Below are 57,671 nucleotides of genomic sequence, written 5' to 3' on the forward strand. Positions count from 1 at the left end.
TCCGCCACCCGCCAATATAGACACGACGGATTACTCGGACCGTTTTCATATCCACGGGTACAAGAAAATAGTGGCTCAGGAAGCCTACGATTTTTACAAAAAGTGGACAAGTAAAGATTTTCCCCGGATGCTGATCATTGAGATCCAGCATGCCAATCAATACTACGACGATTCTTATGCTGTAAATTCTGAAAACCTTGGCCCGTATGGAGATGCCATTATGTATGAATTGTTGCCCGAAATAGAAAAACGATTCCGAGGTATTGGCCAGGGATGGGCACGGTTTACGTATGGTGGCAGTACGGGAGGCTGGGAGGCACTGGCGGCACAGGTCTTTTATCCCGACGAGTTTAACGGCTGCTTTGCCGCCTGCCCCGACCCGATCAGTTTTGATGCATACACCGTTTTTAATCTGTACAAGGAGAAGAATGCGTATTATCAGGAAGGGCCCTTCAGACGGACGCCACGCCCTGGCCAGCGAAACTATCTTGGGCAAGTGCAATGGACGATGGAAGAGACCAATCACCGCGAATTGGTCACCGGTACGCATACCCGTTCGGGCGATCAGTTCGACATATGGGAAGCCGTTTTTTCGCCAGTAGGGGCTGATGGGTATCCCAAACGAATCTGGAACAAAATGACGGGCGAAATTGATCAGACCGTAGCCGCTTACTGGCGCGAGCATTACGACTTATTGCATATTCTGAAGCGCGACTGGAAAACGCTGGGGCCTAAGGTTACCGGAAAAATCCATATCTACTGTGGCGATATGGACAATTACTACCTCAACAACGCTGTCTACCTGATGGAGGATTTTTTGAAAAGCGTAAAAAATCCTCCCGCCTATAGCGAAGTCGCCTATGGTGACCGGGCTGAGCACTGCTGGAATGGCGACCCGACGCAACCCAATTACATCAGTCGGCTACGGTATAATACGATGTATATAGATAAAATTCTGAAACGAATTGAGGCCAGCCACCCGGCGGGGGCAGATCTGATAAGCTGGCGGTATTAAGCAGTAGCGGGGAAAAGACAGAAGAAGAAGGAGTAGCATAACTTCCTTTTCTGTCTTTTCCCCGCTACCGTTTATAACGTTGATAGAAAGGCCATTGTGTCGATACCATCGGCATAGTCGGTGAGGGATGGACATTGGGTTTCTCCAAAGGGAACGCTACCCGTTCGCCAGCCCTGCGCAGAGGCCACCACCTGAATTTGTGCGGTATGAGCATGGAGCCAGGCGTCAACATCGGCCTGCGTTTGGTAGGTTTGGTAGTAGATGACCGAAATGGGCGATACCAGACCATCATTTTGGGTCACCAATAAATAGCCATTATCCAGATGAGGAATGGCATTGATCAGGTAAACCGACTTATTATAATCGTAATTGTTCTGGTACTTGTGGTTGTCCAGATACTGCTTGGCCTCAGGCTCCAGCGTCCGCAGGAGTGGGATAAAATCATAGCCTTCGGGTACCAGCAATGTCGATACGTTACGGCAGCCTAACCCGTAATAGTCCGAAATGTCGTGGCCCAGTTTTGCAAATTCCTCCTCGGACTCTTCACCCATGAGCAGACCTACTGATGTACGGTTTTTACGGATAATATGGGGCTTTTTGGCAAAGTAATAGTCAAAGTAGCGAGAGGTATTGTTGCTGCCTGTAGCAATGTAGGCATCAGCAGCATTGAGACGTTCGGCTTCTTCTACCCAGTTGGAAATAGCTGGATTAATCTCCTTTAATTTTTGTATTAAATAATGAATAAGTACAAAATCCTGTGTACTGAGTTTGGCTAGTAATTTGTGCCCGCTCATGAGCACACAGAGCAGGTCATGGAAGCCGACTGCCGGAATATTTCCTGCCATAACAACCCCAACCGTTTTAGGCGTTGCTGGCTCGGTGGCATACTGGTTAGCCCAGGTAGTAAGTTTGTCGGTCGTCAGAAATTGATCGGCAATAGCCCGTAACGCTTTTTGTGAGTTAATGGGCGTGAACCAGTTATTTTTATGATAGGCTCGTTGGGCAATTTCGTCCAATTCGGGCTGAGCGTCGGCCGAGCGCAGGAACTCGCCCAAAGCCACGAACGTTTGCAGGCGTTCAGAGTGAAGCATGTAAGAAATAAACAAATGGAATACACCATCAACTAATGTAATGAAATTTTAGTTTGCGGCCAACCTTTAAATAGTTATATTTGTTGTTCGATTTACAGAGATAAAAATTTACGATCTATAAATAAGTACTGCTCATGGCAATCATGATCACCGACGAGTGCATCAACTGTGGTGCCTGCGAACCTGAATGCCCCAACACAGCGATCTACGAAGGTGGCGTTGAATGGACCTGGGGTGGAGGAACCGAATTAACCGAAGTCGATTTTGGTGACGGTACAGTTGTGGGCGGTAAAGATCCACAAGCACCCGTTTCCGATGAGTTCTATTATATTGTCGCCGACAAATGCACCGAGTGTATGGGCTTTCATGAAGAGCCACAATGCGCTGCCGTTTGCCCGGTCGATTGCTGTGTGCCTGATCCTGATCGCGAAGAAGATGAAGAGACACTGCTGGCCAAAAAAGCATGGCTTCATGCCGAAGCATAAGGTAAGCTAAGATTTTAATTTTTTTTAGAAAGGCCCCCTCATCGCGATGAGGGGGCCTTTCTGCATTTAGTCCAGACGAAACAATCGCTGAAAGCAAAAAAGCTAACCCTAAAAGCTTATAATTTAAGAAAAATAATATTTGGCAAATGAATTAATAAGCCAAATATGTTGACAGATGATATTTTTAGCGTATTTTCAGTATTAAGGATAGAATAAGTAGTATATTTTAAATAAAATTGACTAAAAAACACAAAACAGCTTAATTTTTTTGCACTATTGCTTGCGTAGAATAAATTATGTAACAAAATTTGCTTCGAAATAAGACCGCAGTACCTACTCTACACAACCAAATTTATAGTATGAAAAAAGCTATTTTACTTATTAGTTCTTTGTTTTTGGGTTATGGCGTTCAAGCGCAGGATACAACCGCTGCCGCCCCTGGAAAATTTACCTTCTCGGGCTATCTGGACACCTATTACTTTGGTAATTTCAATAATCCAAAGAGTCAGTCAAATTTGGGTTTAAACGGTAGTGGGGTTGGGAATGCGCGTGCTTTTGACCAGAAGGCTGGGCAGTTTGGGATTGGGTTAGTTCAGGCCAAAGCGGCTTACTCATCAGCGCATGTAGATGCGGTGATGGACCTTACCTTCGGCACCTTCGGCGATCTGGGAAACTATGGCAACAACGTTGGGCTGTTGGGTACTCCCGGTTCGACGGCTCTGGCGATTAAGCAAGCCTACATTACCCTGAAAGCATCCGACAAGTTGTCGTTTACGGCGGGTCAGTTTGGAACGCACATTGGTTATGAGGTTATCGATGCGCCGGTTAACTACAACTACTCCCTCTCGAATCTCTTCAACAACGGCCCCTTCTATCATATCGGTCTGAAAGCACAATATGCGTTCAGCGATCGGGCTTCGTTGATGCTGGGTTTGGTTAACAACGTTGACAACCTGGTTGACAACAACAAAAAGAAAGGGCTTATCGGTCAGTTCTTCTTCTCTCCAGTTTCGGGCTGGAATGTGTATCTGAACGCGATTATGTCGAACGAAGCGTCGAAGGATGTAACGAATCCCAATGGTACAGTAGCTGTCAGTGCAGATAATGCCATGTACCAACTCTTCGATCTGACAACAACCTATCAGATTACGTCGAAATTCTTCCTGGGTCTGAATGCAGCTGCTGGTTCGCAGAAGGGCGATTATCAAGGTGTGGGCGGTCCTACTACGACGAAGAACTGGGGTGGGGTTGCTGTTTATACGAACTATGCCTTCTCTGATAAATTTGGCTTAGGTGCTCGTTACGAGACGTTTGATAACAAAGGTGGAGCTCGTGCCCTGACGGATGCTGCCGGAAATGGCGCCAGTGTAAACTCGATCACCATCACGGGTAATATCACCACCGGCGATGGCCACGTATTGTTGAAGCCGGAATTGCGGATTGATAGCTACTCGGCCAACAAGTTTGAGAAAAATGATGGCTCGCTGACAACCTCTCAGACTACCCTGGGTATGGCTGCCATCTTTAAGTTCTAACTCGTATCCCCGTTTTCTTAACCTAGTTTTCAATTAACCAGTACAACAAAAAACCTCAATTATTATGCAAAAGCCCAATTACATTCCTCTGGTTTTGCTGTTAGTATTTGCCGTTCTGGGTATAATACCTGGTTTCAACGGCGTACCAACGCAGATTGTGACTGAAGGCATCAACTCCGGCGATACCGCCTGGATGCTGGTTGCTACTGCCCTCGTTCTGCTGATGACGCCGGGTCTGGCGTACTTCTATGGTGGGATGGTGAACAACAAAAACGTGATCTCAACCATGCTGCAAAGCTTTATTGCCATGGGCGTGATCAGCGTATTGTGGGTGATCGTTGGTTTTAGCCTGGCGTTTGGTTCTGACATTGGCGGATTTATTGGTAATCCAATGGACCACTTCATGTTCAAGGGTGTACTGGATGGTAAGCCCTGGTCGCTGGCAGCTTCAATTCCACTGGTCGTATTCGCTTTCTTCCAACTGAAGTTTGCCGTAATTACCCCGGCTCTGGTAACGGGCTCGATGGCCGAGCGTATCAACTTCCGCTCGTATGTCCTGTTTATGATTCTGTTCAGCATATTCGTATATGCTCCACTGGCCCACATGACCTGGCATCCTGATGGTATCCTGTTCAAGCGTGGTGTACTCGACTTTGCAGGTGGAACGGTTGTGCACATGTCGGCTGGTTGGGCTGCTCTGGCAGGTGCCCTGTATCTGAAGCGTCGTAAGTCGCACGTAGAAGCAAGCTATTTCCCACCAGCCAATATTCCTTTCGTACTGTTAGGTACTGGTTTGCTGTGGTTTGGCTGGTTCGGTTTTAACGCTGGTTCGGCAGTAGCTGCTTCTCCATTGGCTGCTTCGGCTTTCGCAACGACGAACACGGCTGCTGCTGCTGCTGGTCTGGGCTGGGTGCTGTTCGATGCTGCAAAAGGTAAAAAAGTATCGGCGCTGGGTTTCTGTATCGGTGCAGTAGTTGGTCTGGTTGCTATTACACCAGCCGCGGGTTTTGTTACGGTTCCGACAGCTATTTTCATCGGTGCGATAGCCGCTATCATCTCGAACTACATTGCTCACCTGCGTTCGAAATCAACTCTGGACGATACGCTTGACGTATTCCCTTGTCACGGTGTAGGTGGTATGGTTGGTATGGTAATGACGGGTATTTTTGCCAGCAAAGGTGTTAACTCGGCTGTAACGGTTGAAGGCCTGGCTTTTGGTGAAACGGGTCTGTTCGTTGAGCACATGATTGCGCTGATCGGCGTATCGGTTTTCGCATTCGGTATGTCGTTCGTACTGCTGAAAGTGACCGACCTGATTCTGCCACTGCGCGTAACAGAAGACGACGAGAAACTTGGTCTGGATGTAAGCCAGCACGACGAATTCCTGATCGAAGCGTAAATAATGTCTGATGTAGGATACATGATGTATTGTACATTCTGTATCCTACATCACACGTAGTATATTATACATCAACTGAGCCACAGGCACCCTGTCTAGCCATAATGTCTGGCAGTTTTATCTGTGGTTTTGTTGTACTCATGGAGCCGCTCCCACTTGGGGGCGGTTTCCTGTTTTATAGAAATGGTCCTACACGCCTTGCCATATTTTAGAGTAGTAGCATCACCAGCAAAGCGATAATGGCAGGCATGGCCTGAACCCAGAAGATAGATTTTTGGGCTGTTAAAGCTCCAAATACGCCCGCTACAATGACGCAACCCAGAAAAAAGATAGCGACGTTTATGCACCAGGCAGGGTCTTGAATCAATAGCGACCAGATCAATCCTGCCGCCAGAAAGCCGTTATACAATCCCTGATTGGCCGCCAGCGATTTGGTAGGTTCAAACAACTCCGCCGGAAGTGACCGGAACGTTTTGCGGCCACGGGTAGTCCAGGCAAACATTTCCAGCCAAAGTATATAGAGGTGCTCCAGGGCAACAAGGCCGATTAGAATTTTGGTAAGTAGGGACATAGAATAAGTGAGAGAGTAAAACTTATTGACTTAATCTCAATAGTTTAATTAACCGCAAAGGCGCGAAGACGCAAAGAAATACACTATTGTGAAATACTTTGCGTCTTCGCGCCTTTGCGGTTGATGACTAATTCAATGCTTCTCTAAAACTACTTCAGGCTCTTCAACTTCCATTAATCCGTCGGGATTAACGCCCGTTAAGCGTACAGGGAGCAGTTCGTTGATGAGCAAAGGGTCATATTTGGCCACAACCCGAACGTAGTTTTCGGTAAATCCCTGCATCAGTCCATCCTGAACATCTTCTTCAAACAATACAGTGGCTGTTTGGCCAATCTGAGTGTCGTAAAAGGAACGACGTTTTTTGTCTGATAAAATATGCAGCATTTTAGACCGCTCGGCCCGTACATGACCGGGTACAATCGGTTTAATACCTAAAGCCGTTGTATTGGGCCTCTCCGAATACGTAAATACGTGCAGGTACGAAATCGGCAATTCGTTTAGAAACAGGTACGTTTCCTTAAATTCAGTGTCTGTTTCGCCAGGGTGTCCTACGATCACATCCACACCAATGCAGGCATGAGGCATCAATTCCTTGATTTTCTGCACCCGATCGGCATACAGTTCGCGTTTGTATCGACGACGCATCAAGCCCAGCACCCGGTTACTACCCGACTGTAAGGGTATGTGAAAATGAGGGACGAATCGTTTCGACTGAGCGACAAAGGCAATGATTTCGTCGGTCAGTAAATTGGGTTCGATGCTGGAAATACGGAATCGTTCGATGCCTTCTACGTCGTCCAGCGCCCGAACCAGGTCGAAAAAGGTTTCCTGCCGCTGGCCGTTGATCAGCCCAAAATCGCCGATGTTGACGCCAGTCAACACGATTTCCTTAACACCACGCCCGGCTATTTCCTGAGCGGCTTTGATAACGTTGGCAACCGTATCCGAACGACTTTTACCCCGCGCCAGTGGAATGGTGCAATACGCACACGGATAATCGCAGCCGTCCTGCACCTTCAGGAATGTACGGGTACGGTCATTGAGTGAATAGGACGCATGGTATTCAATAGCTTCTTCGATGGGAGAGTTGAAAACCTGCGCAGGTTGGCCAGTGGGAACTTTTACAAACGTTGGCATCAGCTCGTGCAGGCGGAATTTCTCCGACGCACCCAATACAGCATCGACGCCCGGAATTTCGGAAATCTCCTGCGGCTTCAGTTGGGCATAACAGCCCAGGATAGCTACGTAGCCATCGGGATTAATCTTCTGGGCTTCGCGGACAATTTTCCGGCATTTTTTGTCGGCGTTGTCGGTTACGGAGCAGGTGTTGATGATGAAGATGTCGGGTTGCTGGTTAAACTCTACCCGTTCGTATCCATGCTGCTCCATCAGCCGGGCCAGCGTAGACGTTTCGGAAAAATTTAGTTTACAACCGAGTGTATAAAAAGCGACTTTTTTCACAGCAGATGATCTATCTTGCAAAATTACAAAAAAACGACGGGCTGGGTTCCTTTGGCTTTCATTAGCAGTACCCACCTGCCATAAGAGACTATAGTTTTGCCGTTAGTTTTGGACCAACTCCTCCTTGATTCGGTAAGAGTCTCATTAGTAGAATACATATGCACTTATTTTATCAACCGGATTCGGTTTCTTACCTAAGTGAAGACGATTCACGCCATGCGATCAAAACCTTGCGTTTAGGGGTTGGCGAGGTTATTGCTGTTACAGATGGACACGGAAATCGGTACACGGCCGTTATAACCCAGGCCGATATTCGGCGTTGTGGGTTTCGGGTAACCGAGATTGAAACGACACTGGGAAGACCATTTTCGGTTCGAATCTGTGTGGCGCCAACCAAAAACCTGGACCGCATCGAATGGTTTGTGGAGAAAGCCGTTGAGGTTGGAATTGAACGGATCAGCTTCTTTTACGGGCAGCATTCCGAGCGTCGGGTGCTCAAACTGGAGCGTCTGGAGAAAATTGCAATTGCGGCCATGAAACAGTCATTGCAATCGTTTTTACCCCGTCTAGATGAGGCTGTTTCCTTTGGCGAACTGATCAAAACAATCGACGAAGGGGAGCGGTTTATTGCACATTTGCCCAGTGAGGATTCGTCGGCTAACGAACCAGTGATTAACTTAGCAAAAGTGGCCGTAGCAAACCATCGATATGCCGTGCTGATTGGACCCGAAGGCGATTTTTCGGAAACTGAATTGCAACAGGCGGCTTCGGCTGGTTTTCGGATGGTAACGCTAGGGGCTAATCGGCTCCGAACCGAAACGGCCGCTCTTACAGCCTGTCAGCTATTGAATTTTGTAAATACATGAAAAAGCTACTGCTCGTTTTCTCCATTCTGCTATCGACATCTGTTGTTGTGCAGGCGCAATACGCCTACAAAATTGCCAAGTTAAAGTATGGGGGTGGGGGCGACTGGTATGCCAATAAAACCTCGTTGCCGAACCTGATCAAGTTTGCCAATGCTAATCTGCGTATGAACATCTTCCCCGAAGAAGACATCGTAGAAGCCGGAAGCCCCGATATTTTTGGGTATCCGTTTGTCCACATGACAGGCCACGGCAATGTTACCTTCAACGATGCCGAAGTGCAGAATCTGCGTCGGTATCTGATGTCGGGCGGCTTTTTGCATGTTGACGACAACTATGGACTGGATAAGTTCATCCGCCGGGAAATGAAAAAAGTGTTTCCTGAACTGAATTTTATCGAACTGCCGTTCAACCACCCTGTCTATCAGCAAAAATTTAAATTCCCAAATGGACTGCCGAAAGTGCATGAGCATGATGGCAAGGCTCCACAAGGTTTTGGCCTGATCTACCAGGGACGGCTGGTTTGTTTTTACAGCTACGAGTGCGATTTAGGCAACGGTTGGGAAGATCAGAGCGTGTATAATGACCCCGAAACCGTTCGTCAGCAGGCGCTGCGAATGGGGGCCAACCTGCTACAATATGCAACGACGACGAACTAAAGAGGCTGTAGGCTTCTGGCTTTCATAGGATAAATAGATGTTATCCAGACTTAAATTATTTGAGGAGGCTAGGGCTAATCCAATGGAAATTCGTTAGTTTTGTATTACTATTTTTAGTGACTTGTAGTTTCACCCTTTAATTCAGTAAAGCTTGTGATTGTACTGGCCGCGTTCATTGGGCACTGGTATTTGTCCCTGTTCTGCCAAACATTTTTCTTACACCGCTATTCAGCCCATAAAATGTTCTCCATGAGCAAATTCTGGGAGCGGTTCTTTTACACACTGACGTATATCTCGCAGGGGTCTTCGTACTTGAGTCCACGGGCTTATGCAGTCCTGCACCGGATGCACCACGCGTTCAGTGATACTGAAAAAGATCCTCATTCGCCACATCATACCAAGAATATCTTCACCATGATGTGGAAGACCAAAGATATTTATAACGCCGTTCTGCACCGTAAATATGCCGTTGAGCGTCAGTTCGACCGTAACTACCCTGAATGGAATTTTATTGAAAAGCTGGGTGATTCTTGGGTGTCGCGAATTGGTTGGGGTGTACTCTACAGCGTATTCTACATCTTTGCCTTCATTTACCTGGATATGCACTGGGCGTTTTTCTTCCTGTTGCCGGTCCATTTTGTAATGGGACCTGTGCATGGAGCTATCATCAACTGGAGTGGTCATAAGTACGGCTATTCGAACTTCGACAACCACGATCAATCGAAAAATTCGCTGGTGCTGGATGTGGTTATGATGGGTGAGCTGTTCCAGAATAACCACCATAAGCGTCCAAATGCAGCTAATTTTGGAGCAAAATGGTTTGAATTCGATCCGACCTACCCACTCATTGGTATTCTGCATAAACTGCACATTGTTCGGTTACGTCCGTCAGCAGAGGCCAAGAAAGCGCAGCTGGAAGTGGGACATGACCGCCGGGTTGATGTTCATGAGGAAGTGGAAGGCTAGATTAAAACGGACATATATATTGCCCCAGAAGGCAACGAAAAAGCCCTGAATGTTCAGGGCTTTTTCGTTTTATTTGGAATACAAGTAATTACAAAAGCGCTTTAGCGATGTCATGCCATGATTTAACCCGCCGAAACTGGGTGTCTTCACGGTTATGAAGGGCATCGAAAAGAAAGCCTTCTCCCTGAAACGTGCGGAGATTTCGGGGTAAATCGTCGATCAAAAAGTCCGTATTTAGGACACTTTTATCGCCTAGAAAAATATAGTTATGCCAGGTTATTGCCGGGAAGTGTCGTTGCAGCCAGTCCCATTTTTCGCGGAGTGAGTTAGGGAATTCCTGAGCGGCCGATGCCACAAAAACATCGTACTTCTGCATTAGCTCAGCAATGACTTCCTGTGCCCCTTCTATCACCTCAATGTCAGCAAAGAAGCCTGGTTCGTACACCCGTTCTGACAAAGCCTGGTACTCATGTTCGTCGAACAACTCGTGAAAGGACTTTTCTTTCAATTCATCGAGGGTGTAGCGGGGCATTTCGCCCTCCAGATAGAGTTTAACGAATTTGGCGTGTGTGTCGGCCATGACATCATCCATGTCGATGGCAATGCGTTGTTTCATAAGTGTCTGATCGGACCGCCGACGCGGCCAGGATTTAGCTGATTTAACTGATCTGCCTTGATGCTTTCAAAGAAAGCCTTTTACAAAATCATAGTTGGTCAGTCAAATCACATAAATCCCGGTTTAAATTGTTCAAGATAATCGGCGACGCGCCGGACAAATTGACCACCTAATGAGCCATCGACAACGCGGTGGTCATACGAGTGGGAAAGGAACATTAATTGACGAATACCAATAAAATCGCCTTGTGGCGTTTCGATGACGGCCGGTTTTTTGACGATGGCACCAAAGGCCATGATCGCGACCTGGGGCTGTACAATGATCGGTGTACCCATGAGGTTGCCAAACGTACCGATGTTGGAGATGGTGTAGGTGCCACCCGCCAAGTCGTCGGCTGTTAGTTTGTTCTCGCGGGCCCGTTTGGTCAGATCATTTACCTTTTTGGTCAACCCTACCAGATTATATTGATCAGCATTATGGATTACGGGGACAATAAGATTGCCGTTGGGCAAAGCCACCGCCATACCAATATTGACCTGCTTTTTGACCAGAATTGTATCGCCTTCTACCGAAATGTTGATCATCGGGAAGTCTTTGATGGCTTTCACAACGGCTTCAACCAGTATAGGTGTATAGGTCAGGTTTTCGCCTGTTTGTTGCTTAAACTGGTCTTTGACTTTCGTTCGCCACTCGACAACGGGGGTCATATCGGCCTCCACAAACGAACTGACATGGGGCGAAATCTGCTTCGACTCCACCATGCGCTGAGCGATCATCTTCCGCATTCGATCCATCTGGATGATGTCGGTCTGTCCATTTAGCGAACGCGGTGCAGTAGGCTGGGTGCTGGGTACTGGGGGAGTGGAGCCTGTAGCGACAAACTTTCCGAGGTCTTTACCCTTTTGCGCCGTACTCCATGTCTCATGCACTTTCCCTTCTGCCCGGTCAATTACATAAGCCAGAATATCTTTTTTGGTCAGCCGATTGTCGGCACCTGAGCCCGGAATGCGATCCAACTCATCCCGTGAAACGGATTCCTCCTTGGCAATATTCAGGACCAGCGGGGAATAAAAGCGGTTGGCAAAAATAGGACCATCATTGGGTAGAACGTGTTTGGATGATGCCGTTCCCGTTTCTGGTACAGCCGGACGGCTGCTCATGGCCGAAATGCTGGCTTCCAGTTCGCGGGCTACTTCGGTAACGTCGTGGCTTTCGGCTTCGGGCTGTGATGTTGCCAATTCAGGATTGGCAACATCACCAATGCCTTTGGGCGTTTCATAGGAGTCGTCGGGTTGGTCGTTGCTGGGTGCAGTAGCTTGTTCCGCAGATTCCTTGGCGACTTCGATTCGGGCGATGGGAGCCCCAATCGCAACGACATCACCGTCTTTTACCAATAGTTCTTTCAAAACACCCGCAAACGGGGCTGGTACTTCCGTGTCCACTTTATCGGTCGCCACTTCCAGTACTGACTCGTCGGCTTCGATACGGTCGCCCGGTTGTTTCAACCAGGTGATGACCGTACATTCCATTATACTTTCGCCCATTTTGGGCATAATCATGTCGATGAGCGCCATATTCGTTAAGGAGCGAGGAGTGGGGAGCAAGGAGTTAGAAGGGCTGACGCATCAACGTTTACCAACCATTCTCATTCCTTGTTCCCCACTCCTACATACTAGTTCATAATTTCTTCCCGCAGCATGTTTAGCAGATAGGTGCTGGTAAGCTGGATGTTCTGGTCGCGGTACTGACCTAGTTTGAGTAGCCGCGTAACTGTACGTGTATCTGTTGCACAGGCAATCCAGATCGTTCCAACGGGCTTATCGGGTGTACCTCCATCGGGCCCCGCAATTCCGCTGGTAGCGATTCCTACGTTTGTGCCGAGTGCGGTTCGTACACCTTCGGCCATTTGCCGTACTGTTTCCTCGCTGACAGCGCCAAAAAGTTCCAGCGTTTCGGGCTTTACACCCAGGGAGGCTACTTTGACAGCGTTGCTATAACTCACAATACTTCCCCAAAAATAAGCCGACGAGCCTGGGACTTTAGTGATCTGTGACGATACATAACCACCTGTGCAACTTTCGGCAATGCCCAGGGTAAGATTTTTTTCTTTCAGTAATCGCCCAACTACGTCTTCAAGTTCGTCATTATCGAAGCCAAATACGTGTTTGCTAATGAGAGGCATCACCTTTTCTACCTGATCGGCCAATTCCTGATCAAGTACGCTATTATTATCGCCGGTGGCTGTCAGCCGAAGTTTTACCCCGCCAAAACTGGGTAAATACGCGAGTTTGATATGGTCGGGTAGGGCGTCTTCCCAGGCTTCGATCCGTTCAGCCAGAAACGATTCGCCAATGCCTACCGTCCGAATCATTTTATGTTTGATGATCGGTGTCTGGAAATGGGTGGTCAGTTTTGGCAAAATCCGGTTCGCCATAAGGTGCTTCATCTCAAAGGGAACCCCCGGAAGCGATACGTACACCCGTCCTTCATATTCAAACCACATACCGGGGGCCGTCCCCCAATCGTTCTGAATATAAACGGCATTGGCGGGCAGGTCGGCCTGGGCACGGTTTAGGTCGGTCATTTCCCGGCCTCGCTTGACAAAAAAACTGGTTACCAAGGCCAGTGCATCGGGATTTCTGACCATGCCGACGCCAAAATAGGTGCAAAGCGTTTTCTTGGTGATGTCGTCTTTAGTTGGGCCCAGACCTCCAGTAATGATGATGACATCGGCCCGTTGATGGGCTTCGTGTAGTACTTGCAGGATAACCTCAGCCTGATCACCTACCGATGATTTGCGGACGGTTCGAATCCCGATGTTGGTAAGTTCGGTGCCAATCCAGGCAGTATTCGTATCGATAATTTGCCCGAACAATATTTCGTCGCCAATGGTAATTACTTCGGCACGGATGGTGTTAGTCATAGAAATGAATAATGAGTAATGGATAATGAATAATGACTTAGAGCCAGCATTCGGGGGCATGAATGAAAATTTATTTATTGACCATCAGGGGGTTAAAAAATATTTTTCATTCTTCATTATACATTATGCATTCATTGCTGTCAAAAGTACGAAAAAACGATTTAGCGCCATTGTTCGTTACGAAATAGCAACCTGATAAATGCAATGATGAATAAAACCATTTTTACGGCCGCCCTGCTTGCCTTCGCGCTCAGTCAACCAAGCTTTGCTCAGGATTCGACCCGCCAGCAGCAATCCTCTGGGGGCGGCATTTTTGGTAAAATCCTGAAAGCCGTAACCGAAACAGCCCCCACAACGTCGGGCGGATTGACTAGTACCGATATTGCGTCCGGGCTAAAAGAAGCCTTACGGATTGGGGTTACCAATGGATCGAATCAGGCTTCGAAACTGGATGGCTATTTTAAAAACCCATTGTTGAAAATTGCGTTCCCGCCCGAAGCACAAAATGTAGCAACAAGACTGCGGCAGTTGGGCTTTAACAAGCAGGTCGATCAATTTGAGCTATCGATGAACCGGGCTGCTGAAGATGCTGCCAAGAAAGCGGCTCCTGTGTTTGTGAAGGCCATTACGTCGATGAGTATTCAGGATGCCGTTGGTATTTTGCGGGGTAATGATGATGCCGCTACCCAGTATCTTCGCCGGACATCAGGCCAGCAGCTTGTAACGGAGTTTACGCCTATTGTCGACAGTACACTACGGAAAAACAACGCAACCAAATATTACACCGACCTGGCCAATATTTATAACAAGATACCGCTTGTGCAGAAGGTAAATCCGAATCTGACCGAATATGCCACGGGCAAAGCTGTCGATGGATTATTTATTCTGGTTGCTCAGGAAGAGAAGAAAATACGGGAGAACCCGGCTGCGCGGGTAACGGACTTATTGAAAAAAGTATTTTCGAAACAGTAACGTGGGTGGTAACCGCGATTTATACTAATTTTAATAGCTATAAATCGCGGGTTACCACCCACGTTACTGTTCCATATACGAGTCATTGTTGATGTACTCAAGCTTGTTGCTCCAGACCAGCGCAATCTGGGTAGCCCGCTGACGAACCTGTTCGGCGGTTTCGCCAGTGAAATTCTCGGCTAAGGTTGCTGAAAACAACTGCAACCAGCGCTCGAAGTGGTCGATGGTAAGTGTATGCTGTTGATTGACAATTAGATGAGGTCGGAACGGGTGTCCATCATAAGCATTGTTTCCCAGGATGATCGATTCCCAGAAGGCGTACATCTTAGGCAAATGTTTCGACCAGTCCACCTGGGCAACATCGGTAAAAACAGGGCCGATTAGCGGATCAACCTGCACTTTCTGATAAAAGGAATCGACCAGAAACTTAATGGCTTCCGGCGAATCCAGCGTTTTCCTGGACATAATGTTATTGTGGTTTTCGACAGGATTTACAGGATGAATAAGATTATCCTTGATGATAAATAATCCTGTTCATCCTGTAAATCCTGTCGAAAATACAACCGTTAATCAGACCGAAAACGTTTCCTGGTACTGCTCTTCGTTGAAACCCAGCGCTACAATTTTGCCATCAGACTCGATCAGGGGACGACGAATCACCGATGTTTTGTCGAGCATCAAAGCGGTCGCTTCTTCGGCGTTGGTGGGCTTCTCGGCATCAGTGAGTTTTTTCCAGGTTAAGCCCGATCGGTTTACCAGCTCCTCCCAGGACTTTTGCGTAAGCCAGTGTTCGATTGTGGTCCGATCAATACCCTGCTTTTTATAGTCGTGAAATTGGTAGTCTATACCGTGTTCAGCGAGCCAGGTACGGGCTTTTTTCACCGTGTCGCAATTCGGGATGGCGTAAAGGGTATACATACGTGTAGGGGGAATCGAAGGGAAGGACGACTACAATGTTTGATGAATAAAGCCGCAAAGTTATTGGTCGAGCTGGAAAATGTCCGCATCCAGATTTTTCTTTCCCTGCATCAAATCGGTGATGATTTTGACTTTCAGAATGAGAAGGGAGGATACGTATCTAACACCTCATTCGTGTAAGGCCAATATGGCTTTCCACGGAGTAGATTCATGACTTGTTTAAATACTCGCAGATTAAACTGTTGTTGAAGGTAGGGGCAAGAATGATCTGTGGGTGTGTGGGTTTCCGGCTGTACTCCCTAAATTTGTACCTATGAAAAAGTCAGATATTAATTTTTCGGTTGAACTTGATAAGGAAAACGTCCCTGAAAAAATTTATTGGGATGCTACCGATAACCCAAACGAAGGGCTCAGCGATACACGGGCTATTGCCATTGCCCTTTGGGATCACTACCACAACAGTACGCTCAAAATTGACCTTTGGACAAAGGATATGGAAGTGATCGATATGAAGCGCTTCCTGATCGAAATCATGAGTGGTATTGCCGACACGGCTATAAATGCAACGGGTGATCAGCAGATGGCCAATGACATCGAGAAAACCTGCCGGGTTCTCAGCAAACGGCTCGAAGAGGAAATTAAACAGCAGCAAAATCAACAGCAGTAGGCACGAAGTCAACACATTGGCCGTTAATTTGCTAAGGTCTGTTTAATCCTATTTTCTTAAATATGGAGACACGGAGAGCACAGCGCATAAGGAAATGTCTATGTTTTCTCTGTGTACTCCGTGTCTCCGTGTTTAATTCATTTATTCATGAAAAAAATTCTTCTGTTGCTTCTGGTTGCTAATGTGGCCCTTGCCCAGAAAGCGGGTATTCAGTTTCGGCAAATTCCGGTGGCGGCTGTCTTTCAGGAGGCCCGGCGGGCGAATAAACCTGTATTTATCGAAATTTTTTCGCCAACCTGTCATGTATGTCAGAGCTTTATCCCTACGCTGGAAGATGCTCGGGTAGGTAAGTTCTATAACAGCAAGTTTATCAGTACAAAGCTCGATATTAACCAGCCTACAACCCAGCAGTTTCTAACCAGCCGTCATTTGTTTGTGCCTTCGTTACCCTTGTTTCTGTATTTCGATCCGCAGCAGAATATGGTTCACTTCGCCATGAGTAATAACTCGACGGATGAAGTAATTCGGCATGGGACGAATGCGCTGGACCCGCAAACGCGCAGTCAGACAATGAAGGCGCGGTTTCAGCAGGGTGAGCGGTCGGCCAACTTCCTGATCGATTACGCCATGTATGCTCGGATCACACGCGATACGGTGGCGAATATGGCTGCGATGAATGAATATGCTCATCAGCAATCATCGGCTGCCTATGCCAACCAGACGAATTGGGCAGCACTTCAAAAACTGGTACTGGACTATGAAAACCCATTATTTCAGTATATGCTGAATCACCTCGATACGTACCGAAAAGCCTATGGCGTTCAGGAAACCCAGCAGGTGGCTGAAAACATCCTGATGTCGTCGTTATACAGCGGTCGGGGGGCGCAGTTTCCGATTTCGAAGATTCTGGATGTGAAGCAGGGGCTGGTCAAAATCGGTATTGACCCCAAAGTGTCGGCCAATCGAACCTTACTGCCGGAAGTTAATGCCTATTTCCGGGCCCGACAGACCGCCAAAGCCGTTGAGCGCATGGATAATCAGGTAAATTCGAACCAGCTAACCGTACCCGAGTATCTGTACATTTCCCGATTGTTTAATCGGAGCAGTCCCGATGCCAGCGACGTACCAACTGTTGTGAAGTGGGTGAACAAAGGCTTGGCCCTGAAACCTACCCCGAAGGATCAGGCTGATTTGTATTATGAACTGGCTGAAGCCTACCGTCGGGGCGGAAAAACGGCTGATGCTCAGAAAGCGGCTCAGAAATCCATGGAACTCGCCCAGGCCAGCCATGTCGATACGCGTCGTAATGTTGAGCAAATGGGAAAACTGAAGTAGTTTACGCTGATAGTAACAGAAAAGGGCCCCTTTGCAAAGGGGCCCTTTTCTGTTATATAACCTTTTGAGTGAGTCTTAGCGATTCACCGAAATATTCATCCCCACTACCTGGGAGCCGGTTCCGCCAAACACACCACGTGCCAGAATCGTATAGAACCGACCTGCATAGGGTTGGATGGTGCCTGAGACTACGACGGTAGATCCTCCGGTTGGCCTGATTTGCACCGGAACGGCTGTAGAGCCGTAAGTGATGGTTGGGATGGGCACAAAAGCAGCGGTTCCTTTTAGCGGAGCAATTCCCGTAGCTACTACGGTTCCATTGACAACCAAGTCGTAGGTGGCATTAGCGTCGGTGGTGCCCGTTACGAAGTTCAGCAGCCTAATATACGCTTTTGTCGGGTCGCTAGCCGTCAGATTATCGGTCAGCGTTAGCGTGCTGTAAGTAGGGGCGTTCCCATAAACGAAAACGGAATAGTAGGTATCGGCCTGGGTGCTTACATCGGTTGTTGCCACGGTGGCACCGGGCGTAGTCGTTGTACTGGATGGGGCCACTACTTTTACTTTTGCTGTTCCGGGCGTTATCAGTGCATAATCCTGAATCGGAAACGAGTTGTTGTAAGTAACAGACGCTGCACTAGCAGGGGGAACCGTGTTTACACCCGAAAACCGCTGGTCGTTAATATAAAAATCGACACCTGACAAATCAGGCGCTAAGTGATAGAACTTCACTCGGGCTCCTGTTGCGGGCGCAACGGAATCCAGAAAGTTAGCCTTGTCTCCACAGGCTAGCACGAACGAGCCGAGGCAGAGAATGAATAAAAACTTTATGATCTGTTTCATAGATGGCATTGAATGAAAGTAGCGTTAAAGTAGGGTTGGAAAACCGGCCACTCTGGATCTGTTGAGGGAAAGTTTCCACTGCTCTACTATTTCTGACTGAACCATTGCTCAACCGTATGATAATCGAGTGCATTACCGCCGTATTTATCCAGTGAGGCCCGGTTCCAAACATACTCTGAATTATAGCGCGGACGAACCCGATAAGCCACCTTCCCGTTATTATCGGGAAAAAGCTGCGTACCATTGGGAGGTGTAAAGCCGATGTATACGTTCGGATCGTAATGATACCGACGTAGATCAACCCAGGTTTCAATGATACCATGTCCTACCAGCGCCAGATACTTTTGTAGCATAACATCGCTGATTTTGAGTGCGCTGGCCGATTGGGCAACTGCTGCACTGGCCAGATATTTGGCTTTGTCGGCGGCCGACACACCCGCGTAATCCATGGCTGCCCCAATACCCGCCTGATAAGCCGCTAATGCGGTCGCTTTGTCGCCTTTAATGAAGGCTGCTTCAGCTTTAATAAACTGAATTTCGGAGTAGGTCAGGAGAGGGAACGGCGCCCCATCTCTGTAAATGTATTTGCCTGGCGTGGTACCCGACACCACTAGATTCGGTAATTCGCCCCAGAAGGTCGGAATCCGTTTGGTATTGCCATTTACGTTGTTGGGATCACCCTGGGTGGGTACTACACCCCGATAAACTCCATCGGGAGAAGCCGACGTCAGAATCGGTTGGCGAGGGTCAACAACACCGCCAAATACGCGGCCGTCGAGCAAACTAACCAGAAAATCCGTCTGGCGATATGTACCCAGGTTGCTGCGCGTAACACCGAAGAAATTCATCAGGGCTGAGTTGCCCCCGGCCGTAAACGGAATGTTGAAGTTGTCGGCGTTGCTGGCCAGCGACTTATTGCAGTAGTCGATAACCACATCTGGATTATAGCTGGATTTGTTGCTAATATGGTGGGCGTTACGGGCCAATACACCATACGCAAACTTGATCCATTTTGATCGATCGCCACCATACACCAGATCGCCACGCGCCAGCGATGCCTGCGAAACGGCTCCATCCGTGCGGTTAAGGTCGGTCAGGGCATCGTTCGCCAGTTGCTTGACGTAGGCATACACATCCTCCTGCGTGTCGTAATCAAACACATAACGGTTTGGCTCGAAGGCTTCTTTGAGCACAATTTCGCCGTGATAGTCGGTTGTGGTCTGCCAGCTCCAGGCGAAAATAGCCTTCGCTACGCCACTATAATCCCACTTTTGCTTGGCTTTCGCGTCGTCGATCATTAGCTGGATATTCTGCCCCAGGTTCCAGTAGTTCATCCGCCAGATCATTCCGGCATTATCCGAACCGGCATCATATCCCATCCGATCCCAGTTGTTGTTGGCGGTAGCCTCGCTCCAGTTCTGAATATATTTGCCAATAAACCGGGAGTCGAACTGCTCGCCGAAGGCCATCTGGGCAAACATCGGTGGTAGCAAAACATAGCCTTCCGCAATCTGAGGGTTAGAAGGATCGCGGTTAATATCCAGGTATTTTTCGCAGCTACTCATTGTTATCAGACTGAGCAGCAGTGCGAGTAGGGTAAGTCGTTTCATTAATGTATGATATAGGGTATGTGATATATGGTGTCAGAATGAGCCTAGGCTATCCATTCTGAATCATATATCCTATATAAATTAGAAGCCTACGCGCAGACCAGCCGAGAAACCACGGGGAACCGATAACGTGCCAAAATCAATACCACCCGCACCGACACCACCCGATGTCGCTGTAGTACCATTTACGTTTGGATCGGCCCCGGTGTAGTTGGTCACTAGGAATAAATCAGTTCCGTTGACAAACACACTGGCCTGCTTGAATACCTTCGACTTGTTCAGCAAGGCTGTCGGCAGCACGTAACTTAACGTTACATCGCGCAGACGTAGCCAGTTGATATCTTTCTCGACAAACTCCGACTCTGGAATCGAGTTGTAATAATCGGTTGACCGTAGCGAAGGAATGATCTGGATCGTGTTGGGGGTTGGCGTGCCGGTATCTTCTTTACCATCGCGCAGAACGCCCTTGAATACGACCGGCGTATCGCGATCAAGCGTTTTTTTGCTTAGTCCCGAGCGCCAGAGATACATGGCCGTTCCGTTGAACACGTCACCCCCTTTGCGAATGTCGAGCAGGAACGATAAGCTCAGCGACTTGTACCGGAACGAGTTGGTCAGGCCAATCGTGAAATCGGGATTACGGTCGCCAATGGGCAGGAAGGTGGCATTGGTAATGGGCAGGCCTGTGCCTGGATTCACCAGAATGTCGCCGTTTTTGTTGCGAGCGTAACTGTATCCGCCAATGGCCGTAGCCGAGCCGCTACCACGCTGGTAGTAGTTGAAGTTATAGCTTCGGTAGGCCGCGTTGTCGCTGGGGAAATACGATGGCAGGTTACTTACAAACGCACTGGAACGGGCATTGCCATAGAGCCAGGTGTCGGAGTTATAATATTCCGGTACATCAGCAGGGAGGTTCTTCACGTCCGTTTTCAACTTCGAGAAGTTCAGAATGACATCCCAGCCGAAATCTGCTTTTTTCACAGGTGAACCTTTCAATTGCAGCTCAACGCCCCGGTTGTTGAATGTTCCTCCGTTCAGCAGACCGAAAATGAATCCGGTAGCATAGCTAAGTCGTTGGGTAACAATCTGCTGGGAAAGCGTTTTGTTGTAGTACGCAAAGTCGAGGCCAAGGCGTCCACCAAAAAACATCAACTCGGTACCCACTTCATAACTTTCGCCACGTTCGGGTTTTAGATCGGGGTTACTGCCGTAAAAATCATAGGCAAAACCACCACCTGTAGAGGTCTGCGGAACCAGCGTGGCGGCTACTTTATAAGGAGGAGCATCTCGTCCCGTCTGTCCGTAACTGGCCCGAAGTTTACCGTAGTAGAAGGTATTCCCACGCGCTTTGAGGGCTGGCAGGTCCGAGAAATTGAACGCCAGCGAAGCCGCTGGGTAGAAGAAGCTGCGATTAGCTGCGGGCAGGGTCGATGACCAGTCATTCCGGCCGGTAACGGTCAGAATCAGGAGTTCGTCATAATTCAACGTCAGGCTTCCCAGCACACTTTGCAGCCTTTGTTGCGTCTGCGTGTATTTGTTCCGTTGTGTAGTTGGGTCGGTGTTGTTCGTTGAGTTGAAGTCAGGCAAATAGAGCCGTTCGCCGTAAGCTGTCGTAACCTTATAATTCCGGTCGTCGATAGTGGTTCCGAGCAGCAGGGAGGTGCTTAGCTTCCCAAAGTTCTTCTTGAGTGTCGCAAGCAGGTTCCCGTTTAACAATTGACTATTCTCTAACGCATTTTCAACAGAACCTTTGGTCGAGAATCCGCCAAGGGTGACATCTGTACCCTGCCAGGATTCTGGACTCAGGAAGAGGTTACTTTGAGTCGAGTACAGGTCAGCGCCGAAACGACCTGTCAGGTTCAGCCAGGGCGTTGGGTTATAGTTCAGCTGGAAGTTGGCAATGGTCCGGTTGGTGATGTCGCCACTTTTGTTTTTGTTGACCGAAAAGAATGGGTTGTCGGTTTCGCCCTGGTTGATGCTACCACCCAGAATTCGTCGTGTACCATCTGGATTCAGGTAGTTTCGAACATCATCATTGGCTGGCCAGGCAAGCAGACTGATCAGAAACCCGTTGTTGCCCCGAATGGCCTTCGTCACCTGCGAATTGACGTAATTCAACGAGGTCATAACGTCCAGTTTCGGGCTGAGACGGGCCGTTCCCGTAAGCCGTACAGATAGCCGCTTATAACCCGTGGTCGGTACAACCCCCGTCTGATTGGTGTAGTTGGTCGATAGCCGGTAAGTGGCTACATCACTCCCCCCTTCAAAGCCCACATTATGAACCTGAGTAAAGCCTTTCTGAAAAAAGCTGCGGACGTTGTCGTAGATAGGGGCATCCGATGCGTATTTGGGGCCGAAATAAGCCGGGATTGTAGCGGCACTTGGATTTGCATACCCCTGTGTACCACGGCCGTAAACCGTCTGCGTTTCGGGAAAGCGATAGACTTCGGTCGTTTGAAAGCGGTTGTCATAAGTTACCCGGCCAGCACCTTTTCCGCCTTTTTTCGTCGTAATCACGATAGCACCCGACGAAGCATCGATGCCGTACAGAGCAGCGGCTTCGGGGCCTTTCAGGACGGTGATGCTCTCAATATCGTTCGGGTTGATGTCGGCTGCCCGGTTCAGGTAGTCGTTATCGCGGTTGGGGCGGTTGGAAACCAGCGCTCCCTGGTTGAACGTCCGGTTGTCAATAGGTAATCCATCGACAACGAACAGGGGTTGGTTATTGCCTCCAATTGAACTGGCACCACGTAGCTGAATCATGGCCGAAGAACCGGGAGTTCCGGAGGTCGTTGTCATGGTCAGACCGGCTACCCGGCCCTGCATACCCACCAGGAAGTTATCACGCTGGGCGTTGGCAATATCCTGACCTTTTACCAGGCCAACCGAGTAGCCCAGTGCCCGCTGTTCCTGCTTGATGCCGAGAGCCGTTACGACGACTTCGCTTAATTCTGACTCAGAATCGGCCAGGCTAATGTTGATTTGGCTTTGTGCGCCCACTTCAATTGTTTGGGCGGTCATTCCGATCAGGCTAAATACCAGCGTGGCATTTGGGCCAACGGTAAGTTTATAATTACCGGCTCCGTCGGTTGTAGTGCCACGCGTTGTGCCTTTGACTTGGACGTTTGCACCAGGGAGGGGACTGCCATCTTTGGCCGATGTGACTTTACCCGTGATCGTGCGATCCTGAGCATACACTTTCGTCAGCATGGCCAGACTAATCAGCAGTATGTAAATACTGCGTATACGTGCTCTCATAAGCAGATAGTTTGGGGTAGTTGATGAAAAAAAATGGATTAAAATTGAGTTAACGGGGCAAAGAAACAAAAATATAGGTTCAGTAGAGTAAAGAATAGGGTTTTAAAAATCACCCAAAAGAGGCTTCCTATATCTATAGTTGATTAACTGCCTTGGTAATCAGTTTTGTAGAATTATGTGTAGGTACTTTAAATGTTGGCATAGATAATATTTTGAAATCGCTCGGTCAGTATGCATTTTGTGTGTACCCGGCAGAAGCCTTCGTTAGTCGTTTCGTCGACAAACGATTACTTTTGCCGGGTAACTTGTTTTTGAATGATTCGTTTCTGCGCCATCTTGTTCTGCTTTTTTCTTACGTTAAGTAGATCATCTGTACTTATTGCCCAGCCTAATTCGCTCCGCATCCGTATCCAGGAAGCCAACCAACAGGCTGTTATAGGGGCAACCCTGCAACTAACCGACCGAGCCGATTCGACCCGTAAACTGTATGCGCTGAGTGATACGGCAGGCCGGGCTGCGTTTATCTTAACGCCTGGTCATTCCTACCGACTCCTGGTGACTTCGGTGGGGTATAAACCGCTTCGAAAAGAGCCTTTGCTAACCTCAACGCAGCCGCTATTGACTTTGGTAATGACACCCGACAATGTACAACTGGGGGCTGTGTCGGTAACGGCTGCTAAACCTCTGGTGCGTCAGGAAGACGATAAGATGATTGTTGACCCGGAGCCAGTGGCGGCTACAAGTACCAGTGCTTACGAATTGCTGGAAAAAACGCCGGGGCTTTTTCTGGACCCGGATGGGAACGTGTATTTGAGCAGTACGACCCCCGCTACGATTTACATCAATGGGCGGGAACAGAAAATGAGTGCCGCCGATATAGCGTCCATTTTGAAAAGCCTGCCACCGAATAGCATAGCACGTATGGAGATTCTTCGAACTCCTTCGGCGCGGTATGATGCCAGTAGTAGTGGTGGGGTCGTGAATATTGTTCTGAAGAAAGGAATTAGCCTTGGGATGACCGGGTCCGCCAACGCGGGTTTTAACCAGGGGCGATTTGGTAATCAGTTTGTTGGGTTGAATCTGAACAATAGCCGGGGCAAACGGACATCCTATCTGAATTTGAATTATACCCACCGGAATTCGTATGAGCAGATTCTGACGAATCGAACATTTTCGCCCGATTCCATTTTGCGGCAGGATGCCTATACAACGTACCCGGCTCATGTTTTTTACACCGGGTATGGCTTGGGATTCGAGCTTTCCCGGAAATGGGATTTAAATCTGGATGGGCGCTTTGCCTGGAATCAGTCGTCGTCATCGGCTGCCAATCGGAATCAGATCAGCCAGCTTAGTCTCAATCGATTGGTGTCAGATAATTTGAATCTGACAGATGGATCTAATCGCATGCTTTCGATTAGTCAGGGAGCAAACCTGAAATATAAAATCGATACGCTGGGGTCTGAATGGATTACCGATGTGTCATACAACTACACCGGCAACCGGGGCGATCAGGTATTCTCAACACAGTACTCGTTGCCTGAACGCCCCGAGACGCGTGGTGATGGCAACTTTGATTCGCAACGCCAATTGATTGCCCTGCAAACCGACTTAAAATATAAGCTCACCAAAACAATTACGGTTGAAACAGGGGCCAAACTAACCTGGCAGCAATTCACTAGTCGGCAAGATTATTTTACGGTGATCGCGAATCAGCGGCAACCAAATGGTAGCCGGACGAATGCCTTTGATTATCGGGAAAATATCAATTCGGCCTATGCCCAGGCATCCAAAACAATCGGGCCATTCCTGCTGAAGGCGGGTCTTCGGTTGGAGAACACGAACATGAATGGGCATCAGCGAATACCGACAGATACGTCATTTAAAATTAACCGGACCGATTTGTTCCCGTATGTATACCTAAGTCGTCGGGTTGCTAAAATTGCCGGGTATGAACTACGGAGCTATCTGGTGTATCGGCGATCCATTACCCGTCCTGCCTACGATTACCTGAATCCCGCAGCGCGTTATGTCGATCAATACCTGTACGATCGGGGTAATCCGGCGCTGCGACCTCAATTCACCGAAAATTACGAGATAAACATCAGTGTAGAAGATCGGCCTTTGTTTGCGATCGGGCAGAATAATACCCGTGATATTTTTACGAATGTCGTGTATCAGGACCCCATCAATCGGAGTATTGCGTACCGAACGTACGACAATCTGGGTACGAATAAAGAGACGTATTTTCGTGTGCTGGCTGGTATTCCGCCCATCAAGCGGTATTTCTTTGTCGTGGGAGCGCAGTACAATTACAACGAGTATTCGGGGGTTTATGAAAATCGTCCGCTAAATTTTAAGCGCGGAAGCTGGTCATTTTTTACCTATCATTCGCTCAAGATCGACACCCGCTCTACCTTAACTCTAAATGGATTTATTCGTACGAAAGGCCAGCTTCAATTTTATGAGTTGAGCAATTTCGGGGCACTCAACCTGAGTTTGAATCGGAAATTTATGCAGGACAAACTGATGGTAACGTTGACCGCGAATGACATCTTTTTTACGAACTTTTACGACTTTACCCTTCAGCAAGGATCGGTATCGGCCAATGGATTACGTCGAAACGATACCCGCCGATTCGGATTGACATTGCGGTATAACTTCGGGCTCCGCAAAAAAGAAGAACGGGTCAATATGTTCAACATTGACCCGCAGCCGCAGAATTGAGACTAGAACGTGGATTGTCAGGATTCGTTAAAATCTACGAATCCTGACAATCCACGTTCTAGTCTCATTTGCCCTGGTAAATAGGCCGTGTAAATGGCGGTTGAAGGAGCAGATGGAACGAATTCTCATCTCCCAGTACGACCGCCCGACGCAGGTCGTTTTCGGCTTGAGGTAATTGCCGAAGTTGAATCCGGGCTAATGCCCGCCAGCGATAGGCATCAGGTTGCTCATCGTGGTAATGCCATACCGCTTTGTCGAACTCCCGGAAAGCCAACTGAAATTCGGCCGTGTGGTAATAGGCTACGCCCCGATCCAGGTAGCATTCGGCCAGGGTATTATCCCGGCTGATGGCTTCGGTCAGGTCGTAAATAGCTGAGTAATAATTCTCCTGAAAAAGCTGACACTTACCCCGATAGGCATACGCAATAGCTGATTTCGGGTGTTGCCGAACGGCTTTATCGAAGTATGAGTAAGCGTCCGAAATATTCCGTTGCTGAACCAGATCGATGCCTCTCTGAAATCGTTTGAGGTCTTTTTCAGAGACAGTGTCGTGGTCAACCAGGAAATACCGGATGGTCATATAAATTCCAAAAAGCAGACATAATAAGGTAATTTCCATATCTCCTCTGGTTTTCCTAATCCTGCGAATTTAGCGCTTCAGGGACGATCGAACAAGTAACTTAATCAGTTTAATGCCGCCTGAACGGCTTTGGGTAAACTTTTCCGAACGAGTTCGTAGGAGTGGTCGATCCACTCCTGAAGCTCGGTTGTCCGAACGCTCCCGTTAACAGTTATTGTGTTCCAATGTGTCTTGTTCATGTGATAACCCGGCGCTACTGCGGGATGCTCATCCTGAAGCTGTACAGCCCGTTCCGGATCACATTTTAAGTTAATTGTCGTGGGCTGGCTTTCTGTTGCCAATAGGGCAAACATTTTGCCTCCTACTTTAAAAACGAGCGTATCGCCCCCAAATGGAAACGATTCGGTAACGCCCGGTTTGGCAATGCAGTAGTCGCGTATGGTTTCGATATTCATCGGGTACAGTGACGAACTGTGTACACAACAATGGCCATCAGAAACATCACAATCGAAATTCGATTGATACCGTGCATCATACGCAGGTTTGTGCTGGTTGGCTGGTTTGGATCGGGCTTGCGGAATACCCGTATGAAATAGGTAAAGACCGGCCCAATTTTCAGATAATTAAGGAGTCTGTTCACGAGAGTGTCAATGTATACTGTACAAAGAAAAACGGATAATGCGATTGCTTCTCCAGATAACAATCCTCAACGGGTAAACATTACCGCAAGCCTGACTATTCATGCTACATTTTTCATTATTCGTTAACCAGGCTTGGTTCGATCCAGCGGTCATCTTCCCGAATGAGTTCGATCAGTTCATCGACGGCACGATCGGCAGGTACCGATTTCTTGATAACCTGCTGCCCTCGGTATAGCGATATTTTATCACGGCCAATACCAACATAACCATAATCTGCGTCGGCCATTTCGCCAGGACCGTTAACGATACAGCCCATAATACCAATCTTAACTCCTTTCAGATGGTCGGTCCGTTGGCGAATCATGGCTGTCGTTTCCTGCAAGTCGAACAACGTACGGCCACAGGACGGGCATGAGATGTACTCGGTTTTGGTAATACGTGTCCGCGCAGCCTGCAAAATCCCAAACGACAGGTTGTTAAGTGCTTTTAGCTCGCTGGCTATCACCTGTGGTGTCGGGTTCTCAAACCCGACATTTTGCGTCAGCAATTCATGTCGGGTTTGAGAACCCGACACCACAAGTGACAGTATTATACCATCCCCCAGTCCATCGATCAGCAAACCACCCACATCGGTAGCGGCATACAACGGAATATCTTCAGAAGGAATAGCTGAATAGCCGCGTTGAACGACTACGGGAAGAGTAAGTTCCTGATTGATCAGCTCTACAAATAATCGACGCAGTTCGGGCATCGCATGGGCATTGTCGGTTGTGACCAGCAGAACAACGGTTTGATCGTTTCGTAACGCAGTGAGCAAGTCGGGAGATACTTCCGAAAGCGACAGCTGGACGAAATTCAGGCGAGGGTGTAAGGGGGCTTTTGTTATTTGAGCCTGTGTATACTCACTGGCTGTGAGCAGAGGGAACGCATTGGTCTGATCCGCAACTGTTTGCCAGCTAGCATAGTCAAGAATCTGTTTCAGGCCATTCGGTAGCATGAACGCTGCGGGTTGCGAACCCAGATATATATAATCGGCACCCAGGTCGTTCATCCGCCATTTGTCTGGCTCCGGCAGATAAAAATGACCGATGGGTTTAAGATCATCATGTTGACGGACGGGAATCTGGCTGAAATCAGCAATGACCCGTGGCACATTCTGTCCACCAAAATTAGCGACCTCATGCGTTGTCCGACGTGTATATTGAAATGGATTGATCGGATAGCTGGTAATTTCCGGAATCGGTTTGCTTTCGGCTGCCCGATGGGTGTACCGATCAATCAGCGCCTGAGCAACGGGTGCTTCGCGTTCGGGTTCTTCGGTGAGCGATACCCGAACCGTATCGCCAATGCCATCTTCCAGCAAAGTACCAATCCCCAATGCCGATTTGATGCGGCCATCTTCAGCTTCACCGGCTTCGGTTACGCCTAGGTGGAGCGGATATGGTTTTAACCCTTCCTCATCCAGTCGTTGAACAAGTAAACGATATGCCTGTACCATCACCTGTGGGTTACTTGACTTCATCGACAGGACGATGTTGTAATAATTCTCGTCCTCACAAATCCGCAGAAACTCCAGCGCCGATTCCACCATACCAACGGGTGTATCCCCATACCGACTCAGAATGCGGTCGGAGAGGGAACCATGGTTAGTGCCAATTCGCATAGCGGTACCATACTCCTTACATATCCGTACCAGCGGCAGAAACTTATCCCGAATTCGTTCCAGTTCCGATGCATAGGCCGCATCAGTATAATCGATAAATTCAAAGCGTTTGCGGTCGGCATAGTTGCCCGGATTGATGCGAACTTTCTCAACAATACGCGCGGCCAGTTCGGCAGCATTGGGGGTAAAATGAATGTCGGCAACGAGCGGTGTGGTATAGCCCCTTGCCCGGAGTTCCTTACGGATATTCTCCAGGTTTTGTGCTTCTTTTACACTGGGGGCTGTGATGCGTACATACTCGCAGCCAGCTTCAATCATGCGGATGGTCTGTTCTACGGAACCGAGTGTGTCCATCGTATCCACCGTTGTCATCGACTGCACACGGATTGGATAATCGGAGCCCAGCGGTACATCGCCTATGTTGACCGTAACCGTTTTTCGGCGGGTGTATTGTGTTAGCGAAGGCGTGTAAAGAACAGGAGAACCAGATAAGTTGGCTGATTGTGAAGGGGTAATCAACGAGTCGAGCATACAGATAGCGGCAGCGCCGTTTGACCTTACAAAGGTACGCAAAAACCGCGTTTTCGGTTTGGTATCGGTTGATGGGAAAACGTATGGTTTTGCCTAAACGTTCGCGTAGAAAAGCATCCTATCAACAACCATAGTAGTATGGTTATTATGTTGGTCGATTCTCTTGCACACCTGATTCAAGAAACAAAAGTCTCTTAAATCAGTTAATTACATTCGAAATGAAGCCTGTTATAAACGGTGTTTATAGATACTTCAACCGAAATGTAAATTTTAAACGTTATGAAAACCAAGATATTAAGTGCATTTGCTGTTGCTTTTATGATTAGCCTGGGAGCTTACGCCCAGGACGCTACAGCCAACATGACGAAGCAGGAGCGGAAAGAAATGCGTAAGCAGGAAAAAGCAGAACGCAAAGCCCGTATGAAGGAGGATTTGAAGAATACAGGCCGGGCTATTGGCGAAACAGCCGACGAAGCTGCTCAAGGCGCTAAGAGCAAAGCCAAAGTAGCTGGCGAAGCTATCGACAGTGCTGCTACCAAAACGGGTCGGGCTGTGGATCGGGGATTAGATAAAGCCGAAGGGGCTATCATTAATGAACGCGATCGGGTCAGAGCCAAACGAGATTCGTCACGAGCCGAAAAAGCCCGTCGGGATTCGTTGTAGACCGCAATACCTTGCGGCTCACGACCAGACGGTTCTAGTGCCTCAATGGGATAAAGATTGGATCAGTGTAGGCTTGATCCAATGGACGATAATTATTGCTGACGCGAAAGAGACGTAAGGTATTGCGTCTCTACGTTAGCTTCGCTTCGATTTTTGCATATTTTCCCCGCCAGTGCTTCCAACGTTTATGTGACCAGAGCCAGTCAGAAGGGTGTTTACAAATATTGGCTTGTAATTGATCTCTATACATTTCGAGAATAGCGCCCTCAGGGATATTTGTATACGGCGGACAGGCAATAAGTTTAAAGGTACCTTCGTAATAACCTCGTCGGATACGAACCAATTCCAGGAAGAATACAGGTAAATTTTTACTTCGGGCTAATCGTTCTGTACCTGGGTAGAAAGGCGTATCGCGGTTCAAAAACTCCATCCAATAGCCTTGTTCGGGTACATTCGGAACCTGGTCTGCCACCAATGCAATTACACGAGGGATGCCTCTTCGGATTACCATTTGCCGGGGCAGTAAGTTCATGGGGGTTGGCACAGCTCCATGCGTGGCACGCAATTCCTGCATAAACTTTTCCATGTCCGGATTGGTGAGAGGCTTATACACGCTATCCACCGGAATATCAATAACAACCGCAGCAGAAGGAACCCATTCCCAGTTGCATTGATGAGAACCTGTGCAGATAACCGTCTGACCAGCCGCTAAATACTCTTTGATTAATTCGGGATTGGTGTATAAAAATCGTTTTTTTAGTTCGCAGGGCTTAATGGCAGATAACTTGATTGTTTCAACGAGAATATCGGCAAGATTTCGGTAAAAATCGTTGGCTATTTGTTGGATCGTATCGGGAGATTTTTCAGGAAACGATAGGCGTAAATTTTCCCGAATAACGTCTTGTCTATAGCGCACAATATAGGCTAGAACAACATATAGGATATCTGAAATACCATACAGAACAGGAAAGGGCAAACGGGCTAAAAGACGCAGAAAAATCATTTACGTGTACAGAACGGTAGAGTACAAAAACTACTAACTGTCATAAATATAACAAATTATAGATGAAATAGTCATAAAAAAACATAATATGTCGACAGGTAGCATATCATATAAACGACGGCAGGCTGAAAAGTGTACGTATTGGCGACAATTAATCCAGCTTTGCCTCAATCTTCGCGTATTTGCCCCGCCAGTGCTTCCATCGGCGGTGCGACCACAGCCAGTCGGAAGGGTACTTGCGAATCGTAGCTTCTAGTAGATCCCGGTAGCGTTCCAGCAACGCTCCAGTAGGTAAGTCAGTGTAAGGTGGGGAGCCAACAGGAAAAAAAGTAGCTTCGTAATAACCCCGACGAATTCGAACCAATTCTAGATAAAACACCGGCAAATTTCGGCTTCGTGCCAGCCGCTCAGTTCCTGGATAAAAAGGTGTATCCTGATGCAGAAAATCTGTCCAGTAAGCCTGTTCGGGTACATTCGGAACCTGATCCGCCACCAGCGCAATGATACGGGGTACATTTTTATGCGAAGCCATCCGACGGGGCAGGTTGTTCATCGGAACTGGTTCGGCCCCAAAACTCGACCGAATCATCTGCATCATTTTTTCTGAAAACGCACTGGTCAACGGCTTATAGATACTATCGGTAGGCATCCCATTTAATACAGCCGCTGACGGTAACCATTCCCAGTTGCTTTGATGTGAAGCCATGCCGATAACGGCCTGACCTGCCTGTAAACAGGCTTTTACAATATCGGCATTGGTAAATCGAACCCGCTGTTTGAGGTCTTCTGGTGACAGGCCGGGTAGCTTGATCGTCTCAACCAGTATGTCGGACAGATTATGGTAGAACCCTTTGATAATCTGCTTGATTTCGTCGCCTGATTTCTCTGGAAACGACTGGGTTAAATTGGCTAAAATCACCTTTCGGCGGTAGCGGATAACATAGTTGAGCAGAAAGGCTAATATATCAGAAATACCATAAAGGATACTCAGCGGTAAACGGGATAAAAGTCGAAAAAAAGTCATTGGTTGAACCTAAACCGAACCCACGGCGAAAAAAAAGTATAATTGAAAAATTAAAAAAATACCAAAATTAGTTGGTGGTATTGTTTTTTTGCTTTACTTGTGAACGGATACATGAGTTGTCATTGGAAACGTACCCATTAACACCTGACTCCACAAATTTACTGATCGAGTTACATTACCTTCCCTGTCTGGATTTCCTGTCGGGGCTAATGAACTTCGGTAAGGTGTGGCTGGAAGCGCAGGAGCATTACCAAAAGCAAAGTTACAGAAATCGCTGCTACGTTCTGACGGCAAATAAGGTGGACAGCCTTACTGTGCCTGTGCAACAGGGGACCCGGCACCTGCCTATTCGCGACCTTCGGGTGGCTAATGACCAGAACTGGCAGGTTCATCACTGGCGATGTATTCAGGCCGCTTATGGGAAAGCTCCATTTTTCGAATACTATGCGCCCGATATTGAGCCGTATTATCGAAAACACTGGACGTTTTTATTCGACTTGAATTATGAGTTGCTGACAATTTGTCTGAAATTGATGCAGGTGCGTATCGACCTGAACCTGACAGAATGGTATGAAAAAGTGCCCTCGGTCGGCTTCGTTGACGCCCGATCCTGCATAAATCCGGCTAATAGGCCAGAATCGTACATATTCCATCGGCCAGTGTCGTATCCACAAAATTTTGGACCTGAATTTGTACCTAACTTAAGTGTCATAGACCTGTTGTTCTGCCAGGGACCGGCCGCTAAGGACGTGTTGAAGGCCGGCCTTCGGGAGAGTGAACAAATCCTTAAAACTCTTCGTTAGGCCAGTATAGTACGCTTACCTAAGGAGACCCTAAAACGAATGGAAGCAAAATTCTCAAATCGCGTAAAGGAAGTTATCACGCTGAGCCGGGAAGAAGCCTTACGCTTAGGCCACGATTATATTGGCACAGAGCATCTGCTGCTCGGTATGATTCGTGAAGGGGAGGGTGTGGCCGTCGGCTTGCTTAAAAAATTAGGCATCTCGCTCGACGAACTCCGGGTTACCATTGAACAGGCCACGAAAGGAACCGCTACCAACAATGTGAAAAATCTGGCGAATATTCCGCTGACTCGTCAGTCGGAAAAAACCCTGAAAATCACTTATTTGGAGGCTAAAATCTTCAAAAGCCCGCTCATCGGAACGGAGCACCTTCTGCTGTCGATTCTACGTGATGAAGACAATGTCGCCACGCAGATTCTCAATAAATTTAATATTAATTACGAAGTCATTAAGGAGATGCTGGAATATCAATCATCGGGTAGCCGACCAGTGATGGGCCCCGAAACCGACGATGACGACAATGACCGGGGCATGTTTGGCGGAAGCAGCTCCAGCTCAGGAAAAGATCCGAAAGGGTCTGAAAAGTCCCGGACTCCCGTTCTGGATAACTTCGGACGCGATCTGACCAAACTGGCTGAAGTAGGTAAGCTTGACCCTATCGTTGGCCGTGAAAAAGAAATTGAACGCGTGGCCCAGATCCTGAGCCGCCGGAAGAAAAATAACCCAATCCTGATTGGTGAACCGGGCGTTGGTAAAACTGCCATCGCTGAAGGACTGGCCCTGCGCATTGTGCAGAAGAAAGTCTCGCGGGTGTTGTTCGGTAAGCGGGTGGTTACCCTCGATCTGGCGTCGCTCGTGGCTGGTACCAAATACCGAGGACAGTTTGAAGAGCGTATGAAGGCCGTGATGAACGAGCTGGAAAAATCGCCGGAAGTGATTCTGTTCATCGATGAGTTGCACACCATCGTTGGAGCCGGTGGCGCTTCGGGTTCGCTCGATGCCTCGAACATGTTCAAACCGGCTCTGGCACGGGGCGACATTCAATGCATCGGCGCTACTACGCTTGACGAATACCGCCAGTACATCGAGAAAGATGGCGCTCTGGCTCGTCGTTTCCAGATGGTGATGGTTGATGCTACATCGATTGACGAAACCATCGAAATCCTGAACAATATCAAGGATAAGTACGAAGATCACCACCACGTCAACTACACCAAAGAGGCTATCGAAGCTGCGGTGAAACTGTCGGAGCGTTATATCTCTGACCGCTTCCTGCCCGATAAAGCGATCGACGTCCTCGACGAAGTAGGTGCTCGTGTACACATCTCGAACATTACCGTTCCCGAAGATATTCTGAGACTGGAAGAACAGATCGAGAATATCAAGAAAGAGAAAAATCAGGTTGTCAAGAGCCAGAAGTACGAAGAAGCGGCTCAGCTCCGCGACAAGGAAAAACGCCTGATCGATCAGCTGGAGCGGGCTAAACAAGCCTGGGAAGAAGATACCAAGAAACGTCGGTATACGGTCAACGAAGAAAACGTGGCCGAAGTCGTTGCGATGATGACAGGTATTCCGGTTACGAGCGTCTCGAACGACGAAGGCAAGAAGCTCGTCAACATGGGCGAAGAACTGAAAGGTCGGGTTATCGGACAAAATGCTGCCATTGAGAAACTGGTGAAAGCCATTCAACGGACGCGGGTTGGTCTGAAAGATCCGAAGAAACCGATCGGCTCGTTCATTTTCCTTGGCCCAACCGGGGTCGGTAAAACGGAATTAGCGAAAGTGCTGGCTACCTACCTCTTCGACAAAGACGATGCGCTGGTTCGAATCGACATGTCGGAATACATGGAGAAATTCAGCGTGAGCCGTCTGGTGGGTGCTCCTCCGGGCTACGTTGGATACGAAGAAGGTGGGCAGTTAACCGAAAAAATCCGTCGGAAACCATACAGTGTTGTGTTGCTTGACGAAATCGAAAAAGCGCACCCGGATGTATTCAACATCCTGCTGCAAGTGCTAGACGATGGTATCCTGACCGATGGTCTGGGTCGCCGGGTCGATTTCCGCAACACCATCATCATCATGACGTCGAACATTGGGGTTCGTGATCTGAAAGACTTCGGTGCCGGTATCGGTTTCGCTACCAAGCGGAATGCGGAGAGTCAGGATGAACTGATGAAGAGCACGATTCAAAGTGCGTTGCGGAAGGCATTCTCGCCTGAATTCCTCAACCGTCTCGACGATGTGATTGTGTTCAACTCGTTGCAACGTGAAGATATTCACAAGATCATCGATCTCATGCTCGGTAAGTTGCTGGGTCGTGTCATCAACCTGGGTTATCGGGTAGAGTTGACCGATAAAGCGAAGGACTTCCTGGCCGAAAAAGGGTACGATCAGCAGTACGGTGCTCGTCCATTAAGCCGGGCTATCCAGCGCTACCTCGAAGACCCCGTTGCTGAGGAAATTCTGAAAGGCGAACTGAAAGAAGGCGACGTAATTATGGCTGATTACAGTGGTGAAGGTGAAAACCTGACCATCACCGTTAGAAAGCCCGAAGCCGTTGTCGAGTAAATAGATAACCTTGTTATAACTGAAAGGTCGGATGGGAACATTCGGCCTTTTTGGTTAAAGAGTTTTTGGGGCTATCCCCAATGACTTTTCTGATGTTCTTTGTATTAATAAACAGTTAGGAGGATTTGGAATTTATTCCCGAAATATATCAATTCACTAATAGTGATGCTGAGGAGTTAAAGTTTTTAGGCTACCAACTCATATCTGATAACATTGACTCCTTTATACGGTTCATGCAAACTAAATTTCGAAATTTTAATTTGTTAGCATTACTGAAAGTCGTAGACAAGCAGTTTTCAGATACGACGGATAAATACATAATAAGGGAAATTAGATTCGAGGAATCATCTAATAAACTTCGAATTAATTATCACAACGGATGTGATGATGAAGATAACGCACTTGCTTTTGTGCGAGAGTTTTCAGTAAAAGCCAACGCTATTAAGGTTAATCACATTTATTGCGTCATTCCCAAGAGCAGTCGTAACAAGGGGCTTATTAAACCTGTTTTCCGAGAAAGCCTGCAACAATATGTAAATTGTAATGCAAAGGTAATCTCAGTACATGCTGGGTTAAGCGGAGGGGGGTATACATGGGCGAGACATGGTTTCTGTGCAACCATAAGAAGCGAAGTAGACTTTATTCTACAGGAAGCTAAAAAGTTGCTAAGTAATCATGAGTTTGGCGTAGTAGAAAAGATATACAATACGTATTATTACAAAAATCCAAAAGGTAAAGCTTTTCCTATGGATTTATGGGCTGCTCTAGATTTCATGAAACCTGTTTTAATGGGAAGTGATTGGCATGGAGAATTGAATTTGAAGAACAAAGAGCAATTTCGTAACTTTAAAGATTATGTATCCAGATAATAAGAAGAGAGTTGTTGAGCATACTTCAGTGGCGGAAGAACTGCTATTTGAGGTACCTGAACTTGAATCAAAATGTAGAGCTGTTGAAAAAGCCGTGAGAGAAAGCTATTTCACGCTTCAGGAAGCTTTGCGAAATTATAAGGTAAGTGAGGTAGAATACATATCTTATGGTTTAATGAAGAATCGTCGAAAGCTCAAACGGGCCAGGAAACAAGATCAGGTTTTTGATACTATTGCTTTTGTTGTTTCAATTTTTGATCCGTCTATTAAGTCGTTTAATATAGACGGTAGACAAGCTATGCATGAGATAAAAAAAATTTCAGACAAGGCGTCTGCTAATAAAAAACCAGTGATTTATTAACAAAAGCCTCCTGACTTATAAAGTTAGGAGGCTTTTGGATGATTGAACGTTTGGGAATACCCCAGCTTAAATATTCTTCTGCTTCACCTGATCGATTAGATACTCGCTGGTACGCATTGAAGCGGCCAGGATGGTCCAGGTCACGTTCTTGTCGCCCTGGGAAACGAACGGAGCCGCATCGACGACAAACAGATTTTTTACATCGTGAGCCTGCTGGAACTTGTTGAGGGCCGATTTTTTAGGATCGTTACCCATACGAACCGTCCCAACTTCGTGAATGATACGTCCGGGAGCCGCCAGGCCATAGCCATGTGCTGTATTAGGCCCAGGCTTTGAACCAAGGGCAATGCCACCCATTGCATGAATAATCTCTTCGAAAGTATCCTGCATGTGCTTGGCCTGCTTCACTTCGTAATCCGACCATTTGTAGTGGAAGCGTAAGGTTGGAATCCCATATTTATCCACTTTATCCGGATCAATTTCGCAGTAGTTACTTTCGAGCGGCACCGGCTCTCCACGCCCCGACATGCTGATATAAGCGCCATAGAAACGACGATAATCGTCTTTCAGGCCTTTTCCATAGCCACCGCCGGGTTTCATCTGGCCATCCCGACCAGGAATCATTCCGTTCAGGGCTTCTATACCGCCACCAAAACCGGCACCTGGCATACCCATACCACCACCGTATTCGATGTGGTAGCCGCGTGGGAAGTCTAATTTTTTGTTATCCAGCCACCAGGGTGTAAATACGTGCATGCCACCAACGCCATCTTCGTTGTAGCGTTTACGGTCCATCAGGGCAGGTACAAACCCGGATCGGCTGGCTCCTGTAGAGTCGTTCAGGTATTTGCCCACTACACCACTGCTGTTGGCCAGTCCGGTTGGGAAGCGGGCTGATTTTGAATTAAGGAGGATTCGTGCCGATTCGCAGGTGCTGGCTCCCAGCATTACAGCTTTAGCTTTGATCGTTATTTCCTGCAAAGTGGCTTTGTCAACATAGCTGACGCCTGTTGCTAATCCTGTTTGTGGATCGGTCAGCACTTCACGAGCCATAGCGCCATTGATCAGCGTTACATTACCCGTTTTAACGGCCGGAATGCAAAGCACCGAAGAGGCCGAAAAATCGGCATACGCCTGACATCCCCGGTTACACTGATGGCAATAAAAACATTGCCCCCGCTCTTTATTGATGGGTTTGGTCAGAATACTCAGGCGAGACGGGATAACCGGAATACCTATGCTTTTCCCGGCTTTCCGAAGCATCAGCTCATGTAAACGAGGCTTCGGTGGGGGTAAAAAGATGCCGTCTGGTTCGTTGGGTAAGTTCTCGATAGAGCCAAAAACGCCGATTAACTTGTCGACCCGATCATAGAAGGGTTTCATATCTTCGTAGGTGATCGGCCAGTCGTCACCTACACCAGATAGCGAACCCCGCCGAAAATCGTCGGGTCCGAAACGCATGGAAATACGCCCCCAGTGGTTAGTACGGCCCCCGAGCATCCGCGACCGAAACCAGCCAAATTCCGTTCCTGGCTTGGCTGAATAGGGCTCTCCCTCGATTTCCCAGCCTCCCCATGCCGCGTCGAAGTCACCCCCCGAGCGGAATTCGGTAGCAGCCCCACGCCGGGGAGATTCCCAAGGCCACTTGAGTTGAGTAATATACTTTGGGTCGGCAGGATCGTAATAGCCACCTGCTTCGAGCAGAGCAACTTTGGCACCCGCCTTGGCGAGCATATACGCGGCCATACCGCCACCAGCTCCCGAACCAACGATGACGACATCGTATACAGTTGGGGCTTTTTTGAGTTGTGGGACTTCCATACGTTGGAGAGGTACAAGAATAGGCTTTTCAGAAACAGTAGCTTTATAAGTTAAAAAGCGGTTAAGTTTACTGATACGCCGGTACGAATTCTGGTATCGACAACGTGGTAAGCCTGTTAGGTTTATACGTTCACCGCAGTGCCTGTACGCACTCGGCCACTTTATCAGTATTGATGACGTCTACACCGAGCTTTTTTAATTGCTTCCAGGCGTTGGGTGTATCTGGAATTGCCCAGAAACGGATTGGCTTTTTATCGTTGTGTGCCCGTTTAATGACGCGTTTGAGCTTTTCACGGTCTTCGTCCGAAATCTCGCCGTTGCCATCCCAGTGTGAATACAGTTGGAAATTATCACTGATAAGAGCGATTCGCTGAAGGGTTTCTTCGTCATATACCTCGCTGGGCCGACCATCAAACTGAAGTAAGGAATAGTCGAAGTAATTGGGAATTTTAGGTCGATTTCCACTGATAATCACTTGGATCGCTTTCGGATTTGCAGCTCGATTAAACACGGGTAGATTCTGCTCTAATAAGTTGATCAGTAAGGGAAGAGTCTCCGTTGGATTATCTTTTACATCGACCACCAGGTTAAATGTGTAGTCACGGTCGGAGCTGGGTTTGTCTTTGTACTGCTTAAATAATCGGACAATAGGTTGCAGATAGAGGGAATCGAGGGTAGGGGCATTAGGGCCTGGTTTATCGTGCGAAACGACCAATTTCCCATTCTGGAGCCAGATATCTGCTTCGATAAAATCAGCTTTTTGCTCGTAAGCGTTCATAAACGGACGAGCCTTGGCATAATCGTTGTGTGAATGGATTTTCTGGGCAAAGGCAATCGAAGCCGTTAGTTGTATAAGGAGTAAGACGCGTAGCATGGCGAGAGTAGTTGAAAGGCTCAGGAAATTAACGTTTGAGGAATGTGATGAATATAGCACAATCATAATTCCTATGACAAAGTAAGCGGCTGGTACGGCAATCGCAAAAGACTTCCGTCAGGAGTTAGTCAGAAAGTAAGGGGGCGCCAGCAATTAACATTATTTAATATGTTTTTGGATGATTCGATGCACAAAAGCTATAGATTGCTCTGTAAACGAAGAATATAGTAGATACAAGATCGTGAAACTATATAAATAAGACGATTTGTAGTATGAAAATAGTATTTACGGCACTTTTAGGGCTGTTTTGTCTGAACGATTTGTATGCCCAGATTCAGAAAGGGAATGGCATTCTTAGTGGTACTGTTTCTGTTGCCTATGATCGGCAAACGCGTCCTTTTTCGACTATTCTCAATACGGGGCCAACGAGTGTACAGACAAACTGGATGCCTGCTTTAGCCATAACGGCCGGGCGTTTCTGGAAAGACAACTGGTTGGCAGGAGTCTCGTTGTCGGGTTCATTAACCCGGAACCAGCAGAATCTGGAGAGTAATACCGATCGAACGTACCCCAATACCTTCTATTCCATCTTTGTTACGCCTTTTATCCGTCGATACTGGCAGGTTGGTTCGGTTTATGTATTTGGCGGAGTTGGCGTGTCGGTGAGTACGAGTGGGAGTAGGCGATCGTATTTTGATTCTGATGGCCAATTGAAGGAGTCAGGGGAGCGAACAAAAACAATGGGTATCGCCCCACGAGTAGAAGCTGGGATCAACTATTTAGTGTCGAGTCGATTAGGTATTCAATTGCTGGCAAGTACCAATTCATTGCCACTTTCGACTGCCGGGTTAAGTGCCGGTTTAGTATACTGGACAGGACCTGGACGGATGTCAAATGCTCAGGAGCAACGGGATAATCCGCAGACGAATGCTGGTAAATGGGTTTTAGAGGGTGGATTTTCGGTAACTAATCAACAAACAAACCAGGATGCTGGGGGCGGAATCACGGCCTATCAGTCAAGAACTAACGTATGCTCGTTCAGTCCATCAATCGGTTATTTTATCGGGAAAAATAAGTTGATAGGCGTTAGCATCCCTATTGCCTATAGCGGTAATCATCTGACGAGTACAAATGCGTCAGCTAGTAAAGATATGCAATGGACAGTGGGGGTTGTGCCTTATTTTCAGCACTATTGGTTACCAACACAACTGACGCCTTATACGCGCATCGAAGCCGGGTATATGCATTACACGTCAGAGGATTACAGTGGCTTTTCGGTTAATGGAGCGGTTCGGGTTGGATTAGCCTATATGATTGGACAGCGGTTTATTTTGGAGACATCACTGGCAGGTGCTTCGGTTTCTTATAGGGCATCTGGTAGATCTGATCGGCCCGGCGATGCTAAAACCTGGAATGGAGGAGTGTCAGCTGGGTTAACTGGAAACTTTGCACTTCGATATGTATTGTAATACCCCTATGATACCTTGTCATTTACACCCAAACCGCTATTTTTGGCACCGTAAAAAAAGAGCGAAAGAGTGAACGAGTGAACGAGTGAAGCTATCCAGCAGTTTATCGCTCATTCACTCGTTCACTCTTTTACTCTTTCGCTTTTTGCTCTTTATTTTAAAATGAATTTACTAACAGGAAAAGTTGCCCTGATCACAGGTGCATCACGCGGAATTGGCCGGGCCATGGCCCAGAAATTTGCCCAGGAAGGGGCTACCGTTGTCTTTACGTATTTGTCGAGTGTTGAAAAAGGCCAGGCATTGGAAGAAGAGCTACGGGCGTTTGGGGGTCAGGTAAAAGGCTACCGATCCGATGCATCCAATTATCAGGCTGCTGAAGAACTGGTTAGCCAGGTGATTGCTGATTTCGGTAAGCTCGATGTATTGATCAACAATGCCGGTATTACCCGTGATGGATTGTTAATGCGGATGTCGGAAGAACAATGGGATACCGTAATTAACGTTAATTTAAAGTCGGTCTTTAACCTGACCAAAGCGGCTACCAAGCCAATGATGAAGGCAAAAACGGGTTCGATTATCAATATTACATCGGTAGTCGGTATTCGGGGCAATGCAGGCCAGGCTAATTATGCGGCTTCGAAAGCGGGAATCATTGGATTTACCAAATCCGTGGCCCTGGAATTAGGCTCGCGGAATATTCGTTCCAACGCCATTGCACCCGGTTTTATCGAAACCGAAATGACCGGCGAAATCAATGAGAAGGCGCTCGAAGACTGGAAGCAACAGATTCCAATGAAGCGGGGAGGCCAGCCCGACGAAGTTGCCGATTGTGCCGTTTTCCTGGCATCCGACCTCTCCCGCTACATCACCGGCCAGGTGCTGCAAGTGGATGGGGGAATGTTAACCTAGTGGTAATGAGCGCGTAATCGAATTCCGCGCTCATTAATCCTCACTCCTAAAAAAATGGATTTTATCTTTCAGTCCTCACCCTGGTGGATTTTCGTTTGTTTGCTTGTAGGCGCTGTCTATGCCTTCGCTATGTACCAGCCTTTGCCACGGCTGGCAGGTAGTGGTGTAACCGTTGGCGGTTTCGACAGGCGAACAACGTACGGACTAGCCGCTTTGCGCTTCGTAGTGGTTAGTTTTCTTTGCTTTTTGCTGTTGAATCCGCTGATTCGAAGTCTGCGCACACTGACCGAGAAGCCGAAAGTGGTACTGGCTATCGATAACTCGGAGTCCATAGCAGGAGCGGGGCGGCCTAATCTGGACAAAGCGTTGGTTGGTTTGCAAACACTTCGGCAGCAATTGGCCGACAAGGGGCTGGATGTGACCATACGAACCTTAGCCGATACGGTTACCAGTGGTGATTTGACGCAGATTCCGTTTACTCGCCGAACGACTGATTTGTCGGCCTTGCTCGCGGGTATCCGTTCGGATTATGAAGGGCGTAATCTGACCGATGTGGTACTGGTAACCGATGGCATTTTTAACCAGGGTGTTTCACCAACGTTTGGTCAATATCCGTTTGCTGTACAGACAGTAGGGCTGGGCGACACCGTTGCCAAAAAAGATATTCAGCTTAAAGGCATTATCGCCAACCGAATTGCGTATCTGGGGAATCAGTTTCCGGTACAGGCCGAAATCGTGAGTAATGGCTTTCAAGGGCGAAGTGCAACGGTTGTGCTGCGTCAGAATGGAAAGGAATTGGAGAGGCAATCGGTTAACTTTACCAAGAACGACACGTTCAATCAGGTTAATTTCCAGACTACAGCTACCCAGAAAGGTGTTCAGCATTACGTTGTGGAGATCTTGCCGCAGCCAGGCGAATTTAGTACGCGCAACAATCGGCAGGATGTGTATCTGGACGTTATCGATGGAAAAGAGAAAGTTCTGCTATTGGCCCTGGCCCCACATCCAGACGTGAAAGCCATCCGCAACATTCTGGAGCGTAATCAAAACTACGAACTGGACGTACGTATCCTGACGGGAACCCCCGCCGAAGCTACCCCACCCGCCGACAAAACCTACGACCTGATTATTCTGCACCAGATTCCCGATAATGGAGGAGTCGGTAACCCGTTGATTCAAAAGTTTTTTTCGAAAAATACACCTGTACTGTTTGTCCTTGGTAATCAGTCGTCGCTGGGGCCGTTCAATACGTCTAATTCGGTGGTTCAGGTTTCGGCACAGCCTAGCCAGAGCGACAAGGTAACGGGCGTGTTTAATCCCGAATTTCGGCAGTTGAACCTTGATCCGGCCCGACTCGAAATACTGTCCAAACTTCCGCCCATGTCGGTGCCCTATGGCGACTACCGATTACAGCCCGGTAGTGAAGTTGTCCTGTGGCAGCAGGTTGGCAGTATCAAGACCGCAAAACCATTGCTGGCTCTAAACGTAACCAGCCCACGTAAAACCGCTGTACTAGCCGGAGAAGGGCTTTGGTCATGGCGCCTGGAGGAGTACGCCCTGACTGATAAGCAGGAGGTTGTGGATGAGTTGATTCAGAAAGTAATTCAACTGATTTCCGTGAAAGAAGATCGGCGGAAGCTGCGCGTATATCCGATTCGGAATGAATTTGTAGCCGGAGAAAAAGTCATTTTCGAAACCGAACTTTACAACGACATCTACGAACGACTATTTGACAAACCTGTTCGGCTGGAGGTTAGTGACGAAAAAGGCGTAACGCGATCCTATAATTACACGCCCACAGCGTCTAACAGTCGTTTTGAAATAAGCCGATTGCCTGAGGGAGCCTATCGCTTTAAGGCAACAGTCACGATCAATGATAAAGCGGAACAGTCGTCGGGGCAGTTTGTGGTTCGCGATCTGCAACTTGAAGCGCTCAATACAACGGCCGATCACGGTATGTTGCGTCAGTTAGCGCAGCAAACGGGCGGCCAGTTCTATGCAGTCAGTCGCATGGATGATCTGGTCAAAAACCTGACTAGCCGTTCGCACCCGGCTCGCCTGACCAGCACTGAGGAAATGAATGAGTTGATCAACTGGAAATGGCTATTTTTCGTCGTACTAACGCTGGCTGCTATTGAATGGGGCCTGCGAAAGTTTTACGGAGGCTATTAGCCGAATTGACTATCCAAACCTGTAGCGCTTTACCGACACCATGCTTTGTTTCGGTAAAGCGCTTTTCTTTTGAACCCGTTAGTACTTTATACAGATAAACTATTTGCTTCAGCTTTTATGTTTTTAAGATGTAATCAGAAACTTTACGATTGTATATTCGTCTAATCAACACTAACAATAATGGAAACACCAATGAAGCCGATGACCGCTCGCGAAAAAATTCGCAGGCTGGTCGAAGTAAAAGAGCAGGTACAACGGGAAGCCCGGGAACGCTACCAAAATGACCCTGAATATCGGGCCATATTTGACGAGTTGAAAAAGAAGAATGCAGGAAAAAGGGCCATTAAAGGAAAGAAATAGATACGATTTTGCCTGGATAGGTGGAGAGCAAAATGTATATGCTTTTACAACAAGCGACGAGGTTGTTTATGAAATTCGATTTGTTCCATCCGATTATTTATTTATCGATTATATAGAGGGGCGGGTCAACGCTTTTGAAATGGTCATCGCCGTGGCCGATAATCCGACTGGAAAACACATTCCGGCCGACCCTCTGACAGAGCCAACAATTCTGGCTATTTTTTACGATTTCTTCCGGTCTTTAGAACACGTAATAATTTATATCTGCGATAGTTCGGATGGTCGGGAGAAGGCCCGCTTCCGAAAGTTTACCAGTTGGTTTTTCAACAATACGAGGGCCGATTTGGTCAAAATGGACGCCTGGATTCCTGATGGAGATCGCCATACAATTCTCTCCGGGATATTGAGTAGGAAAAATCCCTATTTCAGTCAATTTATCGAACTCTTCCACAACTTATCAGAAGCGGATAAGTGAGTGACGCTAAAGCCAATCCTAATTGACTGAAAAATTAGAAGGGTACTAATCCTGTTCAATCTCACCCAATTCGGCCCGGATGGCGCTGTTTACAAACCGTATTTCGCTGTAGGTGACGCCATGGCCGATTGTCTGAATCAGTTCGGTAAATGTGGCTGATGGCGTAGTTTCGAGGTGAGGGCGAATCAGCTGAATACGATCGGAAGGTAACACGGCATCGACCGATAGTTCGCCCCGATTGATGCATTGAGCAAGATGCCCTTCGATAGTAGATATGGCAAATCCCCGTTCGGTCGCTATTTCGGGAATGGTTTTACCAGCCTGAAAAAGGGCAAGGGTCTGCGTAGTCGATGGAATTTTAGGTTCCTTCGGTTCTTTCACCTTTTTCACTTTCGGCTCTTTGGTAGGCTTGGGCCGTTCGAGATACTCTTTAATGACGGACAGCACTTCGTGGCCGATCTGCTTCACCTTGGTTTTGCCAAACCCTTTGATAGCCAGAAGTTCTTCGAGTGTAGTTGGACGAAGACGGGCTAGTTCGGCGATGGTTTTCTGTGGAAGTACCATATAGCCGGAGGTGTCGTGTTCTCCCGCCAGATCATTACGCCATTTCATCAGCGCACCATATAGCCCACCACGTCCCGATTTTTCGGAAGCAGCTTCGGCTGGCTGGTCGAAATTTTTGCGTTCGGGCTGAAAGTCCAGTTCGGCATGGTTTCGAGCCTGTAAGTAAGCCAGCGCATCGAATCCGTTTTGGCAGCTTTCGAAGGTACGAAGCTTGACAAACAACTCTTTTTCAAGTTCATCCAGCACTTCCAGCAGCAGCTCTCGTACCTGTTTGTTATCGCAATCGGTGGGGCATCGGTGAAGGGTGGGCAATAGCTCGTCGCCAAGCAACGACCGGAAATAGGCAACGGCTTTGCGGATACGTTCCTGTAAATCGGGGTTGTCTTCTGGCAAACGTTCGTCAGCAAAATAACCAGTTAACTGCTTCTGAAAGCGAATGCTGATCTCACGGGCCTTATCCCGTACGCTTTCTGTTAATTGGTTGATAATAGGCCCGCATTCGGGATCGACACTGCTGGCATGCTCATTGACCACTCGTCGACAACGGTATAACAAGGAACTGGCGCGTTCGAACGAAAACAGATCCAGAAGTAATTGCTGCTGATTGGTGCGTTTAGACTCATGCAGATGCTGTTCGGTAGGCGTTTGCTGAATAAGTTCATCGTGAAAATCTTCCAGCGTCTGCTCGGTTTTGATGCTGTGCGACGGAATTGGTGATCGCAACACCAGTCCGTCGAGTGTTTTACAACGGCTCAACGCTACATACACCTGCCCATGAGCGAAGGCCGCAGAAGCGTCGATAATGGCTTTTTCGAACGTAAGTCCCTGGCTCTTGTGGATGGTGATGGCCCAGGCCAGTTTGAGCGGGAACTGCCGGAACGTGCCAATGGATTCAGCTTTGATTTCTTTTGTGGCTGGGTCGAGGCTATACCGAAGGTTGGTCCAGTCGGCGGGGAGCACATCAATCACGTCGTCGTCTCCGCTTTTGACATAAATGATATCATCGTCAATGTCGACAATCTGACCGATTTTACCGTTGTAATAGCGTTTCTCGCGCGTAATGTCATTTTTGATGAACATCACCTGCGCCCCCACTTTTAGTTCCAGATTGGCTTCAGTCGGGTAAATCGTAGCGGGGAAATCCCCTTCAATAGTGGCATCAAAGGTATGTAGTGCCGTTTTAAGACTGTTGAGTTTATGACTATTGATTTGCTGGGCCGTTGTGTTATGCGTCGAGAGGGTAATATAGCCTTCATCGTCGCGGGGGGTAAAGTTGGGAATGTAACGTTGGTTGAGGTCGGCAAGTTGATCGCGGGTAATCGTTTTTTCGCGAATGCTATTTAACAGACTCACAAACCGGGCGTCGGCCTGCCGGTAAATCTGCGTCAGCTCAATCGAAATATAGGGCGTATGACTTAGCGCTTTGCTGCCGAAAAAATAGCCGGTTTCGTAGTAAGGTCTTAGCAGCTCCCACTCTTCATCCCGGATCACGGGTGGTAGTTGCTGCATATCGCCAATGAGCAGAAGCTGGACACCGCCAAAGGGCTGGCTGTTATTTCGATATCGGCGGAGCACTTCGTCGATACCATCCAGAACATCGGCCCGCACCATACTGATTTCGTCAATAATGAGTAGGTCGAGGGTGCGCAGAAGCCTGATTTTTTCTCTGTTGAACTTCCGGCTCTCCCGCAGTGTAGAACCCGGCACCAGGGGGCCAAACGGTAATTGAAACAGCGAATGAATGGTAACACCCCCGGCATTGATGGCCGCTACACCCGTTGGTGCAACTACAGCCAGTCGCTTGGCACTTAGTTGTTTAACCTGGTGTAGAAACGTTGTTTTACCCGTCCCCGCTTTTCCGGTCAGGAAAATATTACGATTCGTGTGAAGAACAAATTGATGGGCAAGAGCAAGTCTTTCGTTTACGGGGGCAGGCATACCAACACAGCATTATTCGTATACAAAAGTACGTATTTTAAGGCTGGCTTTTCAATCGAGAGCAAGAGTAATCCTGTGGTGCCTTTCGTGGTTTTCGTGGTGTCGGGTTTGAGAACCCGACACAATGAGGTTTCTCAAACAGGAAGAGTTTTCAGTCGCGGGAGGTGGCAATGATGATGGCCCCTATCCCCATGAGCAAGGCCCCGGCTATGACCTGCCAGTTAACTTTCTCTTTTAAAAACACCATCGCCAGAATGACCGAAAAAATTAGTGAGCAGTTGGTGATAGGAGATACCTGAGACGCGTGCCCCAACTTCAGCGCCCGAAACGAGAATAAGGACGACAGGCAGGTGACAATTCCGGCAATGATCAGGTATATCCAGACTCGGCGTTCGATTCGGGAGATTTCGGCCAGGAGTCCCTGCGAAATGACCACGCTCCACGACACAATCAGAATCATGACCGACTGAATGGCAAACGCCAGGCTGGAATCCAGATGTTTAATGCCAGCTTTCGATAACGTAACAACAATAGCCGCCGATAAGGCAGCTGACAAGGCAAATACAATCCACATAGCCTTTTTGATGGAGTATACCGTATAAATCAGTAGAGGAGCCTAAATGATTAAAAAAAGATAAAATTAACTTCACTCGGTGGTTTGTATTTTTGGGGATGCTCTACGGAGTTACATACCAGGGTAGCCAATCACGATCAACGACAATATGATATGGATTCCAGACGCGATTTTCTAAAAAAAGCAGCGCTGCTGTCAACGGTTCTCTCGGGCGGATTGCCTGAGTCTATTCAGCGTGCGTTCGCTATTGACCCACAACCCGGTACTACCTTTCTGGACGCCGAACATGTGGTGATTCTGATGCAGGAGAATCGTTCATTCGATCACACCTATGGTACGTTGCAGGGGGTTCGGGGATTTAATGACCCACGGGCGTTTACCTTACCGAACAAAAACAAAATCTGGCTTCAGACCAATAAGGCGGGGGAAACGTATGCGCCATTTCGGCTGAATATCAAGGATACCAAAGCCACCTGGATGCACTCGCTGCCCCACTCCTGGGAGAATCAGGTCGATGCCCGCAATGGCGGTAAAATGGATAAGTGGCTGGATGCCAAGCCGTCGGGGCACAAAGAGTATGCCCATATGCCGCTTACACTGGGGTATTATAACCGGGAGGATATTCCGTTCTACTATGCATTAGCCGATGCCTTTACAGTCTGTGATCAGAACTTTTGTTCTTCTCTGACGGGCACCACACCGAACCGGCTCTATTTCTGGACGGGCACCATCCGGGACCCCCGTGATCCAAAGGCGATGGCGAACGTTCGGAATGAAAATGTTGATTACGATGCCGAAGTAAGCTGGACTACGTTTCCCGAACGACTGGAAGAGGCTGGCATATCGTGGAAGATTTATCAGAACGAAATCAGCCTGTCGACGGGCCTGCACGGGGAGGAAGATAACTGGCTGGGCAATTTTACGGATAACCCCATCGAATGGTTTTCGCAGTATCATGTCCGATTCCACCCGGCCTACTATCCGTTTCTTCAACGCGAGGAAAAAGCCCTTCCCGAACGGATTAAAGCACTGGAAGCCAAACTGAAAAGTTTGCCCGAAACCGACAAAGCCTACGCTGAAACAGCTCGGGCGTTGAAACAGCAGCAGGAATGGCAAAAGGAAGTGCAGGTCGATCTGGTGAAGTATGCGCCGGAGAAATTTGACCAGTTGTCACAACGGGAGAAGGCGCTGTGCCAGAAAGCCTTTACGACCAATGTCAATGACCCGAACTACCGCCAACTGACGACCCTGACCTATCAGGATGGCGCAACGGAGCGGAAAATGGCTGTTCCGAAGGGAGATGTGCTGCACCAGTTTCGAGAGGATGTAAAAGCTCGGAAACTACCGACGGTATCGTGGCTGGTCCCCCCCGAAAACTTCTCCGATCATCCGGGCGCTCCCTGGTATGGTGCCTGGTATCTGTCGGAGGTAATGGACATTCTAACCCAGAACCCGGACGTCTGGAAGAAAACGATTTTTATTCTGGCTTATGACGAAAATGACGGTTACTTCGATCATGTACCACCGTTTGTGCCAGCCCATCCCGAGAAGCCAGAAACCGGATTGAGTAGCAAAGGCATCGATGCACGTCTGGAATTTGTGACCCAGGAGCAGGAAAGTAAGCGTAAAAATGGGGGACGTACCGGGCCTATTGGATTGGGTTTCCGGGTTCCGCTAGTGATCGCATCGCCCTGGAGTCGGGGAGGATATGTTTGCTCCGAAGTGTTTGATCATACATCAACGCTTCAGTTTCTGGAAAATTTCCTGAGTCATAAAACCGGCAAGACCATCCGGGAGTCGAACATCAGCGACTGGCGACGCACCATCTGTGGGGATTTAACGTCGGCGTTTCAACCCTATCGCGGTGAGACCATTAAGCTGCCCACCTTTGTGGCGAAGCAAACATTTTTGGAAGGAATTCACAAAGCGCAGTTTAAGGGTCTTCCCAGCAATTATAAGCAACTGACCTCCGACGAAATCAACCGGATCAATGACAACCCGCAAACGGCATCCCAGTTGCCGCGTCAGGAAGAGGGGGTTCGTGCTTCCTGTGCCTTGCCCTATGAGCTCTACGTCGATGGGCGCGTTGCTGAAAACCGATTTGCGTTGACATTGTCTGCAAAAAACGATGTGTTCGGTAAAAAAGCGCTGGGTGCACCGTTTCAGGTCTGTCAGATGCTCCCAAATGATGCTCGTTTTCGGTCCTACACGGTGGTTGCTGGCGATAGCCTTACCGATACCTGGTTGCTCGACGTTCCTTTACAGCTTTGCGTTCAGGGGCCTAATGGCTTTTATCGGGAGTTTAAAGCAACAGCCGGGAGCCCACCTATCTCCATCGCCTGCACGTATGAACGCGATACGAAAAACCAGTTGACGGGTAATGTGTTGGTAAAACTTACCAATACCGATGCCGCTCGAAGCTATACGGTTCAGCTTATGGATAATGGATATCAGGCTAAGGAGCAAATCAAAACATTGGAGAAGGCAGGGGCAAAGGGAGCCACGCAAACAGTTCTGTTAAATCTGAAAGCCAGCTATAACTGGTATGATTTCAGCGTGAAAGTGACTGGGTTTGCCGACTTTGAGCAACGCTATGCCGGGCGGGTAGAAACCGGTAAAGTGGGTTTCAGCGATCCGCTGATGGGGCGCTCGAATAAAGTGTAAGAACTAAATTGCTTCTATTGTTAAAAAAACAGAATATTCATCTGTAATTAATAAACTTCCCGAAAGTTTTAAAACTTTCGGGAAGTTGGTTGTATCTTCCCCCGTATGACCGACGAATCACAGGGACTTAAAAAAGTATTAAAACCCATTCATTTGTGGGCTATAGGGGTTGGCCTGGTAATTTCGGGCGAATATTTTGGCTGGAACTATGGCTGGGGCGTAGCTGGAACCGTTGGGCTGCTGATTGCTACTCTGTTGATCACGGTTCTGTATTTTACCTTTATTTTCAGCTTTACCGAACTTACCACAGCGATTCCGAATGCCGGTGGGCCGTTTGCCTATGCGCTGCAAGCCTTTGGCCCCTGGGGGGCATTGATAGCAGGCTACGCTACCCTGATTGAATTTTTGTTTGCAACGCCTGCCATTGCCCTGGCGCTGGGCAGTTATATTCATTTCCTGTATCCAGCCGTTCCTGTACTGGCAGCGTCGATCAGTGCGTATATTCTGTTTACGATCATCAATTTGCTGGGTATTCAGGAAGCGGCCTGGTTTTCGCTGATTATGACCCTGCTCGCCATTGTTGAGTTGCTGGTGTTTATTGGGGTTGTAGCTCCCGATTTTAAACTGGCTACGTTTCTGCATAACCCAATGCCGTTTGGCTGGGGTGGAGTGTTTGCTGCCCTGCCATTTGCTATCTGGCTCTACGTGTGTCTGGAAGGCATCGCTATGGTGGCCGAAGAAGTTCGTGATGAGAAGAATGCCATTGCCAAAGGCTACATTTCGGCGTTGCTTACGTTGACCGTGCTGGCGCTGGCTGTTATGTTCTGCGTAGGGGGTATTGCCGACTGGGAAAAACTCGATCATCTCGACTACCCGTTGCCCGAATCGATTGCCCTGGTGGTTGGCCGCGATAATCCACTAACGAAAGCGTTTGCCAGTGTCGGCCTGTTTGGCTTGATTGCTTCGTTTCATGGCATCATTATCAGTTACTCCCGGCAGATTTTTGCATTGGCGCGCAGTGGCTATTTGCCCGGTGTACTCGCCAGCGTTAGCAAGACACGCCAGGTGCCCTATTGGGCTTTATTGCTGGGGGCGGTACTGGGTATTCTTGCGCTGTGTTTGTTGGATACCAGCAACTTGGTGGTCTTGTCGACGATTGGTGCCGTAGTGGTTTATATAATTAGTATGCTGGCTTTGTTTACATTACGACAGAGCCAGCCAACCCTGAATCGACCATTTAAAGCACCGTTTTACCCCGTCTTTCCGGCATTGGCTCTCCTACTGGCCGTTGTGGCATTAGCCGCTATGATTTACTTTTATAGTCGGTTGAGCCTGTTATTTTTTATTGGTTTGATGATTGTCGGCGGTTTGTTTTATGCGTCTAGCCTGTATCGGTTGAAAACTTCCGGGAGGGTTTAAGCACCTTGTCATTGCTAGTCATTGGGTACTCATTCTTGGCCATGCAAAACCAATGGCTGTCAGTGAGGCAAAATGACAACCACTGACCATAGAATGACGATTTGTTTATGACCTATTCGTGTACCATTCGAGGGTTTACGTACCGATTTGACAGCTTACGCGAACTACTGGCAAAAGCAAGCCCAGTACGCTCGGGTGATGCATTGGCGGGACTGGTAGCCGATAGTTACGAGGAACGGGTAGCGGCTCAGATTGCCCTGGCCGATGTTCCGCTGACGGTATTTCTGAATGAGGCTGTCATTCCCTATGAAACCGATGAAGTTACCCGCCTGATTGTTGATACACACCATACAGCTGCTTTTACCCCGATCAGCCATCTGACCGTGGGCGGCCTGCGCGATTGGCTACTAAGTGATGAGGCTGATACGGTTACCTTACAGCAACTAGCCCCCGGACTTACCCCCGAAATGGTGGCTGCGGTCTCGAAACTGATGCGGAATCAGGACTTGATACTGGTGGCTCAAAAGTGTGAGGTGGTCACCCGGTTTCGGAATACGCAGGGGCTTCGTGGGCATATGGCCGTTCGGCTGCAACCCAACCATCCTACCGACGATGCCAAAGGCATAGCGGCTAGCATGATCGATGGACTGCTGTATGGGAGTGGCGATGCTATGATCGGGATCAATCCGGCCACCGATAGCCCGGCTGCTACGTCCCGCTTACTTTTTATGCTGGATGAACTGCGTGAGCGATTTGCCATACCTACGCAAAGCTGCGTACTTAGCCACGTAACAACGACCCTGCAACTGATTGAACAGCGGGTGCCCGTCGATCTGGTGTTTCAATCCATTGCCGGAACCGAAAAGGCCAATGCCAGCTTTGGAATCAATCTGTCATTGCTTCAGGAAGCCTATGAAGCGGGCTTATCTCTACAACGAGGAACGCTCGGAAGTAATCTGATGTACTTCGAAACGGGGCAGGGGAGCGCGTTATCGTCCAATGCGCATCTTGGGGTCGATCAGCAAACCTGCGAAGTACGGGCCTATGCCGTTGCGCGGGCGTATCAACCTTTTCTGGTCAATTCGGTGGTCGGCTTTATTGGTCCCGAATACCTTTTTGACGGGAAACAGATCATTCGGGCGGGGCTGGAAGACCATTTTTGCGCCAAACTGATGGGATTGCCGATGGGTATGGATATTTGCTATACCAATCACGCCCAAGCCGATCAGGACGATATGGATACATTGCTGACTCTGCTGGGTGTCGCGGGGGTTAATTTCATTATGGGCATTCCCGGTGCCGACGATATAATGCTAAACTACCAGTCCACTTCCTTTCATGATGCGCTGTATGTGCGTCGGGTATTGGGGCTTCGGCCAGCGCCGGAATTCGAAGATTGGCTATTGCGACAGGGTATTATGGACCAGCAGGGCAACCGGCTGTCGAGTCAGGCACAAAAACAGCTTTACGCAGCATTGGTAGGCTGAGCGCAACGAACATGAATGAGATTAGAAAAGCAGGAGTCGAACCCGATGAGTGGCAATCGTTGAAAGCCTACACCAATGCGCGCATTGCGTTGGGCAGAACGGGTGTTTCGGTTCCCCTTCGTGAAGCCCTACAGTTCAAACTGGCCCATGCTCATGCTAAAGATGCGGTGTATTCAGCACTGGATATGACTGACTTGCAAAATCAACTGGCGGCATGTGGATTGCCGGTTTACTGCGTTCGGAGTCGGGCCATTCACCGGGACATGTATCTTCAACGCCCTGACCTGGGCCGATTGCTGGACGAACGCTCGGCCGAACAGCTTCAACAGATCGATAGTCCAGCGGCTGACATCTGTATTATTGTAGCGGATGGTCTTTCGGCAACGGCTATTACGCAAAACGCCATTCAGGTTGTAAGTGGCTTAGTTGAAAAGGTGCAACAGACTGGATTTTCGCTAGCTCCGATCGTGTTGGTCGAACAGGGGCGGGTGGCTATAATGGATGCCATCGGGAGTTTACTCAATGCTCGTTTGGCGATTATTCTGATTGGTGAACGGCCAGGGCTAAGCTCGTTCGATAGCATGGGCGCTTATATTACCTACGCTCCCCGGCCGGGCCTGACCGATGAAAGCCGAAACTGTATCTCCAACATCCGTGAGCAGGGGTTAGCGCCCGTTTTGGCCGTCGATAATATCATGGACCTGATTCGATCGGCATTTCGGTTCCAACTGACAGGCGTTCAGCTAAAAGCAGATAGTAACGCGGACCTCCTCTCTGCCTAGTTTCAAGCGAAGTTCTTCGAAATAAACAATCTCAGGAGCAATTTCTGTTTATCTGCGTTATACTTTTGAAGCCACAAGGTCGTAGGCTTTGGGACCACTGAATGCTTATGACGACTAACAACGAGCGATAATCATGAATATAGGAGATAAAGTCCGGTTGCTCCGGGCAAAAGAACAGGGCGTTGTATCGCGGTTTTTACCAGGCGATATGATTGAGATCGAGATTGAAGATGGCTTTCGGATTCCGGTGATGCGTTCGGAACTGGTACTGGTTTCGCCCCTGGAGGCCGAACGTCTTCTGAAAGCGAATCCGTACGATCCTCAGAAAACCATAGCCCCTGCTGCACCCACCATTCTGGCCAACCAGGGGATTTATCTCGCATTCATTCCCGTCAACGATCGTGAGTATACACTGCACCTGATCAATAATACCGATTGGGAATTTCCGTACCTGATCGGCGAAGAGACGGCGGCTGCGGGGGGAGGGGTTCAGTTTCGGGGTTTGCAGAGCGGGGTTCTGAAACCTAAATCGCAGCAGAAAATGAATGATCTCTATGCCCACGCCCAGTTTGATGCCTGGCCAACTTTTGTGGTGCAGGGACTCTGGTTTCGGGTGGGAAAGACGTCGTTGCGCCAGCCATTTATGAAACGCTTTAAGGCAAGGGCGGCTACTCTTTTTAAAGAGAAAGTAAAGACACCTATTCTGAATCAACCCGGTTTCCTGACTCAACTGGATGCCGATACAGCTGAACCCGCACCGCCTGTAAGCGCAGCCAGTAACCGGCCTCCACAACTCAAAACGATTCGGCCCGACGAACTGAAAGCGGAGATGCTGAAGCCCAAAGCGGAGCAAACCAGCGTCTCGATTGAACGTCCTACATCCGTCGTGGACTTACATGCCGAAGCGCTTCTCCCCAAAGGAACGGGCAATCGTACCCCCGCCGATTTGTTGAAGCTGCAACTGGAAACCTTCGACAAAGCGCTCGAAAACGCTATTGCCAGTGGCATGAGCGAGATTACGTTTATTCACGGTGTAGGAAGTGGTGCATTGCGAACCGAACTGCACAAGCGATTGGGCAAGCATCCGAACGTCCGATTTTTTGAAGACGCTCAAAAGCAGAAGTTTGGCTATGGAGCCACGAAGGTGACGATTAAATGAATAATGAATAATGGGTAATGAACAATGAATAATGATCGACGGCAGCCTCATTATTCATTGTTCATTACCCATTTTTTCATTCTCATAGAGTTAGCTAATAATCGGTGTATCCAGTTCGGCCAGCGATGCCTGAATTTCTTCGGACGTTACCTCATGTTCGACCAGTTTGCCCGTGAGGTATTGCTCGTAGGCGCTCATATCGAAATGGCCGTGACCGCATAGGTTGAACAGGATAGTTTTGCTTTTGCCTTCTTCTTTTGCTTTTCGGGCTTCCTGCATCACCGTCGCAATGGCATGGGTTGCTTCTGGGGCCGGAATGATGCCTTCGGCTCGGGCAAATTGAACCCCCGCTTCGAAGCATTCCAGTTGCTTGTATGCCTGGGCTTCGATCAGCCCGTCTTTTAATAACTGACTGACAATGGCCCCAGCACCATGATACCGTAAACCACCGGCATGAATGGGAGCCGGAATAAAGTTATGCCCCAGCGTGTACATGGGAATCAGTGGCGTCATACCGATGGTATCGCCCAGATCGTACCGGAACACACCTCGTGTCAGTTTGGGGCAGGAAGCTGGCTCGGCCGCAATACATCGAATCTGTTTGCCTTCGGTCAGGTTGTACCGGAGGAATGGGAACGAAATACCGGCAAAGTTTGATCCACCGCCAAACGGTGCCACCACAATATCCGGGAAGTCGCCCGCCATTTCGAGTTGTTTGATGGCTTCCAGGCCAATGACCGTTTGATGCATCAATACGTGGTTCAGTACCGAGCCGAGCGCATACTTGGTCTGTTCGTCCTGCATAGCGAGTTCCACCGCTTCTGAAATGGCAATGCCCAGGCTACCCGGCGAATTGGGGTCCTGTGCCAGAATCTGACGTCCGGCGGCTGTCCGTTCCGATGGCGACGGATACACGGTAGCCCCCCAGGTATTCATCATGATTTTTCGGTATGGCTTACCATCGTAGCTGGCCCGGACCATGTATACCTCGCAGTCGATGCCAAATAACTGGCAGGCAAAGCTTAACGCACTACCCCATTGACCGGCACCGGTCTCGGTGGTGATCCGTTTAACCCCAGCCTGCTTATTGTAAAAGGCCTGTGGCACTGCCGTATTGGGCTTATGTGACCCTGCCGGACTGACACCTTCGTATTTGTAGTAAATCTTGGCGGGGGTGTCCAGCAGCTTTTCCAGACCATACGCGCGAAACAAAGGAGTGGGCCGCCAGATTTTATACACATCGCGGACCTCTTCGGGAATGGGTACCCAGGTATCAGTCGTCACTTCCTGCTTGATCAGCTCCATTGGAAACAGCGGAGCCAGCATGTCGGGTCCTATGGGTTCGTGCGTACCCGGATGAAGCGGTGGAAGTGGCTTATTGGGCATGTCGGCCACAATGTTGTACCAATTTTCGGGGATGTCTGTTTCCGATAGACTGATTTTTTTGATCTGTGTCATAATCAATGAGGTGCTCTGACGAGCTGGGTGTTAGGTAAGAACAAATAGGCTAATGCGCAGATTGGCTATCAATAAACGGAGAATAAACGATAAAAAGCAACCAATTCATGTAATTTAGCTCCTAAATCTGCCACTCGTTATGCATGGTAAGTATGTGACTCGTCTGGTCATTATCGGACTATTGGTCAGTACCCTTAGTTGCCAGACTTCTCAAAAACGTCTTAATCCGAAAGCTCCTAAAGAAGCTTATAACACCACCGAAATGGAAGTCCGAAATGAACGATTTTTATCCACGGTTCATGTTCCTGTATCCATTGCCCTCAGCGATGTAGAACGGCAGGTCAATGCTCAGGTCAATGGATTGATTTATGAGGACAATAGCCTGGATGATAACAACAACGACCAGTTCATGACTAAAGTCTGGAAACGGGGAACCATTATGGTGTCGGCACAGGACAGCCTGTTTCAGTTTACGGTCCCGTTGCGAATCTGGGCTAAAGCAGGCGTTTCTGTTCTGGGGTTCATGCAGTATAAAGAAACTGAGTTCGAAATTGACCTACGCTTCAAATCCAAATTTGATCTCGATCCCGACTGGTCGGTGCATACCCAGACTCAGGCCGATGGCTACGGCTGGGTTCGTAAGCCAACGGTGAGCGTAGTAGGAGTGAATATTCCTATTACCAACATTGTTGCCCGGCTTATCGATAAAAACCTGGGAACCATCTCCAAAACGCTCGATCAGCAGATTCGCCGAAATATTGATCTGCGGGCTCCCGTTCTGAAAGCCTGGAACACCCTTCGCGAACCATACCTGATTTCCGAAAAGTACCGGACCTATTTGCAGGTGGTACCCAAGCGTGTGCTCATTACCCCGTTGCGGTTCGAAGGGCGGCTCATTCGGTCAACCATCGGTATTGAAGGGTACACATTAA

Annotated in this window: 48 protein-coding genes and 1 pseudogene (1 of these 49 only partly in view); 27 read left to right on the plus strand and 22 right to left on the minus strand. The window is 48.4% G+C overall.

From position 1 onward, the window contains the following. Nucleotides 1-1,015, plus strand: a pseudogene (locus tag BGO59_RS06185) (hypothetical protein); the annotation flags it as partial. Nucleotides 1,016-1,086: 71 nt separating this feature from the next. On the opposite strand, the gene BGO59_RS06190 reads toward BGO59_RS06185, so the two are convergent. Next, entirely contained in the window at nt 1,087-2,106 is a 1,020-nt protein-coding gene (locus BGO59_RS06190; RefSeq protein WP_293682220.1) for an acyl-CoA reductase, read from the minus strand. Between the two features lie 134 nt (nt 2,107-2,240). Between BGO59_RS06190 and BGO59_RS06195 the strand changes: the two genes are divergently transcribed. The 3 genes from BGO59_RS06195 to BGO59_RS06205 all read left to right on the plus strand — a co-directional run bounded on the left by BGO59_RS06195 (nt 2,241) and on the right by BGO59_RS06205 (nt 5,525). Next, nucleotides 2,241-2,591 carry a 4Fe-4S dicluster domain-containing protein gene (locus tag BGO59_RS06195; RefSeq protein WP_293682223.1) on the plus strand — a complete coding sequence of 117 codons (351 nt, stop codon included), beginning with the start codon at nt 2,241-2,243 and terminating at the stop codon, nt 2,589-2,591. A gap of 359 nt (nt 2,592-2,950) precedes the next feature. After that, on the plus strand, nt 2,951-4,126 hold the full coding sequence (locus BGO59_RS06200) for an outer membrane beta-barrel protein (RefSeq protein WP_293682226.1): 1,176 nt from the start codon (nt 2,951-2,953) through the stop codon (nt 4,124-4,126). Nucleotides 4,127-4,190: 64 nt separating this feature from the next. Then, the gene (locus BGO59_RS06205) at nt 4,191-5,525 is read left to right on the plus strand and encodes an ammonium transporter (protein WP_293682229.1); all 1,335 of its coding nucleotides are present in this window, start codon (nt 4,191-4,193) and stop codon (nt 5,523-5,525) included. 208 nt (nt 5,526-5,733) lie between these two features. Here BGO59_RS06205 and BGO59_RS06210 read toward each other — a convergent pair whose 3' ends face one another. Both BGO59_RS06210 and mtaB read right to left on the minus strand, forming a co-directional pair. Next, nucleotides 5,734-6,096, minus strand: a complete 363-nt coding sequence (locus tag BGO59_RS06210; RefSeq protein WP_293682232.1) for a DUF1304 domain-containing protein — start codon at nt 6,094-6,096, stop codon at nt 5,734-5,736. A gap of 132 nt (nt 6,097-6,228) precedes the next feature. Next, the gene (mtaB, locus tag BGO59_RS06215) at nt 6,229-7,557 is read right to left on the minus strand and encodes a tRNA (N(6)-L-threonylcarbamoyladenosine(37)-C(2))-methylthiotransferase MtaB (protein ID WP_293682235.1); all 1,329 of its coding nucleotides are present in this window, start codon (nt 7,555-7,557) and stop codon (nt 6,229-6,231) included. 158 nt (nt 7,558-7,715) lie between these two features. On the opposite strand from mtaB, the gene BGO59_RS06220 reads away from it, so the two are divergent. The 3 genes from BGO59_RS06220 (at nt 7,716) to BGO59_RS06230 (ending at nt 10,045) form a co-directional block, all read left to right on the plus strand. Next, nucleotides 7,716-8,423: a 16S rRNA (uracil(1498)-N(3))-methyltransferase gene (locus tag BGO59_RS06220; protein ID WP_293682238.1), complete on the plus strand. Its 708-nt coding sequence runs from the start codon at nt 7,716-7,718 to the stop codon at nt 8,421-8,423. Continuing rightward, on the plus strand, nt 8,420-9,079 hold the full coding sequence (locus tag BGO59_RS06225; protein ID WP_293682241.1) for a DUF4159 domain-containing protein: 660 nt from the start codon (nt 8,420-8,422) through the stop codon (nt 9,077-9,079). Before BGO59_RS06220 ends, BGO59_RS06225 begins: the two co-directional genes overlap by 4 nt. Before the next feature lie 153 nt (nt 9,080-9,232). Continuing rightward, complete coding sequence (locus BGO59_RS06230; protein ID WP_293682244.1) at nt 9,233-10,045, plus strand: acyl-CoA desaturase; 813 nt, start codon at nt 9,233-9,235, stop codon at nt 10,043-10,045. 88 nt (nt 10,046-10,133) lie between these two features. Here BGO59_RS06230 and BGO59_RS06235 read toward each other — a convergent pair whose 3' ends face one another. The 3 genes from BGO59_RS06235 to BGO59_RS06245 all read right to left on the minus strand — a co-directional run bounded on the left by BGO59_RS06235 (nt 10,134) and on the right by BGO59_RS06245 (nt 13,584). After that, nucleotides 10,134-10,661 carry a 5'(3')-deoxyribonucleotidase gene (locus tag BGO59_RS06235; protein WP_293682247.1) on the minus strand — a complete coding sequence of 176 codons (528 nt, stop codon included), beginning with the start codon at nt 10,659-10,661 and terminating at the stop codon, nt 10,134-10,136. 107 nt (nt 10,662-10,768) lie between these two features. Continuing rightward, nucleotides 10,769-12,235 carry a dihydrolipoamide acetyltransferase family protein gene (locus tag BGO59_RS06240; RefSeq protein WP_293682250.1) on the minus strand — a complete coding sequence of 489 codons (1,467 nt, stop codon included), beginning with the start codon at nt 12,233-12,235 and terminating at the stop codon, nt 10,769-10,771. 98 nt (nt 12,236-12,333) lie between these two features. Next, entirely contained in the window at nt 12,334-13,584 is a 1,251-nt protein-coding gene (locus tag BGO59_RS06245; RefSeq protein WP_293682253.1) for a competence/damage-inducible protein A, read from the minus strand. Nucleotides 13,585-13,788: 204 nt separating this feature from the next. On the opposite strand from BGO59_RS06245, the gene BGO59_RS06250 reads away from it, so the two are divergent. Further along, a complete protein-coding gene (locus BGO59_RS06250; protein WP_293682256.1) occupies nt 13,789-14,556 on the plus strand; it encodes a DUF4197 domain-containing protein in 768 nt (255 codons plus the stop codon). Nucleotides 14,557-14,619: 63 nt separating this feature from the next. Here BGO59_RS06250 and BGO59_RS06255 read toward each other — a convergent pair whose 3' ends face one another. Together BGO59_RS06255 and BGO59_RS06260 are read right to left on the minus strand one after the other, a co-directional pair. Further along, the gene (locus BGO59_RS06255) at nt 14,620-15,021 is read right to left on the minus strand and encodes a group III truncated hemoglobin (protein ID WP_293682259.1); all 402 of its coding nucleotides are present in this window, start codon (nt 15,019-15,021) and stop codon (nt 14,620-14,622) included. A gap of 105 nt (nt 15,022-15,126) precedes the next feature. Then, nucleotides 15,127-15,474, minus strand: coding sequence for an ArsC family reductase (locus tag BGO59_RS06260; RefSeq protein ID WP_293682262.1), 348 nt, complete (start codon nt 15,472-15,474; stop codon nt 15,127-15,129). A gap of 313 nt (nt 15,475-15,787) precedes the next feature. Here BGO59_RS06260 and gldC point away from each other — a divergent pair, with 313 nt between their 5' ends. Together gldC and BGO59_RS06270 are read left to right on the plus strand one after the other, a co-directional pair. Beyond that, a complete protein-coding gene (gene gldC / locus BGO59_RS06265; protein WP_080057776.1) occupies nt 15,788-16,141 on the plus strand; it encodes a gliding motility protein GldC in 354 nt (117 codons plus the stop codon). A gap of 147 nt (nt 16,142-16,288) precedes the next feature. Next, on the plus strand, nt 16,289-17,476 hold the full coding sequence (locus tag BGO59_RS06270) for a thioredoxin family protein (RefSeq protein WP_293682271.1): 1,188 nt from the start codon (nt 16,289-16,291) through the stop codon (nt 17,474-17,476). Between the two features lie 75 nt (nt 17,477-17,551). Here the strand turns inward: BGO59_RS06270 and BGO59_RS06275 are convergent, their stop codons facing one another. The 3 genes from BGO59_RS06275 to BGO59_RS06285 all read right to left on the minus strand — a co-directional run bounded on the left by BGO59_RS06275 (nt 17,552) and on the right by BGO59_RS06285 (nt 23,184). Then, nucleotides 17,552-18,316 carry a DUF4397 domain-containing protein gene (locus BGO59_RS06275; RefSeq protein ID WP_293682274.1) on the minus strand — a complete coding sequence of 255 codons (765 nt, stop codon included), beginning with the start codon at nt 18,314-18,316 and terminating at the stop codon, nt 17,552-17,554. Between the two features lie 86 nt (nt 18,317-18,402). Further along, a complete protein-coding gene (locus BGO59_RS06280; RefSeq protein WP_293682276.1) occupies nt 18,403-19,926 on the minus strand; it encodes a SusD/RagB family nutrient-binding outer membrane lipoprotein in 1,524 nt (507 codons plus the stop codon). Nucleotides 19,927-20,007: 81 nt separating this feature from the next. Beyond that, nucleotides 20,008-23,184, minus strand: a complete 3,177-nt coding sequence (locus BGO59_RS06285; RefSeq protein WP_293682279.1) for a SusC/RagA family TonB-linked outer membrane protein — start codon at nt 23,182-23,184, stop codon at nt 20,008-20,010. 315 nt (nt 23,185-23,499) lie between these two features. Between BGO59_RS06285 and BGO59_RS06290 the strand changes: the two genes are divergently transcribed. Next, on the plus strand, nt 23,500-25,908 hold the full coding sequence (locus tag BGO59_RS06290; protein WP_293682282.1) for an outer membrane beta-barrel protein: 2,409 nt from the start codon (nt 23,500-23,502) through the stop codon (nt 25,906-25,908). A gap of 64 nt (nt 25,909-25,972) precedes the next feature. Here BGO59_RS06290 and BGO59_RS06295 read toward each other — a convergent pair whose 3' ends face one another. The 4 genes from BGO59_RS06295 to ispG all read right to left on the minus strand — a co-directional run bounded on the left by BGO59_RS06295 (nt 25,973) and on the right by ispG (nt 29,323). After that, nucleotides 25,973-26,527, minus strand: coding sequence for a tetratricopeptide repeat protein (locus BGO59_RS06295; protein ID WP_293682285.1), 555 nt, complete (start codon nt 26,525-26,527; stop codon nt 25,973-25,975). Between the two features lie 65 nt (nt 26,528-26,592). Further along, a complete protein-coding gene (locus BGO59_RS06300) occupies nt 26,593-26,943 on the minus strand; it encodes an MmcQ/YjbR family DNA-binding protein (protein WP_293682288.1) in 351 nt (116 codons plus the stop codon). Then, nucleotides 26,940-27,128: a DUF6728 family protein gene (locus tag BGO59_RS06305; protein WP_293682291.1), complete on the minus strand. Its 189-nt coding sequence runs from the start codon at nt 27,126-27,128 to the stop codon at nt 26,940-26,942. The genes BGO59_RS06300 and BGO59_RS06305 overlap by 4 nt, the downstream gene beginning before the upstream one ends. Before the next feature lie 116 nt (nt 27,129-27,244). Next, entirely contained in the window at nt 27,245-29,323 is a 2,079-nt protein-coding gene (gene ispG, locus BGO59_RS06310; protein ID WP_293682474.1) for a (E)-4-hydroxy-3-methylbut-2-enyl-diphosphate synthase, read from the minus strand. A gap of 279 nt (nt 29,324-29,602) precedes the next feature. Between ispG and BGO59_RS06315 the strand changes: the two genes are divergently transcribed. Next, entirely contained in the window at nt 29,603-29,986 is a 384-nt protein-coding gene (locus BGO59_RS06315; protein ID WP_293682294.1) for a hypothetical protein, read from the plus strand. A 130-nt stretch (nt 29,987-30,116) separates the two neighbouring features. Here BGO59_RS06315 and BGO59_RS06320 read toward each other — a convergent pair whose 3' ends face one another. Both BGO59_RS06320 and BGO59_RS06325 read right to left on the minus strand, forming a co-directional pair. Then, nucleotides 30,117-30,989, minus strand: a complete 873-nt coding sequence (locus BGO59_RS06320; protein ID WP_293682297.1) for a lysophospholipid acyltransferase family protein — start codon at nt 30,987-30,989, stop codon at nt 30,117-30,119. A 151-nt stretch (nt 30,990-31,140) separates the two neighbouring features. Continuing rightward, complete coding sequence (locus BGO59_RS06325; RefSeq protein ID WP_293682300.1) at nt 31,141-32,013, minus strand: lysophospholipid acyltransferase family protein; 873 nt, start codon at nt 32,011-32,013, stop codon at nt 31,141-31,143. A 122-nt stretch (nt 32,014-32,135) separates the two neighbouring features. Between BGO59_RS06325 and BGO59_RS06330 the strand changes: the two genes are divergently transcribed. From BGO59_RS06330 to BGO59_RS06345, 4 genes are all read left to right on the plus strand, one after another. Further along, nucleotides 32,136-32,816, plus strand: a complete 681-nt coding sequence (locus BGO59_RS06330) for a WbqC family protein (RefSeq protein WP_293682303.1) — start codon at nt 32,136-32,138, stop codon at nt 32,814-32,816. Nucleotides 32,817-32,855: 39 nt separating this feature from the next. After that, nucleotides 32,856-35,384: an ATP-dependent Clp protease ATP-binding subunit gene (locus BGO59_RS06335; RefSeq protein ID WP_293682306.1), complete on the plus strand. Its 2,529-nt coding sequence runs from the start codon at nt 32,856-32,858 to the stop codon at nt 35,382-35,384. 125 nt (nt 35,385-35,509) lie between these two features. Continuing rightward, nucleotides 35,510-36,253: a hypothetical protein gene (locus BGO59_RS06340; protein WP_293682309.1), complete on the plus strand. Its 744-nt coding sequence runs from the start codon at nt 35,510-35,512 to the stop codon at nt 36,251-36,253. Next, nucleotides 36,240-36,614 (plus strand): hypothetical protein, encoded by a 375-nt coding sequence (locus BGO59_RS06345; RefSeq protein WP_293682312.1) that lies wholly within the window; start codon nt 36,240-36,242, stop codon nt 36,612-36,614. The genes BGO59_RS06340 and BGO59_RS06345 overlap by 14 nt, the downstream gene beginning before the upstream one ends. Nucleotides 36,615-36,680: 66 nt before the next feature. Here BGO59_RS06345 and BGO59_RS06350 read toward each other — a convergent pair whose 3' ends face one another. Continuing rightward, nucleotides 36,681-38,435, minus strand: a complete 1,755-nt coding sequence (locus BGO59_RS06350) for a GMC family oxidoreductase (RefSeq protein ID WP_293682315.1) — start codon at nt 38,433-38,435, stop codon at nt 36,681-36,683. 130 nt (nt 38,436-38,565) lie between these two features. After that, nucleotides 38,566-39,309, minus strand: a complete 744-nt coding sequence (locus tag BGO59_RS06355) for a phosphatidylinositol-specific phospholipase C/glycerophosphodiester phosphodiesterase family protein (RefSeq protein WP_293682318.1) — start codon at nt 39,307-39,309, stop codon at nt 38,566-38,568. 272 nt (nt 39,310-39,581) lie between these two features. On the opposite strand from BGO59_RS06355, the gene BGO59_RS06360 reads away from it, so the two are divergent. The 5 genes from BGO59_RS06360 to BGO59_RS06380 all read left to right on the plus strand — a co-directional run bounded on the left by BGO59_RS06360 (nt 39,582) and on the right by BGO59_RS06380 (nt 44,694). Further along, the gene (locus BGO59_RS06360) at nt 39,582-40,778 is read left to right on the plus strand and encodes a hypothetical protein (protein ID WP_293682321.1); all 1,197 of its coding nucleotides are present in this window, start codon (nt 39,582-39,584) and stop codon (nt 40,776-40,778) included. Nucleotides 40,779-40,940: 162 nt separating this feature from the next. After that, nucleotides 40,941-41,687: a 3-oxoacyl-[acyl-carrier-protein] reductase gene (gene fabG / locus BGO59_RS06365; RefSeq protein ID WP_293682324.1), complete on the plus strand. Its 747-nt coding sequence runs from the start codon at nt 40,941-40,943 to the stop codon at nt 41,685-41,687. A 54-nt stretch (nt 41,688-41,741) separates the two neighbouring features. After that, nucleotides 41,742-43,859 (plus strand): VWA domain-containing protein, encoded by a 2,118-nt coding sequence (locus tag BGO59_RS06370; RefSeq protein ID WP_293682327.1) that lies wholly within the window; start codon nt 41,742-41,744, stop codon nt 43,857-43,859. A gap of 180 nt (nt 43,860-44,039) precedes the next feature. Beyond that, nucleotides 44,040-44,219 carry a hypothetical protein gene (locus tag BGO59_RS06375; RefSeq protein WP_293682330.1) on the plus strand — a complete coding sequence of 60 codons (180 nt, stop codon included), beginning with the start codon at nt 44,040-44,042 and terminating at the stop codon, nt 44,217-44,219. Then, nucleotides 44,185-44,694 (plus strand): DUF6169 family protein, encoded by a 510-nt coding sequence (locus tag BGO59_RS06380; RefSeq protein ID WP_293682333.1) that lies wholly within the window; start codon nt 44,185-44,187, stop codon nt 44,692-44,694. The genes BGO59_RS06375 and BGO59_RS06380 overlap by 35 nt, the downstream gene beginning before the upstream one ends. 45 nt (nt 44,695-44,739) lie before the next feature. Here BGO59_RS06380 and BGO59_RS06385 read toward each other — a convergent pair whose 3' ends face one another. Together BGO59_RS06385 and BGO59_RS06390 are read right to left on the minus strand one after the other, a co-directional pair. Then, nucleotides 44,740-47,196, minus strand: a complete 2,457-nt coding sequence (locus tag BGO59_RS06385; protein WP_293682336.1) for a helix-turn-helix domain-containing protein — start codon at nt 47,194-47,196, stop codon at nt 44,740-44,742. Between the two features lie 151 nt (nt 47,197-47,347). Continuing rightward, complete coding sequence (locus BGO59_RS06390; RefSeq protein ID WP_293682339.1) at nt 47,348-47,770, minus strand: EamA family transporter; 423 nt, start codon at nt 47,768-47,770, stop codon at nt 47,348-47,350. Between the two features lie 153 nt (nt 47,771-47,923). On the opposite strand from BGO59_RS06390, the gene BGO59_RS06395 reads away from it, so the two are divergent. The 5 genes from BGO59_RS06395 to BGO59_RS06415 all read left to right on the plus strand — a co-directional run bounded on the left by BGO59_RS06395 (nt 47,924) and on the right by BGO59_RS06415 (nt 55,281). Beyond that, nucleotides 47,924-50,434, plus strand: coding sequence for a phosphocholine-specific phospholipase C (locus BGO59_RS06395; RefSeq protein ID WP_293682342.1), 2,511 nt, complete (start codon nt 47,924-47,926; stop codon nt 50,432-50,434). 105 nt (nt 50,435-50,539) lie between these two features. Beyond that, nucleotides 50,540-51,853 (plus strand): ethanolamine permease, encoded by a 1,314-nt coding sequence (eat, locus tag BGO59_RS06400; RefSeq protein ID WP_293682345.1) that lies wholly within the window; start codon nt 50,540-50,542, stop codon nt 51,851-51,853. A gap of 107 nt (nt 51,854-51,960) precedes the next feature. After that, nucleotides 51,961-53,340: an ethanolamine ammonia-lyase subunit EutB gene (locus tag BGO59_RS06405; RefSeq protein ID WP_293682348.1), complete on the plus strand. Its 1,380-nt coding sequence runs from the start codon at nt 51,961-51,963 to the stop codon at nt 53,338-53,340. Between the two features lie 11 nt (nt 53,341-53,351). Further along, the gene (eutC, locus tag BGO59_RS06410; protein ID WP_293682351.1) at nt 53,352-54,122 is read left to right on the plus strand and encodes an ethanolamine ammonia-lyase subunit EutC; all 771 of its coding nucleotides are present in this window, start codon (nt 53,352-53,354) and stop codon (nt 54,120-54,122) included. Between the two features lie 133 nt (nt 54,123-54,255). Next, nucleotides 54,256-55,281, plus strand: a complete 1,026-nt coding sequence (locus BGO59_RS06415) for a Smr/MutS family protein (protein ID WP_293682354.1) — start codon at nt 54,256-54,258, stop codon at nt 55,279-55,281. Nucleotides 55,282-55,371: 90 nt separating this feature from the next. On the opposite strand, the gene BGO59_RS06420 is transcribed toward BGO59_RS06415, so the two are convergent. Then, complete coding sequence (locus BGO59_RS06420) at nt 55,372-56,739, minus strand: TrpB-like pyridoxal phosphate-dependent enzyme (protein WP_293682357.1); 1,368 nt, start codon at nt 56,737-56,739, stop codon at nt 55,372-55,374. 139 nt (nt 56,740-56,878) lie between these two features. Between BGO59_RS06420 and BGO59_RS06425 the strand changes: the two genes are divergently transcribed. After that, nucleotides 56,879-57,671 carry the 5' portion of a DUF4403 family protein gene (locus tag BGO59_RS06425; protein WP_293682360.1) on the plus strand. 626 nt of this gene lie beyond the right edge of the window, so the window shows 793 of its 1,419 coding nt (coding positions 1-793); the start codon lies at nt 56,879-56,881; the stop codon falls past the right edge of the window.

The sequence above is a fragment of the Spirosoma sp. 48-14 genome (genome assembly GCF_001898575.1).
Classification (GTDB): domain Bacteria; phylum Bacteroidota; class Bacteroidia; order Cytophagales; family Spirosomataceae; genus Spirosoma.

Excerpts from the sequence above, each read along its gene's own strand:
- BGO59_RS06190 (WP_293682220.1), bottom strand. The coding sequence starts at position 2,106 with ATGCTTCACTCTGAACGCCTGCAAACGTTCGTGGCTTTGGGCGAGTTC.
- BGO59_RS06195 (WP_293682223.1), top strand. The coding sequence starts at position 2,241 with ATGGCAATCATGATCACCGACGAGTGCATCAACTGTGGTGCCTGCGAA.
- BGO59_RS06200 (WP_293682226.1), top strand. The coding sequence starts at position 2,951 with ATGAAAAAAGCTATTTTACTTATTAGTTCTTTGTTTTTGGGTTATGGC.
- BGO59_RS06205 (WP_293682229.1), top strand. The coding sequence starts at position 4,191 with ATGCAAAAGCCCAATTACATTCCTCTGGTTTTGCTGTTAGTATTTGCC.
- BGO59_RS06210 (WP_293682232.1), bottom strand. The coding sequence starts at position 6,096 with ATGTCCCTACTTACCAAAATTCTAATCGGCCTTGTTGCCCTGGAGCAC.
- BGO59_RS06220 (WP_293682238.1), top strand. The coding sequence starts at position 7,716 with ATGCACTTATTTTATCAACCGGATTCGGTTTCTTACCTAAGTGAAGAC.
- BGO59_RS06225 (WP_293682241.1), top strand. The coding sequence starts at position 8,420 with ATGAAAAAGCTACTGCTCGTTTTCTCCATTCTGCTATCGACATCTGTT.
- BGO59_RS06235 (WP_293682247.1), bottom strand. The coding sequence starts at position 10,661 with ATGAAACAACGCATTGCCATCGACATGGATGATGTCATGGCCGACACA.
- BGO59_RS06240 (WP_293682250.1), bottom strand. The coding sequence starts at position 12,235 with ATGGCGCTCATCGACATGATTATGCCCAAAATGGGCGAAAGTATAATG.
- BGO59_RS06245 (WP_293682253.1), bottom strand. The coding sequence starts at position 13,584 with ATGACTAACACCATCCGTGCCGAAGTAATTACCATTGGCGACGAAATA.
- BGO59_RS06250 (WP_293682256.1), top strand. The coding sequence starts at position 13,789 with ATGATGAATAAAACCATTTTTACGGCCGCCCTGCTTGCCTTCGCGCTC.
- BGO59_RS06255 (WP_293682259.1), bottom strand. The coding sequence starts at position 15,021 with ATGTCCAGGAAAACGCTGGATTCGCCGGAAGCCATTAAGTTTCTGGTC.
- BGO59_RS06260 (WP_293682262.1), bottom strand. The coding sequence starts at position 15,474 with ATGTATACCCTTTACGCCATCCCGAATTGCGACACGGTGAAAAAAGCC.
- gldC (WP_080057776.1), top strand. The coding sequence starts at position 15,788 with ATGAAAAAGTCAGATATTAATTTTTCGGTTGAACTTGATAAGGAAAAC.
- BGO59_RS06270 (WP_293682271.1), top strand. The coding sequence starts at position 16,289 with ATGAAAAAAATTCTTCTGTTGCTTCTGGTTGCTAATGTGGCCCTTGCC.
- BGO59_RS06275 (WP_293682274.1), bottom strand. The coding sequence starts at position 18,316 with ATGAAACAGATCATAAAGTTTTTATTCATTCTCTGCCTCGGCTCGTTC.
- BGO59_RS06280 (WP_293682276.1), bottom strand. The coding sequence starts at position 19,926 with ATGAAACGACTTACCCTACTCGCACTGCTGCTCAGTCTGATAACAATG.
- BGO59_RS06285 (WP_293682279.1), bottom strand. The coding sequence starts at position 23,184 with ATGAGAGCACGTATACGCAGTATTTACATACTGCTGATTAGTCTGGCC.
- BGO59_RS06290 (WP_293682282.1), top strand. The coding sequence starts at position 23,500 with ATGATTCGTTTCTGCGCCATCTTGTTCTGCTTTTTTCTTACGTTAAGT.
- BGO59_RS06295 (WP_293682285.1), bottom strand. The coding sequence starts at position 26,527 with ATGGAAATTACCTTATTATGTCTGCTTTTTGGAATTTATATGACCATC.
- BGO59_RS06300 (WP_293682288.1), bottom strand. The coding sequence starts at position 26,943 with ATGAATATCGAAACCATACGCGACTACTGCATTGCCAAACCGGGCGTT.
- ispG (WP_293682474.1), bottom strand. The coding sequence starts at position 29,323 with ATGCTCGACTCGTTGATTACCCCTTCACAATCAGCCAACTTATCTGGT.
- BGO59_RS06315 (WP_293682294.1), top strand. The coding sequence starts at position 29,603 with ATGAAAACCAAGATATTAAGTGCATTTGCTGTTGCTTTTATGATTAGC.
- BGO59_RS06320 (WP_293682297.1), bottom strand. The coding sequence starts at position 30,989 with ATGATTTTTCTGCGTCTTTTAGCCCGTTTGCCCTTTCCTGTTCTGTAT.
- BGO59_RS06325 (WP_293682300.1), bottom strand. The coding sequence starts at position 32,013 with ATGACTTTTTTTCGACTTTTATCCCGTTTACCGCTGAGTATCCTTTAT.
- BGO59_RS06335 (WP_293682306.1), top strand. The coding sequence starts at position 32,856 with ATGGAAGCAAAATTCTCAAATCGCGTAAAGGAAGTTATCACGCTGAGC.
- BGO59_RS06345 (WP_293682312.1), top strand. The coding sequence starts at position 36,240 with ATGTATCCAGATAATAAGAAGAGAGTTGTTGAGCATACTTCAGTGGCG.
- BGO59_RS06350 (WP_293682315.1), bottom strand. The coding sequence starts at position 38,435 with ATGGAAGTCCCACAACTCAAAAAAGCCCCAACTGTATACGATGTCGTC.
- BGO59_RS06355 (WP_293682318.1), bottom strand. The coding sequence starts at position 39,309 with ATGCTACGCGTCTTACTCCTTATACAACTAACGGCTTCGATTGCCTTT.
- BGO59_RS06360 (WP_293682321.1), top strand. The coding sequence starts at position 39,582 with ATGAAAATAGTATTTACGGCACTTTTAGGGCTGTTTTGTCTGAACGAT.
- fabG (WP_293682324.1), top strand. The coding sequence starts at position 40,941 with ATGAATTTACTAACAGGAAAAGTTGCCCTGATCACAGGTGCATCACGC.
- BGO59_RS06370 (WP_293682327.1), top strand. The coding sequence starts at position 41,742 with ATGGATTTTATCTTTCAGTCCTCACCCTGGTGGATTTTCGTTTGTTTG.
- BGO59_RS06375 (WP_293682330.1), top strand. The coding sequence starts at position 44,040 with ATGGAAACACCAATGAAGCCGATGACCGCTCGCGAAAAAATTCGCAGG.
- BGO59_RS06380 (WP_293682333.1), top strand. The coding sequence starts at position 44,185 with ATGCAGGAAAAAGGGCCATTAAAGGAAAGAAATAGATACGATTTTGCC.
- BGO59_RS06385 (WP_293682336.1), bottom strand. The coding sequence starts at position 47,196 with ATGCCTGCCCCCGTAAACGAAAGACTTGCTCTTGCCCATCAATTTGTT.
- BGO59_RS06390 (WP_293682339.1), bottom strand. The coding sequence starts at position 47,770 with ATGTGGATTGTATTTGCCTTGTCAGCTGCCTTATCGGCGGCTATTGTT.
- BGO59_RS06395 (WP_293682342.1), top strand. The coding sequence starts at position 47,924 with ATGGATTCCAGACGCGATTTTCTAAAAAAAGCAGCGCTGCTGTCAACG.
- eat (WP_293682345.1), top strand. The coding sequence starts at position 50,540 with ATGACCGACGAATCACAGGGACTTAAAAAAGTATTAAAACCCATTCAT.
- BGO59_RS06405 (WP_293682348.1), top strand. The coding sequence starts at position 51,961 with ATGACCTATTCGTGTACCATTCGAGGGTTTACGTACCGATTTGACAGC.
- eutC (WP_293682351.1), top strand. The coding sequence starts at position 53,352 with ATGAATGAGATTAGAAAAGCAGGAGTCGAACCCGATGAGTGGCAATCG.
- BGO59_RS06415 (WP_293682354.1), top strand. The coding sequence starts at position 54,256 with ATGAATATAGGAGATAAAGTCCGGTTGCTCCGGGCAAAAGAACAGGGC.
- BGO59_RS06420 (WP_293682357.1), bottom strand. The coding sequence starts at position 56,739 with ATGACACAGATCAAAAAAATCAGTCTATCGGAAACAGACATCCCCGAA.